Here is a 41,231-nt window from a genome sequence, read left to right on the forward strand (position 1 = left end):
CGCACCACTATTGTTCGTTTCCTCGGTGTCTAGGCTGCGAACCATCTGTAGCATTCGCTGGCGGGTAACACGGTCACCTTTAATGATCAGTCGATTGGTCCGCTCATCTGCCACGACGATAACACCACCTTCAGCGGATTTACCCCCGCGCCCACCGGTCTGTGGTGTCAGGCTTTCCAGCATTTTCACCATGTCACCGGCAAATGCATGTTTCAATTTCAGCACCTGAACATCTTCCGATTCCGCGCTATCAAGGCTGGAGATAATCGCCTCCATACGACGAATGTTATCCAGATGGTCGCTGATAATCAGTGCATTGGCGGACCCGACAGCAGCCAAATGGCCATATTGAGGGACCAATGGGCGCAGCACAGGAACCAATTCTTCCACCGGCGTGCTCTCAACCGCAATGACGCGGGTGACGAGCTCCTCACCGGAAGAGCTCCCCTTGTCGACTAACGGAAGATTACTTTGTTTAGCCGTGGTATTAGGCACAATCTTGGTAATGTCACCGACCGACACGGCCGCATAACCATGGACCTGCAATACGGACAAGAATAATTCATACACCTCATTAGAGGTCAGGGATTTAGTAGATACCACAGTGACATCCCGCGCACGAACCCGCGGATCCACCACAAAGTTCTTGCCGGTCATCTGGGCCACCTGGCTGATAAACGCCTGAATGTCCGCATTGCGAATATTTACCGTCCAGCTCTCACCGTCATCGCTGGCCTGTACTTGGTTCGTTGTCTGCGCGTGAAGCGAGGTCACCATGACAGCGGACAGCGCTAGCAGCAGCATTATTTTTGATAAAGACGTTCTGAAAAAAGGCGTCATAAAACCACTCATTAAGGCGGATAGTTCACGGTAAATTGTTGGTCACCCCGTTGCACCACAATGGATGCTTTCTGGGTGTCCTGATACGAACGCAGAGCCGCCACGTCGTTGCTTTCTGTTCCTAGCGGATGCCCGTTAACCGAGAGAATTACGTCATCGCTTCGTAGACCAACCTGCGCAAGCAATTGTTTTGGTGCACCTTTACCCAACCGATAACCAGCACTGCCACTCTTATCAATAGGGTCCAGCCCCAGCTGGCCAATAATCGTTTTGCGCTGGCGCGCCAAATCCGCGGGGCTGCCTTGTGCTACAGTGCGGTTACGACTCGGCGGCGGTGTAGGCTTTTGCTTGACTTGAGCGACTCCTCCCAACACAGAATCACTCCAGCGCAGTGTTTCCAGCCGACCTGCTCGACGCAAGATAACCCGATCTGGATACACTTCTTCTAACTTGGCATTACCGGGAATGCTATCCCCGATATGGTATAGCTCACCTTCTTTGCCCTTCTCAGCAATAATCGCCGTAGCCCGTTTGGTATCGGCATTCTGAAAAACACCTAACAGTTCCAGGCGCAACCGGGTATCAGGGGCATCTGTCGGCCGGTCTTTATCGATACTGGCTGCCGCCTCATACTGGCCAAACAACTGCCAGCCATCCACCTGGGACTGAGATAGAATCGGCGCGTCGCCAGACGACGATACATCCAAGCGCGTCTTGCTATTGCTCTGCACTCGCTCACTGGGACCATACCACAGTAGCCATACGGTCTGCGCCAGCACATAGGCCATCGCGACCACCAGCAATACAGCAATCACCCACCGAAGCGGCGCCCCCCATTGCTGTTGTTTTACCCAACTCGCCAGTTGCGACATAACCGTCCCGCGACTTCCTTATCGTTATTACCGATGCAAGGCTACAAACCTGCCGAATTCTACTGTTTATTATTGCAGTATAGTGTTACTGACCACCGAACAAGACAAGAGGTTGCGACATCTGGAATACCACATCGTCCGGGTCGCCGCCCTGACTCACGCCCAATAGCATAGGCCAAGCTCGCCGAACCTCTAGCTCAAAACGCCCATTAGCTAACCTAGCATCCAATAGCGAATTATTATCCGGGTCCTCCACCTGCAGTGTGGGTTGTTCATTATTCATGCTTAAACGACCCTGCAATACCGGCACCAACGCCGAGCCATTACGCCCCCAACTCACGGTACCGCCACTGTACTGGAGCGTGCCTTGCAACTGCTTGATCCTACTATCGCCAAAGGAAAGCTGCATCAACGTCGCGTCCACGCGCCCACTCGCACTACCCTGGGGAATGTGCTCTGTCACCAGTGCCATAGGCAAGGAAAGCCGCGCATGCTGCAGTTGCCAATCCCCCCAGTCCGCGCCCAACCAAGTCGACAGGCGCGCTGCATCATCGGTGGTACGCATTTTCAATGTCAACCCTGGCACTAATCCGTGCCAGTCTAGCGACCATTGCACAGAGCCCTGGCGGCGTTGCCATTGCCAATTGGCTTTCCCGTCCCACCAAACCCCCTGGGGGTTGGTCAGAACCAACGGTGCACCACCCGGCCGCAGCGCCGGAACACGCTCTACCAACACAGCCGCAGGCATTAGTAGCAGTAAAAACAGCAGCAGACTAACGCCAAAAAGCAGCGCTAGTGTTATTTTTCGAGGCATAACGGGGCCGGTTTCCTGTCCGTCATTCAGAACGGAATATCGTCGTCGAAGTCATCCGCTGGGCCGCTGAAACCACCGCCCTGATTGGTGTTTTGGTTCTGTGCTGGCTGGCCACTACCGGCTCCAGGCTGACCATCATTACCGTAGCCACCCTGATTGCCTTGAGGGGCAGCGGACTGGGAATAACCACCCTGACCACCACCATCACCACGGCCATCTAACATCTGCATCTCGTTGGCCACAATCTCGGTAGTATAACGGTCTTGACCATCCTGCCCTTGCCATTTGCGGGTACGGATAGAGCCTTCAATGTAAACTTTGGAGCCCTTTTTCAGATACTCACCGGCAATCTCGCCTAGTTTGTTGAAGAGCACCACCCGATGCCACTCAGTGCGTTCCTGCATTTGGCCGCTCTGGCGGTCTTTCCAGCTCTCGCTGGTGGCCAAGCGCACATTCGTGACCGCGCCACCGCTGGGCATAAAGCGGGTTTCCGGATCCGCACCCAGATTACCGATCAAAATTACCTTATTAACGCCGCGCGCCATGTTTCTCTCCGTGACTTCTTATGGTCTAGCTACTGTCTGAAATCCTACCATCATTGATGGACGACAAATTCGTGAAGCCGTCCATTGTGTCAGCTTTGCCCGGTCCCCGCGACACCCAGTAACTGCTGCTCGTCCAACAGACTGGAGTCCACTTTCAGCAAGGCCAGTGCTTGCTCTTCCACGACCACTGTTTCCACCACCCCGGGGACAGATCTCAGCCGCTCAGCCAAAGCAGCCCAATCATTCCCAGGGGCCAATGACAGCACCCGATTATCCAGCCGGGGCAACTCTTTCATTCCTACCAGCACCAGCAACCAGAACAGAGCCAACACACCACAGCTGTAAAAGACCGCTTCTGCCCCAACCCATTGATAAAGGGCTCCGCCCATCTGTCCGCCGACAAAGACGCCCAGGAACTGACTGGTTGAGTACACCCCCATAGCCGTTCCCCGCGTACCCGCCGGCGCCGCGCGCCCGACTAAAGAGGGCAGCAAGGCCTCTAGTAGATTAAAAGCGGTAAAGAAAACCAATAATGCCAAAACGAAATGCCACAATTGCGCCCCAGCTAACGCCAACACCAGCTGAGAGAGCGCCAGCAACACCACCGCCAATCGCTTCATGGGAACCGCCCCTCGGCGCTCCGCGCGGATAATTAATGGCACCATGGCCACAAACCCAGCCACCAGAACCGCCAGATACAGCAGGCTGTGACTTTGCAATGTCAGCCCCAATCGATCGCTGAGCAACGCCGGCACCACCACAAAAGATGCGGTCATAATCAAGTGCAGGCTAAAAATACCCACATCAAAACGCAGCAATGTCTTGCTCCCCAACACCCGACGGAACCGTTCTGATACAGGCAGCGCCTCACCCTGCAAGGCTTTTGGCGCCGGCACCACAAACGCCACCAGCAAAGCGAAACCACCCAACACTGACGTCATCCAGAATAGGCCAGACAAACCTAGCCACCCAGCCAGCAAGGGCCCCAAAATCAGTGCAAGAACAAAAGAGCCGCCCACCGACATACCAATCAAAGCCATAGCTCGGGTGCGATGCTTTTCAGTCACAACATCCCCGATCAGTGCCATAATGACACTGGCAATCGCCCCTGCGCCTTGCAAAGCACGCCCGGCAATGACCCCGTAAATGTGGTCACTCATCGCGGCTACCGCGCCGCCAGCAATAAACAGCAATAGGCCGATAAGCAATAGCGGCCGGCGCCCAAAGCGATCCGACAACATACCAAAAGGGATCTGTAGCAATGCCTGCATCAAGCCGTAGGCACCAATAGCAGTACCAATTAATAGCGGTGAAGCCCCTTCAAGAGCTTGCCCGTAAACGGCAAAAATAGGCAGAATCATGAACAGACCGAACATCCGCAACGCAAAAATCGTTGCCAGATAGCCAGTGGCCTTCAGTTCTGTCCGTTGCAGAGCATGAGAAGATGATGCCGTCATGAACCGTTATCGCTCCTAACCCGGAGAGGTCCGGACGCCGCAACGAATGGCTACCGCAGACCTGACCGATACAAAAGGGCACGCAGTGTAGCAGATTCCGGCTCCATCAGAACCCGAGCGACGCCCTCACTGCAGGCAACTTTTAATCGTGAAAACCGCAAAACTCCAATGCTTCAAATTGAACCCCCGTCAAAGCGGTGATAAATTGACAGGCTGATCAGTTTTTTTTCTTAGGTTTTAAGCCTAAGCAATCACGGACGAGAGCAATGAATAGCCAAGAACATATCCAACAAGTTTACGTAGTAGGCAGCCAACAACTGCAAAACGCCCTGCTTACCGAATTCCTCGTCAAGAAAGACATGGCAGCCAAAAGTATTCCCACTGCCCTGGATATTACCATTGATGCCCTGCGCGAAAACGGTCAGAACCTATTCCTGGTGGACTACCACTCCGTAGACGTTAACGAAGTCATCGCCCACCTACTAGAAGCAGACCAAGAAGTGGAGAGCGATGTCTTGATCGCGGTTTTCAACGTTGACAGCGATGAGTCACTCTCCAAGCTCGCCGGGCTTCCCATGGTCAACGGCGGCTTCCAGCACGACTGTCCCCAGGCCCTTCTAAGCAAAGGCCTCAAGGCAATTCTCGATGGTGAACTATGGTTCCCTCGCGCCGTGCTGCAAACCTACCTAATGAAAAGCCGCACTTTCAACAAGACGTTTTCACGCAGCGAGGTCAGCCTAACCGACCGGGAAGTTGAGGTGCTGAAGGTGATGGCCACAGGCGCAAAGAACTCCGACATCGCCTGCAGCCTGAACCTGAGCCCACACACCATCAAGACCCACATCTACAATATTTTCAAGAAAATCAACGCCTCCAACAGACTACAAGCGGTGAACTGGGCCCAGGAAAACCTATAGTCACCCAAGTCTCACCATGCATGATGCCAGACACCAGCTTTTCACGTTCTGCGGCTGGCATCATGCGCCCGGCGTCCCTTATACTGCCCTGTTCATTTTGACAGTAGTCTGAAACGGGCGTTTTACTCTATGGATACCATCGTAGTACGCGGTGCACGCACCCATAATCTGAAGAACGTGGACCTGGATATTCCCCGGGACAAACTGGTGGTTATTACCGGTCTGTCAGGCTCCGGCAAATCTTCCCTCGCCTTCGACACCCTTTACGCAGAAGGGCAGCGCCGATATGTGGAGTCACTATCCACCTACGCCCGCCAGTTTCTATCAATGATGGAAAAGCCCGATGTGGATCACATCGAGGGGCTGAGTCCAGCGATTTCCATTGAACAAAAGTCTACTAGTCATAACCCTCGCTCCACTGTGGGCACCATTACCGAAATCTACGACTACCTGCGTCTACTCTTCGCCCGAGTTGGAGAGCCCCGCTGCCCCGAACATGGCGCCCCGCTAGCCGCGCAGACCATCAGCCAGATGGTAGACCAAGTACTGGCCATGGAAGAAGGCAGCAAACTCATGCTGCTGGCTCCAGTAATCCGCGAAAAGAAGGGTGAACACGCCCATCTATTCGAAGAGCTACGCGCCCAAGGCTTTATCAGGGCTCGCATTGATGGCCGCATCTACGACATGGATGATACGCCGGACCTAGACAAAAACAAAAAGCACACTATCGAAGTGGTGGTGGATCGCTTCAAAGTCCGCAGCGACCTACAGAACCGGCTGGCAGAGTCATTCGAGACGGCGCTAAATCTGGCCGACAATATCGCCGTAATAGCCCCCATGGAAGGGGAAGGGGAAGAAACCACATTCTCTGCCAAATTCGCCTGCCCTACCTGTGGTTACTCGATCCCCGAACTAGAACCGCGCCTGTTTTCCTTCAATAACCCAGCTGGTGCCTGCCCCAGTTGCGATGGCCTGGGCATAAAACAGTTCTTCGATGAAGGCAAAGTGATCAACTCCGATGAACTTTCTCTTTCCGAAGGCGCCATCCGCGGCTGGGACCGCCGCAACGTTTATTACTTCCAGATGCTCAACTCGCTGTCCCAGAGCATTGGTTTCGACATGGATACGGCGTTTAAAGATCTCCCCAAAGAGGTCCGCAGCAAGGTGCTGCATGGTACTGGTAAGGAAAGTATCGAATTCCGCTACCTAAACGACCGTGGTGACATCATCAAACGCAACCATCCATTCGAAGGGATCATCCCGAACATGGAGCGCCGCTACCGGGAAACCGAATCTGATGCAGTTAGAGAAGATTTGCTCGGCTACATGTCCACCTCTAGTTGCCCAAGCTGCAACGGCTCACGCCTTCGTGAAGCTGCCCGTCATGTTTTCATTGAGCAAACCACTCTCCCCGAAGTGGTTCGACTTCCCGTTGGTAAAGCCCATGCCTATTTTAGCAATCTGAAATTGCCCGGCAGCCGTGGCGAAATCGCCGGCAAAATCCTCAAGGAAATTAGTGACCGGCTGCAATTTCTGGTCAATGTAGGACTGGAATACCTAACCCTTGAACGCAGCGCAGAGACCCTGTCCGGCGGCGAAGCTCAACGTATTCGCCTCGCAAGCCAAATAGGCGCGGGTCTAGTGGGTGTCATGTATGTACTGGACGAACCCTCAATCGGTTTGCACCAGCGCGACAACGAGCGCCTGCTCAATACTCTGACTCGACTTCGCGACTTGGGTAATAGCGTACTGGTTGTAGAGCACGATGAAGACGCCATCCGACTGGCCGACCACGTTATTGATATTGGCCCAGGAGCGGGCGTTCACGGTGGCAAGGTCATCGCCCAAGGCAGCGCCCAAGATGTAGCCGACAACCCAGATTCATTAACTGGCGATTACCTATCCGGCCGCAAAAAAATAGCGGTCCCCACTCAACACCGTCCACACAATGATGACCGATGGTTAACCTTGCTCGGAGCCACAGGGAACAACCTCAAAGGCCAGCCATTGAACATTCCCGTAGGCTTACTGACCTGTATCACCGGCGTATCGGGCTCCGGAAAGTCCACGTTGATCAACGGCACGCTCTACCCCCTGGCCGCGACCAAACTCAATAAGGCTACAACTCTGACGCCATCCCCTCACGAATCCATTGAAGGGCTTGAGCATTTCGACAAGGTGGTGGATATCGATCAAAGTCCCATCGGTCGCACCCCGCGCTCCAACCCGGCCACCTACACCGGTATTTTCACCCCGGTGCGGGAATTGTTCGCGGGCACCCAGGAAGCACGCGCCCGCGGCTACAAGCCAGGGCGCTTCAGCTTCAATGTTAAAGGGGGACGCTGTGAAGCCTGTCAGGGGGACGGGGTTATCAAAGTCGAGATGCACTTCCTCCCAGATATCTATGTTCCATGCGAAGTCTGCAATGGCCAGCGCTATAATCGGGAAACGTTGGAGATCACCTACAAGGGTAAGAACATTTTCGAGGTGCTGGATCTGACCATTGAAGATGCTCGCGAATTTTTCGATGCCGTACCTTCGCTGGCACGCAAACTCCAGACCCTCATAGATGTGGGCCTCAGCTATGTAAAACTCGGCCAGGCAGCAACCACACTATCCGGTGGCGAAGCCCAGCGGGTCAAACTGGCCAAGGAATTGTCACGCAGGGATACCGGCAACACCCTGTACATCCTCGATGAGCCTACCACCGGCCTGCACTTCCATGACATCCAGCTCCTGCTGGACGTGCTCAATCGCCTGGCCGACCACGGCAACTCCGTGGTGGTGATCGAACACAACCTGGATGTAATCAAGACCGCTGACTGGATCGTGGATCTGGGGCCCGAGGGCGGTGACGGTGGCGGTGAGATCATCGCCGAAGGCACTCCAGAAGAGGTCGCCAAGGTTAAAGGCAGCCATACTGGGCGCTTTCTCAAACCCATGCTGAAATAATGCAGCGGGTCTGGTACCGGCATAGCAGACGACGGGGCGGCAAGGACGCCAAGCCCCTATCCGCCTCTTTCTTAAAGGGCACCGCGAGAGTTACGCCGTGACGAATAGCACATTCCCACGCCCTGTCACGCAGCCGCAGCCTGCCCCTCACCAGCCCGTCATATTTCGCCTGCAGACTCCCCCCAATCACCATCATTGAGGCGAGTCATGAAACGGATTAACGCATTGAAAGGCTGCATCGCAGCACTGGCCATGGGCGCTGCCGCTACAGCCTGTGCCGCTCAGACACCGGATCACAACACCCCAGGTGACGCCAATCGCACAGCCCCTCAGCACGCCACGGCTCATAGCAGTAGCGTATCGCTCGGCCCTCGCCCCTATTACTTGGTCTCTGATATGGATGCCGGGCCAGTCAAAGAGGCCCTACAGGCCTGCGCCGCGGAGCACCGCCCGCAGCGACGGACCGACTTTTCCATCGGCCACCGCGGTGCGCCGCTGCAATTCCCGGAGCACACCGAAGAATCCTACCGTGCAGCAGCACGTATGGGCGCAGGCATTGTGGAATGTGACGTTACCTTTACCAAAGACCGGGAGCTGGTTTGCCGTCATTCACAGTGCGATCTCCATACCACTACCAACATCCTGGAAACCGAGCTGGCCAACCAGTGCAGCGAACCGTTCAGCCCGTTTGATGGCACACACGCCGCCAGTGCGAAATGCTGTACCAGTGACATCACTCTGGCCCAGTTCAAAACCCTGAAAGGGAAGATGGATGGCGCCAACCCTCAAGCCACCACCGTAGACGAGTACCTGAATGGCACCCCCGACTGGCGCACCGAGCTCTACCGCCAACGCGGCACCCTGCTCAGCCACCAGGAAAGCATCGCCCTGTTCCGCCAGCTGGGAGTCAAAATGACCCCGGAACTGAAGGCCCCTCAAGTACCCATGCCCTATCAGGGTGATTACAGCCAGCAGGACTATGCACGGCAAATGATCCGTGACTACCAAGAGGCAGGCGTCAGCCCCCACCGCGTCTATCCACAATCATTCAACCTAGAGGATGTACGCTATTGGTTATCGGCCACACCAGCCTTTGGCCGCCAGGCGGTTTACCTAGACGGCCGCGACAGCAACGGACTCGACCCGCAAAACCCCGGCACCTGGCAACCCGACATGGCAACGCTGAAAGGCTACGGGGTCAACATCATCGCCCCGCCGTTATGGATGCTGGTTACCACAGATGCCCAGAACCGCATCATCCCAAGCGTCTATGCCCGCTCCGCACAACAGGCCGGCGTAAATATGATTGCCTGGTCCCTGGAACGCTCCGGACTATTGGCCAACGGTGGCGGCTGGTACTACCAAAGCATCCCTTCAGCCACCAATAACGACGGCGATGTCCTGACGCTACTGGATGTACTGGCCCGCCAAGTCGGCGTCATCGGTGTCTTTTCCGACTGGCCCGCCACCACCACCTTTTATGCCAACTGCCTGCGACAACACAACACCCCATCCCGCGCACGACAATAGCGCAGCCACACCGCTCTTTACCCCGCCCGCCCTGTGGCTGTGCATTATCGCCACCAGGCGGGCTGAATTGATGGCACGTTTTCTGCTTTGTACCAAGCTATATACAGGCCGAGGAGTACGAGCATGGAATCCACCCTAGACCACCGTTGGCTGATGCAGTACAACATCGTTAATCTGGTCAACCAGTGCCGCCGCTTAATTCGCGCTGAATTTGATGAAAATCTTTCACTCACCGATCCGGAACTACGAATCAAACTGGCCCATTTTGCAGGCTACACCCGCTCACAAGGGCTTCAGCGTTTGTACGGTGAGGTTCGGCTCGCATTACTCAACCTGGAAGGTGCTGACCCACGGCCCCAGCGGTCAGCTCACCCTTCAGCCCGCCTCTATCGCGGGCAAAAAGTGATCAGCCCAAGGTCAGGTAACTCAGCCGCGAAGACACACCCGCGTCCTGAACAAAAAGCAATAATGTATCGAGGTAGAACCACCGCACAAAACTAACAGGGTGATTTACGGGGAAAGCCCAAAGGTGCTCAAATCCAGCGGCAGGCTGTCACCCAACCACATAACCAGTTCTGTATGATCCCGCAGGTCATCGCCGCTAAGGCCATGCACAAACACCGTGAGCCCATTTCGGCTGGCCATCAACCAGGGAATCACCTCTCCAACAAGACGCCGAGGGAGAGTCAACTGGCAGCTCCAGCATGGATGTGGGCCCACCGGTTTTCGGTGCATATGCCCCATGGGAATCGAAAAACGCTGGTGGGCCGCCTGGCAGAGCGCCGCAGCCTGGGAAAAGGTGTGCTCGTCGAAATAGACGTGAGCATGGAAGCCGTTGATCGCCATATGCTATGCCCGTTGATTACATCACCAGCATAGCCCATGGATTCGCACATGCAACAGGCATAAAAAAACCGGGCATCGCCCGGTTTTTTTAGAACAATTAACGCTTACTCTTCGTCAGCGTCAACCAGTTCAGGACGGTCAACAAGCTCAACATAGGCCATCGGTGCGTTATCGCCCGCACGGAAACCCATCTTAAGAATGCGGATGTAGCCACCCGGACGCTCTTGGTAACGAGGCCCCAGTTCGTTGAAAAGCTTACCAACCATTTCCTTAGAACGGGTACGGTCGAAAGCTAAACGACGGTTTGCAACTGAGTCTTCCTTGGCCAAAGTGATCAGCGGCTCAGCCACACGACGGAGCTCTTTAGCCTTCGGCAACGTGGTCTTGATCGCTTCGTGCTCCAGCAGAGACACAGCCATGTTACGGAACATCGCCTGACGATGAGAGCTGTTCCGGTTCAGTTTTCTGCCGCTTTTGCGATGACGCATGATTCTGTTCCTATGTTCAGGGGCGCTTCACAGCGTCCACAACAACTAATTAGCGCAACTTGGCGTTCAACCGGTCATCGTCGCGAAGGCTGACCGGTGGCCAGTTCTCCAGACGCATACCCAGTGAAAGCCCTTTAGAGGCCAGCACATCTTTAATCTCGGTCAGCGACTTCTTACCCAAGTTCGGGGTTTTCAGCAGCTCGACCTCGGTACGCTGTACCAGATCACCGATGTAGTAGATGTTTTCCGCTTTCAAACAGTTAGCGGAGCGAACCGTTAGCTCAAGATCATCAACCGGGCGTAGCAAGATAGGATCGATCTCCTCACGTTCTTGCTTCGGCTCAGGCTTGGCATCCTGTTCCAAATCTACAAACACCGCAATTTGCTGCTGCAGAATTGTTGCTGCACGACGAATCGCTTCTTCTGGCTCAATGGTACCGTCTGTTTCCAGATCAATGACCAGCTTGTCCAAATCAGTACGCTGCTCAACACGTGCCGCTTCGACCACATACGCGACACGACGAACTGGGCTGTAGCTGGCATCCAGCTGCAGACGGCCAATTCCGCGGGTTTCGTCATCTTCAGACTGACGGGAATCCGCTGCGACATAACCGCGTCCTTTCTGTACTTTCAGCTTCACACGCAGTTCGGTGTCGCCAGTAATCGTACAGATCAGGTGATCCGGGTTAACAATCTCAACGCTGTGATCACGCTGGATATCATTCGCGGTAACGACACCAGGACCTTTCTTGACCAGCTCAAGGGTCGTTTCTTCGCTATCTTCCATTTTTAAGGCAACGCCTTTGAGGTTAAGAAGAATATTGATCACATCTTCTTGCACCCCTTCAATGGAAGAGTATTCATGCTGCACACCGTCGATTTCCACCTCGGTGATCGCACAGCCAGGCATGCTGGAGATCAAGATGCGGCGCAGCGCAGTCCCCAGGGTGTGCCCAAAACCACGCTCCAGCGGTTCCAGAACCACTTTAGCGTGAGTCTGGTTGATCGCGTTGACCGCGATCGAGCGGGGCGTGAGAAAGTCGTTCACGGCGGTCATAGAGATCCCTCAGGCAGTCCTTACTTGGAGTACAGCTCGACGATCAGATTTTCGTTGATCTCGGCAGGCAGGTCGATACGCTCAGGCTTAGCCTTGTAGGTACCTTCCAGCTTCTTATCATCAACTTCAATCCACGGCATAAAGCCACGCTGCTGAGCGAGCTCCATGGCGTTTTTCACGCGCAGCTGGTTCTTGGACTTCTCACGAACGTTGATCTGATCGCCAGGCTTAACCTGGTAAGAAGCAACATTCACGGACTGACCGTTAACCAGAATGGCACGATGGCTAACCAGTTGACGCGCTTCGGAACGAGTAGAGCCAAAGCCCATACGGTAAACCACGTTATCCAGACGCCCTTCCAAAAGCTGCAGCAGAACTTCGCCTGTAGCACCTTTAGAGGCAGCGGCTTTTTTATAGTAGCTACGGAACTGTTTTTCTAACACACCATAGGTACGACGAACTTTTTGCTTCTCGCGCAGCTGCACGCCGTAGTCAGACAACCGTGCTGGGCGGCGGCCGCTCGCACCAGCAGCCTGACCAGGAGCCTGGTCAGCTTTACACTTAGATTCCAGAGGGCGAATACCACTCTTCAGGAACAAATCAGTGCCTTCTCGACGGGAAAGCTTGCACTTGGGACCGATGTATCTTGCCATCTTGCTCTAACTCCCGTTACACGCGACGCTTTTTAGGCGGACGGCAACCGTTATGGGGAATCGGCGTTACGTCCTCAATATGGGTGATCTTGTAACCGCAGCCATTCAGGGCACGAATAGAAGATTCACGACCCGGACCTGGGCCTTTCACCCGCACTTCAAGATTTTTCAGACCGTAGTCCTTCGCTGCGTTACCCGCGTTCTCAGCCGCCACCTGGGCAGCAAACGGGGTACTTTTACGGGAACCACGGAAACCAGCACCACCAGAAGTCGCCCAAGACAACGCATTGCCCTGACGATCAGTGATTGTGATGATGGTGTTATTGAAGGAAGCGTGCACGTGGGCGATACCGTCTGCAACGGTACGCGTTACCTTCTTACGACGTGCGCCACTATCTTTCTTTGACTTAGCCATAATGCCTATCCAAATCCAGCCGCTGTCTAATTCAGCTTATTTGCGAATCGGTTTACGCGGACCTTTACGGGTACGCGCATTGGTCTTGGTACGCTGACCGCGAAGCGGCAAGCCGCGACGATGGCGAATACCACGGTAACAACCGAGGTCCATCAGACGCTTGATGTTCATGTTGATTTCCCGGCGCAGGTCACCTTCGGTAGAGAACTTGGCAACCTCGCCACGAATGGCGTCAAGTTGCTCACCGGTCAGCTCGCGAACTTTCGCGGTCTGCTCAATACCGGTCGTTGCACAGATAGATTCTGCACGGGTACGACCGATCCCGAAGATGTAGGTGAGAGAAATCACCGTGTGCTTATTTTCCGGGATGTTAACGCCTGCAATACGGGCCATCCGAATATCTCCGATTCACAAAACGGGTGGCGCCAGGCTCATAGGCGCCGAAAGGCGGCAGAGTCTAGCGCTACGCCGACTGAATTTCAACCAAACACTTAAAAGAAGACTAAAACCTTAACCTTGGCGCTGCTTGTGCCGGGGTTCGGCACTGCAGATCACCATGACACGCCCCTTACGACGGATCACTTTGCAGTTACGGCAGATCTTCTTTACAGAAGCCTGAACTTTCATCGCACTCGCCTCGTTCGTTAACGCACCAGACCGGTGCCACCATACCCTTTCAGGTTGGATTTCTTCATCAACTTCTCGTACTGGGTGGACGTCAGGTGCGAATTAACCTGTGACCAGAAGTCCATAACCACAACCACGACGATCAGCAAAGAGGTACCACCCAAGTAGAAGGGCACATTGGCAACAGCTTGCAGACCCAGCGGCAGTAAGCACACCAGCGTCATGTATACCGCACCGATCAGAGTCAAACGGCCCATCACTGTGTCGATATAGCGAGCGGACTGCTCGCCCGGGCGAATGCCCGGAATATAAGCGCCGGATTTCTTCAGGTTGTCAGCGACATCCTTCGGATTAAACACCAGCGCTGTATAAAAGTAGCAAAAGAATACAATTGCCAAGGTAAACAGCAAAATATACAGCGGCGTACCCGGCAGCAGAGCTTCACTCACATTGCGCAATGCCTGACCCCACCAAGAATCCGGATTGGAGTCACTGAACCACTGGGTCAATGACGCCGGAAACAATAGTATTGAGCTGGCAAAAATCGCAGGAATAACGCCTGCCATGTTCACTTTCAGCGGCAGATGACTCTGCTGCGCCGCATACACTCGACGGCCTTGTTGGCGACGTGCGTAATTTACGGTAATACGACGCTGTCCACGTTCCACATAGACCACACCGAAAATCACGGCCATGGCAACCAGGAACACAAACAACATCATGATCAGGCTCAGATCTCCGGTTCGCGCGGACTCAAAGGTCTGTGCTACCGCACCAGGCAGGCCTGACACAATAGAGGCGAAAATCAGCATGGAAATACCGTTGCCGATACCGCGCTCTGTAATTTGTTCACCCAGCCACATCAGGAAAACGGTACCAGTAACCAATGTGCTGACAGCAACAAAATAGAAGCTGGCAAGCTGCATAGTGCTGGCCGTCTCCGGCAGCAGTGTAATGCCTTGGCTATTGAGACCGGCAACCATGCCAAAAGACTGGATCGCCCCCAAAACCACCGTTAGGTAACGTGTGTATTGGGTTATTTTACGCCGCCCCTGTTCACCTTCTTTGCGAAGCTGTTCTAGGGTTGGTACCACAGCAGTCATCAGCTGAATAACAATGCTAGCCGTGATATAGGGCATAATGCCCAACGCAAAAATACTCATGCGCTCCAGTGAGCCACCAGAGAACATGTTAAACAGGCCAAGAATGGTGTCCCGGTTGTTGTTGAACATCTGTTGCAACGCTTCCGGGTTCATGCCCGGGACCGGGATATGCGCCCCGACCCTGAACACCACCAAGGCGCCCAACAGAAAACCGATACGCCGCCAGAGTTCACGCATTGCGTTACCGTCTGCTTTGGGCGCACCACCATTTAGTGTTTGAGCGCGATTCTTCGCCATAAAGCGCAGCCTTACTCTTCGACTTTACCGCCAGCTTTTTCAACCGCTTCACGGGCGCCTTTAGTAAGGCCAACACCACGAACGGTCACTGCGCGATCGATTTCACCTTGCAGAACAATCTTAGCGCGCTTCATGTCACGACGAACAATGTTGGCTGCTTTTAAAGAAGCCAGATCGATCACGTCACCTTCCACTTTCGCTAGTTCAGCTAGACGGACCTCAGCGGTACCCATTGCCAACTTGGACGTGAAACCGAACTTCGGCACACGACGCTGCAGCGGCATTTGACCACCTTCGAAACCGGGCTTTACAGAACCACCGGAGCGAGACTTCTGACCTTTATGACCACGGCCACCAGTCTTACCCAAGCCGGAACCGATACCGCGACCTACGCGCTTACCTTCCGGACGGGAACCTTCAGCGGGATGCAAATCATTAAGACGCATCACTTATTCTCCCTCTACCTGCACCAGGTACGACACCTTGTTAATCATGCCGCGCACTGACGGGGTATCTTCAACTTCAACGGTGTGGCCAATGCGGCGCAGACCGAGACCACGCACACAAGCCCTATGCTTTTCAAGCCGGCCGTTGGTGCTCTTAACCAGCTTTACCTTGATCTTTTCAGCCATCGTATCGATTCCGCTTATCTGCGCTTAGTTCAGAATCTCATCAACAGACTTGCCACGCTTGGCAGCCACAGATTCCGGAGAAGCCATGGATTTCAGACCATTGAAGGTAGCCCGAACCACGTTTACCGGGTTTGTGGAGCCGTAGCACTTGGCCAGTACGTTCTGAACGCCTGCGACTTCCAGTACGGCGCGCATAGCACCGCCGGCAATCACACCGGTACCTTCATCGGCCGGCTGCATGTACACCTTAGAGGCACCATGACGGGCCTTCATTGGGTGCTGGATGGTGGTGCCATTCAGCTCCACCTGAATCATGTTGCGGCGGGCAGCTTCTAAGGCTTTCTGGATAGCAGCAGGCACTTCACGCGCCTTACCACGACCAAAGCCAACTTTACCCTTGCCGTCACCCACTACAGTCAACGCGGTAAAACCAAAAATCCGGCCGCCTTTTACTACTTTAGCAACCCGGTTTACCTGAACCAGTTTTTCCTGCAGACCTTCGTTGGGATCAACCTTCGCCATAACCAAGCACCCTTAGAATTCAAGCCCGTTTTCACGCGCGGCATCAGCCAGCGCCTTTACGCGACCGTGATATTTAAAACCAGAACGGTCAAAGGCTACGCGCTCAATGCCCGCTTCTTTAGCACGCTGAGCGATGATCTGACCAACTTTGGTCGCTGCATCAGCGTTGCCGGTAGCGTCAGCACGCAAATCTTTCTCCACTGTGCTGGCAGAAGCCAACACCTGGTCGCCTGCCGCAGAGATTACCTGCGCATAAATATGACGCGGGGTACGATGTACGCAAAGGCGAACTTCACCCAACTCGCGAATCTTCAGACGAGTGCGTTTGGCCCTGCGTAGACGTGCAACTTTTTTGTCTTTCATGGCATCAATCTCGACGATTATTTCTTCTTGGCTTCCTTACGGCGCACTTGCTCATCAGCATAGCGCACCCCTTTGCCCTTGTAAGGCTCAGGCGGACGGAAGGCCCGAACATTGGCAGCAACTTGACCTACCAGTTGCTTATCAATGCCTTTAATGACAATTTCTGTCTGGCTCGGAGTTTCAACGGTAATCCCTTCTGGCAATTGGTAAGCCACCGGATGGGAGAAACCGAGGGTCAAGTTAAGAACCTTGCCCTGAGCCTGCGCGCGGTAACCAACACCCAAGAGTTGAAGCTTACGCTCAAACCCATCGGCAACGCCGGTTACCATGTTATTCAGCAGAGCACGCGTGGTTCCAGCTAACGCCCAGCCCTTCTGAGAGTCGTCGTGGGGTTTAACCGACACCACGCCATCTTCCAAGGACACTGCTACCAGCTCGTGAACTTCATGCTCCAGGCTGCCTTTGCCACCTTTTACAGCGACTTTTTGGCCATCGATTTTAACCTCGACGCCTTTAGGCAGATTTACCGGACTTTTTGCTACTCTAGACATTGCTGCACCTAACCTGTCTACGCCGCTTCTGTTAGGACACTTCGCAGATCAGCTCGCCACCAATATTGGCTTTGCGCGCTGCGCGGTCAGAAATAATGCCCTGATTAGTGGATACGATCATAACACCAAGGCCATCTTTAACCTTGGGGATCTCACCCGCGGACTTATAAACCCGCAGACCAGGACGGCTTACCCGTGCAATCTTCTCGATCACCGGACTGCCTTCGTAATATTTAAGCTCAACCGTCATTACCGGTTTTTTATCGCCAGTTACTTCGTAACCTGCGATGTAGCCCTCGTCCTTCAGTACTTTGGCAACAGCTTCCTTTGCTTTTGAAGCAGGAATCTCTACCTGTACTTTCTTGGCCATCTGGGCGTTACGGATACGTGTAAACATATCCGCCAGGGTATCTTGCATGCTCATGCCGCAATCGCTCCGCTACCTAAAATCTTGGCTTATTACCAGCTGGCTTTAACCAGACCTGGAACGTCACCGCGCATCGCTGCTTCACGCAGCTTGATCCGGCTAAGGCCGAATTTGCGGTAGTAACCGTGCGGACGACCGGTTAGACGACAGCGATTACGCTGACGAACCGGAGAAGAATCGCGCGGCAATTTTTGCAGCTGAAGCTGAGCATCCCACTTCGCTTCAGGTTCTGCATTGGGATCCTGGATGATCGCCTTAAGCGCTGAGCGCTTGGCGGCAAAACGCTGAACCAGCTTTGTGCGTTTTGCTTCCCGGTTTTTCATGGATTCTTTAGCCATGATAAATCCTCTTAGCCCTTCAGCGGGAAGTTGAAGGCGCGCAGCAGCGCCCGTGCTTCGTCATCAGTCTTGGCTGTAGTGGTAATGGTAATATCCATACCACGCAGCTTATCGACCTTGTCGAAATCGATTTCCGGGAACACGATCTGCTCACGCAGACCCATGGAGAAGTTGCCCCGGCCATCGAAGGATTTCGGATTCAAACCACGGAAGTCACGAATACGTGGAATGGCAACAGAAACCAGACGCTCAAGGAATTCATACATTCTCTGATTGCGCATGGTCACCTTGCAGCCAATCGGCCAACCTTCACGGATCTTGAAGCCTGCAACAGACTTCCGCGCGTTGGTTACCAGCGGCTTCTGACCAGAAATGGCCGTCATATCCGACAAAGCACCTTCCATCGCTTTACGATCCGCAGAAGCTTCACCAACACCCATATTAAGGGTGATCTTGGTGATCTTCGGCACTTCCATGATGTTACCGAGACCAAGCTCTTCTTTCAGCTTGGGCGCGATTTCGTCTTGATAAATCTTTTTCAGATCACTCATGGGTCACCTAACCTACAGCGCTTCGCCGTTGGACTTGAAGAAGCGAACTTTTTTGCCGTCTTCAAACCGGAAGCCCACACGATCCGCTTTCTGCGTCTTGGGATTCCAGATGGCAACGTTGGAAGCGTTTAGCGATGCTTCCTGTTCTACGATGCCGCCTTGAGTACCACGGTTAGGATTGGCTTTAACATGCTTCTTGACCATGTTAACGCCAGCAACGATGAGGCGACCATTGTCCAGAACTTGCTGAACAGAGCCACGCTTACCTTTGTCCTTTCCCGCAATTACGATGATTTCGTCATCACGCTTAATCTTGAGCATTACCTTCACCCGCCTTTACAGAACTTCAGGTGCCAGGGAAATGATCTTCATAAATTGCTCAGTACGCAGCTCGCGCGTTACTGGGCCGAAGATCCGAGTACCAACCGGTGCTTTGTTGTTGTTCAACAACACGGCGGCATTTTCATCAAAACGAATCAAAGATCCGTCAGGACGACGTACACCTTTACGGGTACGAACAACCACAGCGGTCATCACGTCGCCTTTCTTGACACGGCCGCGAGGAATCGCTTCCTTTACTGTGACCTTGATGATGTCACCAATGCCTGCATAGCGGCGGTGAGAACCACCCAGCACTTTGATGCACTGTACTCGACGGGCGCCACTGTTATCAGCAACCTCGAGCATGCTTTCGGTCTGAATCATCGCTTAATCTCTCCAACTCTGCCCTTACAGGCAGCCACAGCAACGGTCCGTTTAGGCCTTAGACTGTTCAACTACGTTAACCAGCATCCAAGCTTTACGCTTAGACAGCGGCCGGCACTCCTCGATGGTGACCAGGTCACCTTCACGACATTGATTTTCTTCATCATGCGCCATCAGTTTAGTGGAACGCTTGATGATCTTGCCGTAAATCGGGTGCTGAACCCGGCGCTCTACCAACACAGTGATAGTTTTGTCACCTTTATTAGAGATGACTTTGCCGGTAGCGGTCCGGCGCATTGTGTTCGCCTCTGCCATGACTAGTTACCCTGTTTCTCTCTCAGAATGGTCTTTACGCGCGCAATATTGCGGCGAACCGTCCCAAGCTCATGGGTTTTAGAAATCTGACCGGACGCGCTCTTCATACGCAGCTTGAATTGTTCCTCAAGCAGCTCGATTTGCGTCTGCTGCAGCTCCTCGACACTCTTTTCTTTCAGCTCGCTCGCTTTCATGGCTTACATCACCGTCCGAGTAACGACACGGGTGCTTACCGGCAGCTTGGCCGCGGCCAGACGGAACGCTTCACGCGCAACGTCTTCTGACACACCTTCCATTTCGTAAAGCATTTTCCCGGGTTGAATTTGAGCAACCCAGTACTCTACAGAACCTTTACCTTTACCCATCCGCACTTCAAGAGGCTTATTGGTAATCGGCTTGTCCGGAAATACCCGGATCCAAATTTTACCGCCCCGCTTGATATGGCGGGTCATTGCACGTCGGGCTGCTTCGATCTGGCGCGCAGTAATACGGCCACGACCAGTCGCCTGCAGGCCAATGGTGCCGAAAGACACCTTGCTGCCCCGCTGTGCCAGGCCACGGTTACGGCCCTTCATCACTTTCCGGAATTTGGTACGCTTCGGCTGCAACATCGTTCGTTACCCTTTAACCGCGGCCGCGCTTCTTCGCGCCCTTGGACTGCTTCTGCTCTTCCTGTACCTGCTCCATGCCACCAAGCACTTCGCCGCGGAAGATCCAGACCTTCACACCGATGGTGCCGTAAGTGGTTTCAGCACGTACGCTTGCGTAGTCGATGTCAGCACGCAAAGTATGCAGCGGCACTCGGCCTTCGCGGTACCATTCGGTACGCGCAATCTCTGCACCACCCAAACGACCGGACAACTGAATACGAATACCTTCAGCACCAGACTTCATGGCGTTCTGTACCGCACGCTTCATAGCGCGGCGGAACATAACTCGACGCTCCAGCTGGCCGGCGACATTGTCACCTACCAAGCGGGCATCTAAGTCAGGCTTGCGTACTTCCTCGATATTGATGTGCACAGGCACACCCATCTTGGCCGCAACATCCCGACGCAGACGCTCAACGTCTTCACCTTTCTTGCCAATAACAATACCCGGACGCGCAGTAGCAATAGTGATGCGAACGTTTTCAGAAGGACGCTCGATCTTGATACGGCTTACCGATGCACTTTTAAGGCGCTTAAAAAGATATTCACGCACTTGTAGATCGGTAACCAGGCAGTCTGAATAAGACTTCGGTCCGGCATACCAAAGCGAATTATGCTCTTTGACAATGCCAAGGCGAATACCGACCGGATGAACTTTCTGACCCATCTGGTTACTCCTGACCTTCTGAGACTTTCACAGTAATGTGGCAAGTACGCTTTAGGATACGGTCTGCACGGCCTTTGGCCCGCGGACGAATCCGTTTCATCGTCATACCTTCATCCACGAATACCGTGGACACCTTCAGCTCATCTACGTCAGCGCCGTCGTTGTTTTCCGCATTTGCAATCGCGGACTCCAGCACTTTCTTAACGATTTTTGCCGCCTTCTTCGGGCTGAATTCCAGAAGATTCAGCGCCTTCTCAACCTCCAGGCCACGGACCTGGTCAGCTACGAGGCGGGCTTTCTGAGCCGAAATTCTTGCACCGCGCAGACGGGCTGCAACTTCAGTAGCCATAACTGTCACCTTATCGCTTAGCCTTCTTGTCCACGGCATGCCCGCGGTAATTGCGGGTCAGGGCAAATTCACCCAGCTTGTGGCCAACCATATGCTCGGAAACCATTACCGGCACATGTTGCTTGCCGTTATATACCGCAATAGTCAGGCCCACCATCTCCGGAATGATCATGGAGCGGCGAGACCAGGTTTTAATCGGCTTACGGGAGCCGGCTTCCACCGCATCTTCCACCTTGCCTAGCAGGTGGTGATCCACAAAAGGACCTTTTTTCAGTGAACGTGGCACAGCCTGAACCTCTCTCTATCCCTTACTTACGACGGTCACGCACAATCATTTTGGTCGTGCGCTTGTTTGTACGGGTCTTGTAGCCTTTGGTCGGAACACCCCAAGGTGTAACCGGATGACGGCCACCAGAGCTGCGCCCTTCACCACCACCATGTGGATGGTCTACCGGGTTCATCGCCGCACCGCGAACGGTAGGTCGAACACCCCGCCAGCGCTTAGCGCCCGCCTTACCCAATGAGCGCAAGCTGTGCTCACTGTTGGATACTTCACCGATGGTAGCCTTGCAGTCAGCATGAACTTTGCGCATCTCGCCGGAGCGCAGACGCAGAGTCACATACTGACCATCTTTTGCCAACAGCTGCACGGAAGTCCCTGCAGATCGAGCAATTTGACCACCTTTCCCAGGCTTCATTTCCACATTGTGGATAGTGGAACCTAGCGGAATATTACGCAGCGGAAGTGCGTTACCCAGCTTAATCGGTGCATCTTCACCGGACTGGATACGATCTTCTGCTTTCAGCCCTTTAGGAGCCAGAATGTATCGACGCTCACCGTCCAAGTACTTCACCAGCGCAATATGCGCGGTACGGTTCGGGTCATACTCCAGGCGCTCAACAACACCGGCGATACCGTCTTTGTTACGACGGAAATCGATCACACGATACTTCTGCTTGTGACCGCCACCCTTATGACGAGTGGTAATACGACCGTTGTTGTTACGACCACCGTTTTTCGCCTTGGCTTCTAACAGTGGCGCGTAGGGAGCACCTTTGTGCAGATCTTCGTTGACCACCTTGACTACAAAGCGGCGGCCCGGAGAAGTCGGCTTGCACTTTACAATCGCCATTATTCCTTACTCCCTTCCTTACTCTGCGCCCAGGAAGTCAATGTCCTGGCCTTCCGCGAGGGAAACATAGGCCTTCTTCCAGTCAACGCGCTTACCCGCTACGCGACCAAAGAATTTGGACTTGCCTTTCATGTTGGCGGTACGAACAGCTTCAACTTTCACTTCAAAAAGCGCTTCTACTGCTTTTTTTATTTCCAGCTTGCTCGCATCTTTAGCAACCTTAAATACAAAGGTGTTGTTCTGATCAGCCTGAACAGTGGCCTTTTCAGAAACATGCGGCGCACGCAGCACCTGCAAAATACGCTCTTGATTCATGCCAGGGCCTCCTCAAGCTTCTTCAGAGCCGGCACAGTAATCAGCACCTTCTCGAAAGCAATCAGACTCACCGGATCAACGCCCTGAGAATCGCGCACATCAACCTTCGGCAAATTACGTGAAGCCATAAACAGGTTCTCGTCAACATTGTCAGTGACGATGAGCACGCTAGTCAGCTCCATACCTTTCAGCTTTGCCGCAACAGCTTTGGTCTTCGGCGAGTCCACAGTAAACTCATCAACAACAACCAAGCGCTCCTGACGAACAAGCTCAGACATAATGCACTGCAGCGCACCGCGGTACATTTTACGGTTCACTTTCTGAGAGTGGTCCCGCGGTACCGCAGCAAAAGTCTTGCCGCCGCCACGCCAGATCGGGCTACGAATCGTACCCGCTCGCGCACGGCCAGTGCCTTTTTGACGCCACGGCTTACGACCACCACCACTCACATCGGAACGGTTTTTCTGAGCCTTAGAACCCTGACGGGCACCAGCCAGAAACGCAGTCACAACCTGATGAACCAGAGGCTCGTTAAAGTCCTTGCCGAAGGCGACTTCGGAAACGGTAACGGTACCTCCAGAGGCAGTATTGAGATTCATCCTCTATTCCTCTTTCAGGCCTTCGCCTTCACTGCCAGACGCACGATCACATCACCACCGGTAGCACCGGGGACCGCACCTTTAACCAGCAACAGATTCTTGTCAGCATCGACACGCACCACTTCCAAATTCTGGACGGTGACACGCTCTGCACCCAGATGACCGGCCATCTTCTTGCCTTTAAACACTCGACCCGGGGTCTGGTTTTGACCAATAGAACCCGGAGCACGGTGAGACAAGGAGTTACCGTGAGTGGCGTCCTGGGTACTGAAATTCCAGCGCTTAACACCGCCAGCAAATCCTTTACCCTTGGAGGTACCAGTGACATCAATCATCTGGCCAGCCTCAAACCCCTCAACAGTCACCGAAGAACCCGCCTCAAACTCACCAGCTTCAGCACGGAATTCCCAGACACCACGGCCCGCCTCAACACCAGCTTTCGCGAAATGACCGGCTTGCGCCTTAGTCACGCGGCTGGCACGGCGCTCACCGACAGTTACCTGCACGGCTTGATAGCCATCCGACTCTTCGGTCTTGACCTGGGAAACCCGGTTAGGGCCAACCTCAATCACAGTCACCGGCACACTGACACCTTCTTCAGTGAAGACCCGGGTCATGCCGCATTTTCGACCGATCACACCAATCGCCATTGTTTACCTCTTCACAACCTGTCGGGATAAACCCGCCCGTTGTTAACCCAGGCTGATCTGCACGTCCACACCAGCAGCCAGATCCAGTTTCATCAGCGCGTCTACGGTCTTATCCGTAGGCTCGACAATATCAACCAGCCGCTTGTGGGTGCGGATCTCATACTGATCTCGCGCATCTTTGTTTACGTGCGGAGAGACCAGCACTGTAAAGCGTTCTTTACGCGTAGGCAGCGGGATTGGCCCCGTTACTTGCGCGCCTGTCCGTTTGGCCGTATCCACAATCTCTTGGGCAGACTGATCAATCAGACGATGATCAAAGGCCTTGAGACGAATACGGATTCTTTGGTTAGCCATAGCTAACAAACTCCAGACCGTTTCGAGCCACATATTATATGGCAAAAAGCCCACTTACCTAATCACTATTGATAGGTGAGTGGTATCAAAACAAGCCCGGGAACAATGCCCCGGTTGGTTCTGCCCGAAGACAGGGGGCGAATAATAGAGAGCCCCCTCTATCTTTGCAAGGGGTAATTTCAATCAAAGTGCAAATTAGCCGTTAGGAGGAGCACTGCATCCTAAAACTACTCCTTTCGGGGCGTTACCAAATTATCCATGCGTACGTAATTTCGTAAAACCTGCGGCACCGGCCTTCCCTGTATCACCAGCAACGGCGCATGTTTGGTGGTCAGGAGCACGCTTGTGCACCACCCCCACCATTTTGTGGGCTTGCTAGATAGGAAGGAAGAAATCGCTGATGCTGATTCCAGTCATTATTGCCGGCGGCACCGGCTCACGCCTGTGGCCGCTTTCTCGCTCTCATTACCCCAAGCAGTTGCTGCGCCTGAATGGCGAATTCAGCATGCTGCAAGCCACGATCCTGCGCCTCCCCGCAGAATTACGCGCTGTACGCCCTATTGTTGTCTGTAATCAAGAGCACCGCTTTCTGGTTGCAGAACAACTTCAAGATATTGGCATCGAGGCCGACATTTTGCTTGAGCCCTGCGGGCGCAATACCGCACCAGCTGTGGCTCTGGCCGCACTTCAGGCTCGCCAACGCAACACCAATGCGAAAATCTTTGTTTGCCCTGCAGACCATGCTATCCGTAACCCGGAGGCGCTCGAGGAAACGATCAACGTCGGCTGCGAAGCAGCTGAAACCGGTTTGCTCGTCACCTTCGGCATACAACCAACCCGACCAGAAACCGGATATGGGTATATCTGCATGGGGGAAGCCCGAGGGAAACACCATCTGATTGAACGCTTTGTGGAAAAACCAGACGCTCCCACCGCGCAACAGTTCCTGGATGACGGCAACTATCTATGGAACAGCGGCATGTTCTTGTTCCGAGCTGAACGCTATTTACAGGAATTGCGTGAACGGCATCCACATATGCTAGCCCACTGCACTCACTCCTTGCTTCAGGCTGAGGCCGACCTTGATTTTATTCGCTTAGATGAACCCAGCTTCGCCCGCTGCGAAGAACTGTCCATCGACTATGCCATTATGGAGCACACCGCTGACGGAGCTGTGGTGCCTGTAGAGCTACTCTGGAATGACCTAGGCTCCTGGCAATCCCTGTGGGATCATCTCGACAAAGATGGCGACGGCAATCATCTGCGCGGCGATATCATTACCCATGGGAGCAGCAATAATCTAGCCATTAGCGACGATCGCCTCGTTGCCCTGCTAGGCGTAGAAGACCTGGTGGTCGTAGACACCCCGGATGCCATTCTGGTGGCCCACAAGAGTCAGGCCCAGGAAGTAAAACGCATTACCGACACCCTCAAGGCTCGCAAACGACCAGAAACAGAGAATCACCGCCTTGTTCACCGCCCCTGGGGCAAGTACGATTCCTTGGACAAAGGCAATCGCTATCAGGTGAAGCACATAACCGTAAAACCCGGCGAACAGCTCTCTGTACAGATGCACCACCACCGGGCCGAGCACTGGATTGTGGTTTCTGGTACTGCCAAAGTTACCTGCGGGGAGAAGACGTACTTGGTTGCGGAGAACCAGTCCACCTTCATTCCTATCGGCGAAGTGCATTCATTGGAGAATCCAGGCCGCATTCCTCTCGAACTGATCGAAGTCCAGTCCGGCACCTATCTGGGTGAAGACGATATCATCCGTATCAGCGATCGCTACGATCGCGATGACGCTTCAAAAAAAGTGGCGCTTCTGCCATGAGCCCGGCCGGCCTGGGAGGCACCGAGGAGGCATATGTCGCCCCCCTCCACCTCCAGGCCGACGGCGGCCACGCCTTCATCTAAGGAGCACATGCGCAAGGATGATACCCTCTACGGAGGTACGATGAGTGCCACCACTGCTTCAGGAGCCGAAGGCTATCCGGTATCCGAGGGAGTCGATTTCCCCGCGCCTGACAGCCGTTTGGCTCTACGAAAAATACTCGACCAGCCTTCATTCAGAATGACACCGATGGCGTAAGCCTAGCGCTCAGCGCCACCCTCCTTGTCCGCCTGAATGAGGAAACCTAATCCAATCCGGAAATGCTAGCCAGCAAGACCGGGGAACTGAGCACCCTGCTACGGAATGCATAATGAAGACATTTCTCGCTGCACTGTTAGTCATGCTGACATTCCAGCCCGCCCTGGCTGCAGTTCAGCTGACGCCCATTTACGCAAACGAAGCCAGCAATTGGCCTCTCGAGACTTTTGCCAGCAACGGTCTATTCCGACAGATCGCCCGATATCAACAAGGCCATCCCCAAGCCATCGTCCTTAATGGCGGCGAATACACGCTTGCGCAATTGGCTCGCCAGCTGGACACTCGCGCTCTTAGCCGAACAGCATCCGGCTGGACGCTGCACTATCCGCTGATAATTGGTCCCGGCGCTCGGCTGATCCTCTCCGCCAGCACTTTGTTTATAGAAGGTCGTCACGGCGGCTGCCTGATCAACCGGGGCAAGCTGCTCATTGAGAACAGTTCCCTGTCCAGTAACGGCGATCAAAACAGTGGCTTTATCCATGGCTGGGGCGGCTCGACTACCCGAATCAAGAATAGCGTCTTGGCAGACCTTGGCCGCGCCGATTACCGAGCCAACGGGGTCAGCGTAGCACGCCATCGGTATCAGGGCGCAGGCGCCCCAGCGCAACTGTTCATTCACGATTCCCGTTTCAGCAACCTCCACCGAGGCGTAGACGCAGAAGCAGGCAGCCGCGTCAGCATTGTCAATCTCTCTATCAGTGCCAGCCGAGAGCAGGGAGTCGTGCTGTACAACAGCCCAGCCCACATTGAGCGATTACAGGTCAGCGATTCAAAAGGGCATGGCTTGCGCGCGGGCGGCAACCGCACCATTTCTATTGCCGATAGCCAACTTCAGAATAATGGTGGCAGTGGCCTGTTACTGGAGGACCACACCGGTGAGATACACATTAGCCAAGTGGCCAGCCTCAATAACCAAGAATACGGCATCCAGATCAAAAGCCAGCGCGGACAACAGATTACCCGAATGGATACACTGAACCTGAACGGCAATGGCAGCGACGGCCTACGGCTGGATGGCAGCATGCACATCACCCTGAACAGCGCTGACATCAGCCACAATCAGCGCTATGCCATTTCCATTCAAGCAGAAGACGGTCGGCAGATCACCGGCAACATGGCGGAGCTGCACCTGCATCTCAACCGGCTGGCGGCCTTGCATACCGGCGGCGAAGGCTCGCTGCAGTTAAAGAGAGTGAGTCTGCGCCATCGCAGCAATCAGGGAAAATATCTGGCAGGTAACCTGGCCGGCAAGGAAGCCGACCTATTACCCACGTTGTTACAGACTCAGGAGGTGGTCGTCCCGTTTACGGAGTCGCTTGCCACAATCCCGCTAACGAGCCCCCTGTGAATCGAGAGCCAAACCGATCAGCATCGTCTGCCGGTAACGGCAGGCGCTCAGGAAAGCGATGGGCATACACCGGCCACCAAGCCATTTTGTGATCATCAATGGCCACCTGCCGTTGAGCAAACGAGACACCCTTGCCATCCTGCGCCCAGAAATGTACCACCTGAGCAGCCAGAGCATGCAGCTGTTGACCATCACCTTCATAGAGCGGCAAGCCATTGCGAGTACCCGCCTCCGCCATCAATATCAACGGCGTAATTGCAAAAGCATGGTACTCCTCCGCGCGCTTGCCACGAGCAGCCTCCCGAGGCAACACCACCCCACCGTTTCTGGGCGTAATCTGCCCGATGGCCAGCCAGTAGCCCTGCTCAGCCCAAGATAGCCGCGCCGGCTCATCAAGCACCAATCCAGCGGCCATAACCGCCCAAGACGACCAGTAATCATGATTATTGTAGAGATCCATGCGCTGACGCCGGGGAGTGGCATAAATCTGCACCCTGTCCGCCAGCAACCTCAACCAATCGCGCTGCTCCTCACTCACTTGCCAGCCCGTCAGGGCCTGAGCCTTCATCATGTTCATGGCCAAGGCAGACAAAAACCATTTCCGAACTGCCTCCCCCTGCTTACTGGCGTCTTTTTGTGTAAGCGCGCCCGCTTGAGCCCAAGATGCCACTGCCATGGAAAAGCATTCCTTCGCCGCCGCGCGAATGGCAGGATCGGGTTTGCGCATATATTCCGTAACCTGACCCAGAAAGGCCAAGTAACTGTAGATCGCGCTCACCTGACTCTGGTAACGGCGGGCGGCCTTCTCGTCCAACACATCCTTGCTGGCCTGGCCCTGATCATACTTGCTGCCCATTTTCAGCTGGCCCGGATAAGGCGGATACCCCTGAGACTCAGCCTGACATCGATTCAGCGCCCGCACATCGGGCTTAACCTGATCCAGAGGCTGACTATCGAAAAGCGGCACCAACGAGGCTTGCGAACACCCGGTAACCAACACCAACAATATTCCCTTCAGTAGTCGCACAGTGATGTCTCCACTTTCATCGCCTCAGCTACCGGTTGTTCAAACTCCAGCAGCACGGATAACAGATTGCTTTGGCGCCCCGGTGGATCCAGACGCAACATAAAGCGGCCGGTATCCAAACGAGCAGGGCGTCGAATGCGGATTTTCTCGCGCTGACCATTATCGTAATACGCTAGCACATAAAATTCCTTGAGGTTATTGGCCGAGAAATTCATGTCCAGCAACAGATGGGACTTGCCCGCCGTAACACGCCGATGTTGCCCGGCATTCGCCAAAACCTCTGCCCTCTCGTCCGCTTCGGATATTGGCAAGGTCACCGTATCACTAGCCAACAGGGTTTTATCCGTACACCCACCAGATGCTTCTGGCAGTAATTGTCGCCAGATTGACTGGTCGTCTATGGCATAACTCACCGGCAGCTCCCAGATCAGATAACGGAACTGACCATTTTGATAGGCCTCTGAAAGCAGCACATCTTCCAGTGAGCCGGTGGCACCACCACCGGTCATAGCAAAATTCACAACATCACGACTCAGGTATTGCTGCAAAAAACCCTGAAAATTGTAGTTCTTGTAGCGATCATCACGGTTATCGGAATTACTGGTGCCCACCAGAGCGATGGCTGGCGTCGCCACATCACCGAACAGGGTATCGGCACTATCCATTCCCTCTTTCGGCACCGTGACGCTGCCGCGAACCCACTGATAGTTATACGCATTGCCGCAGACGACTTTGACCGCCACATTCATGGTGCCCATCTTGCGCAGCAAAATACCCGGCCGGGTTTCAAACGTCATCTCGGCAAGTTGATCGATACCGGGGTCCGCCAACATCGCCTTCGCCACCTGTCTGGCGCTCACTTGCGCACCATAGGGTGTCCAGTGGTGATCACGGCGGAAAAAATATTCCTGCTCGTGCTTGCCGGTTAGCACTGGCTCCATGTCAACAACCATTGCCCCTAGCGAGCGTAATGTTTGCGCCTTTTCCAGGAAAGACTGCCGCGCGGCAGCCCTCGAGTAGCGCTCTTTCCAAGGCGATACCAGAGCATCCGCGTGCATCAGACCACGGGTCGGCTGCAACATCACCACCAACCTGACACCTCGCCGCTCCAGTCGCTCCACCAGTTCAGCAAACGCCTGCCGACTGGCCGCATCCAGAGGGAACGATTGCTGCAAATCCACTTCGGTACGAAAAAACCAGTAAGGCTCACCGGCGACCAGCTGCCGCATACTGGCCATGACACCTTCAGCGTAGATATCAGGGTCGGACAGAGCGGCACAGGTGAACGGGGGTTTCAAGAAAGCGCCATGCATAACATCACGCTCTTCTATTTGCCGGCCAGAAACTTCGCCGTCTCCATTATTCCCTTCGGCTACCGAGCACACACCTGCCAGCCCGAGACATAAGCACAGGGCTAGCCATGTTGCACAATCAGGGAGTCGCAGTTGCCACATGGGTTTCCTCCAATCGCGCCTGACTGCCACCACTGCCCTGAGTCACCAGCACGGTATAGACCCGACCGCGCTGCAACACCACCTCCTCCAACGGTAGCTCGACGCCACTGTCGAGAACCACCTTCAAGGACACTTTCACCCCGTTTATTTGTCGCTCATCACTGCTGCCTGCCGGCAGTGGTCCGATCACGTTCACCGCACCGTTGCTGGTCTGCAGCGTGGCCGGCTGGGTTGACAGGTTGTACATTACCAGTAGCGCTTTCAGCCGACTGGAAAAATAAGTGTCCTGGTGCGGCACCAACGAAGTGCCATCAAACACCAGTGTCTGCACCGATCGCTTGGCGAAGTCGAACGCAAACTGCTTGCCGTTAACTTGCAGCTGAGCGGCGCCCCCAGGGCGGTAGAGATAGTCTCCCGCTTGCCCGGGAGACAAAGACTGACGCCAGTCATCCATCGCCAAGGCCACCTGTTCATCGGTCACATTAATGACCCGTATAAAGGCTGAGTTCGGCGGTGCAGCCATTTCATACAGCCCTTCGTTAGCGTCCTGAGCTGCCCACCCCGGCAAACTCAGCAGCACGGTCAGAATCATTAGCCATACACGCATGACGTTCCACCTCTACAATCGGTTCCATTGGTTGAATCAGCGCCCGTTCAGGCACCTCCCAGATCACATACTTCACACGCTCATCCCTGGCTGCAGGGCTGTTGATAAACTCATGCATCGCCGAAAATGGGCCCTGAGCCTCCAGCGCATAGACCAACACATCCGCCCCCAGCTCTTGCCGAAGAAATCCGGGGAAGTGCCATTCATCCATAGCGCTGTAGCTAGTCCCCACTAGGGCCACCGGCGGCATGTTATCGCCAAGTAGAGCGTCTGCATCTTGAGCCTGATCAACCGCTGAGGTCTCGTAACGGGTCAGCGGCTCCTGACGCTGCGGCCCAACACCGTTACTGGTAGGCAAGTAGCGAAGCAGATCACCCTCATAGGCCCCCACGGCGACTTCCCGGGTCTGGTAATGATGCGCCGGCGGCAGCGACAGCCTTGAGGCCACCCCGGCGGCCACTACCTCGGCCCCGCGCGGGCTCCAGTGAGTATCCGTGCGCATGAAGACAGCATCCTCGGCAGCGGCATGCTGCATTAACGGCAGAGTGTCGAGCCAGGTGATGCCGGATTCACCCAGATAGGAAGTGATGCGTTGGTACAAAGAATCCATTCCCGGAGACACGGCTCGATTACTCCTCTGCACATACAACCGTCTCTTCGCCGGTACCGGCACCATCAACACCTGCTTACCCAATTGCTCAAGGGCACACACCGTCAGCGCCAGCTCGTTCAGGTTCCTCGTTAACCGCTGCTCACTGAGGCTGTCGTAATAATACTCTTCACGGGTAAAAAGCCAGTCATCCTCTCCCACCAATACGCCGGGCCGTCCTGCATGAAAAAACAGAAAACTTGCATCGGCCCATAGGGAAATAGACGGCTCGCGCAACACAAAAACCTCATCCACATGCTTCTCCAGCTTGCGCACCAGTTCGCCCTTGCGAAACTGATCCCAAGCCGCAGTTTCCGTCCCAAAGAAATGCGCTACCGGGTAGAGGAGTGAGACCAAACCAGAGAAAATAGTCGCCAGGAAGAGCCAGCCATTGATCAAGGAAGCTTTTTTCATAGGAATCATGGCAACCCCCTGTCAAAACTGAAAATAAAGAAAGGGAGAGAACGACTCGGCAGACAATCGCGTCACCGCAAGCGCAAAACCACACCACAGAATAGGGACGCGCCAACCGCTCACATCCTGGTATACATTGCTCTTGTCGATCCCAAGGTAGAAACGCTTGTTGTAATACGCACTGGCCCGCTCCCAGAACATCGCCACCACACAAAAGAACAGCGTCATGGGGGAGACCCACAAGGAAAGATTGTGCAGGCTGCCCCAGCCATTCATGCCGAGCAGGCCTGACATTATCCGCCAAGCATCATCTACATTACCGGCGAGGAACAACGGCCAAATAAACCACAGGAAAGCCATGGTGCGATAGTTCTTCCAGAGCGAGTAAGGGGTCGACAGGGTGGTTACTGTGCCTATCCACCGCTCCAGAACCATCATCCCACCCAACGAAGCTCCCCATAGCACAAAAGACAAATCTGCCCCGTGCCACAGCCCTGCCAAAGTCAGGGTGGTAAACGTGGCGACCGCCACGGACCACCCCAAGGATCTCTTCAGGGGGCGGTAGAGATAATCACGCAGCCATTGAGTCAGGGTAATGTGCCAGCGTCGCCAGAACTCGGTGACACTTTGGCAGGTATAGGGCTGATTAAAGTTCTCCTGAAACTTGAAGCCCATCATCATGCCCAGCCCGATAGCCATGTCCGAATAACCGGAAAAATCGAAATACAGTTGCAGGCTGGATATCACCACACCAAACACACTATCCACAAAACCCGGATCAGGGGCGGCCATGAGATACGTTGCCACTGGCGCGATGCTGTCAGCAATCAATACTTTCTTGATAAATCCCAGCAGGAAACGACTGGCCCCCAAAGAAAATAACGCCATGGAATGGGTGCGTTTCTCGAACTGTCGCTCAAGATTTCGGTAACGCAGAATCGGCCCAGCAATAAGCTGAGGAAAAAAGGAAATGAACGCGGCGAAGTTGATAAAGCTGCGCGTGGGTTTGGCATCCCCCCGGTACACATCTACCAAGTAGGCCAACGCCTGAAAAGTATAAAAAGAAATCCCCAACGGCAGAATAATCGTCTCAAGAAAGAAGGGGTTAAGCCCCACTGACAGCATTAACGTGCTGATACTTTCCACACCAAAGTTGGCATACTTGAAATACCCTAGTGCAGCCAGGTCTCCAGTAACCCCGAGCAACAACCAGTAAAAACAACGAGGGTGATCCCGGTATTTCTGTATCAGCAGAGCAAAGGCATAATTCCACAGCGTAATTGCCACAAAAAGCAGTAGAAAATCCGGCCGCCACCAAGCATAAAAAAGATAGCTTCCTAGCAGGATAGTCCAGTTTCGCCAGCGCGTCGGTGTTATGTAATACGCCGCCAAAAACAGCGGCAGAAAGAGAAAGACAAAAAGATTAGACGAGAAAACCACCGTCACCACCTCCCTGCGACAACAAACAGGAGCTGGTGATTTTTATCCGGCCGTTGGTAAGCTTCCCCCATGTAGAACACTGAGTAGCTCAAGCGGGCAGACACTTGCATCTGCCGCCGCTCTGACAATGCCAAGGGAAAAGACTGCCAACCTAGCGCCACATTCACTACATTGCCCAAACGATCTTCCCCATCCACGAGAGGATTATTGATAGGGCTGTTGACGGTCACAGAGTTATTCAGCCGCCGTACGGTGCCCGTCAGCACTTCCATTTCTGCTCGGGGCCATAATTGCTGCCGGTACCAGGCCGCTGCATAGGCCAAGTTATTCATCTCATAATCAAGCAAATCACCGAGTACGCCAGTGGAAAGCTCTGCCACACCAGAGCGGCGATTACTTTGTACCCGGCTCTGGAAATAGCCATCGTTCACGCTAAGGCTCGGCTCATCCGTTGTCGCTGCCCGCACACCCAATACCGGGCGCCAGTCGAGGCTATCTATCCGACTGTAGAGCTCCCCCTGAACCAAATAGCCCAGTAGCCGGTTTTCTCTGTCGACACGATTCCCATCGCCATCAATGGCATAACTCTTCAAATCCCCCTGCTGAAAGAGGGCGTTTACGGTGTATCCCACTGCAGTGGCCTCGCCCCCTTCGCCGTGCAATCTCACCCCACCCCAGTACCCCGTGAAATCCCGCGCATCCATGAGGCCCTCCAGCCTATCCTCTGGATCCCCGGAGGTATCATCCTGATAGTGCAACTGCAAATCCCACCAGTGCCCCGGCCTCCACTGATGACCCACTCCAGCGAGCATTCGGACGATACCATCATCGCGAGGGTCTAGGTCGGAGCCATCAGATCGCCAAGTCGTCAGCTGCTGCCCGACAGCCAAATTTGCGCGCCAGAGAGTCGACCGATAATCCAGGTTCAGACTCTCCATCGGCAGATCCCAGATCACCCCTTCCTCATCTTTGTAAGACTGCCGCCCCAGCGCCAGTGACAAGGAAGGCGACCCAAACAGCATCCGACGGCGCACCCAAGCATCGCGCAGTTCAGCGTAATGCTCATCCTCACGGATACTATCCGTCTCGTCGGCCTGCAAACTGCTGGGGCGCCCCGTCGCCACCAATAACTTGGCGCGTAGCTGCGCATCCCAGCGATGCCATTCCGAATCGCCACTACGCCAGTAATACCGTGGTTCATAACGCAGCAGGCCATTGAGCTCTGTCTGATCATCGGTGTACGGCTTCAAATAATCTGGCGACTCTCCTGCAGTCAAATAGAGCCGTTGATCATAGGTATGAATGGGCAGCGGAGTCGCAGCGGCGACATTGCCCGCGAGAACAATCAGCAGCAAGCTGGCGGAATTAGAAAGACATCGCGACACTGAACTGCTCCTCCAGCCAGCGACGACGCTGCTCAACCAAATTTTGTGCGGCCTGCTTTCCAGCAGGCAGAAGACTTTCAGGCAACGGCAGATGTTCGCGGGTTTCATCCCGGGCCGTTCTCGGCAGCAATACCTTGCTGGCTTCCTTGTGCGCATAGGCCTTGACCGGGTCACGCATCACCCCTCGTCCATAAAGGTACAGAATGGACAGCGCCGCATCACCTTGAGCGAATCCAGCTTCTGCTGCGCGGGTGTAGTACATTATCGCCCTTTCCATATCGGCCTCCCCTAGAAAACCACTTTCATAAAGCGAACCCAAAGCCATTAACGCCTGGGTCATTCCCTGCTCAACAAGAATCTCGAGATCCCTACGGGCCCTCTCCGGCTTCAGGGAATACCACAAAGGTTCCAGGTCCCCCTGCGCCCGGTAGAAAGTGGCAACGGCTGGATCTTTTGGCATCAGGTTCGCCACTTTGTCCATGAAGACCTGATGGGAATAAAACTCCGGCCAAGACAGCATGTAACGCAGCTGCTCGGACAGGGCCGCAGGCTCCCCGTTGTCCGCCGCCCGCTGCAACCATCGCATTACTGATGGATCATGTTCGTCAGATGTCGTATTGGCCTTGAGCAACGTCGCCACCCGCAGGCAGTAGGCTCCGCCCAGTGACACATCCCCTTCTAAGTTCCGCATCATCTCGACAAACCGTTCCTGCTTACCATTTTTCCAATGCATATCCTGAAGATATTCCACTGCACGGGGGTCACGATGCAGGGCACGGGCGTAAATCCGCTCCGCCTCATCAAACTCGCCCCGGTGCTGGGCATACCGTCCCGCGTAGGTGTCGAAGTAACAGTCGACAACACAGCTACGGCGGTACAGGTGCAGCCATCGCTGCCACTGTTCGTCCGTCGCCGCGCCGGGATATAGTGCAGCGATGCTCAGCGCCAACCGCAGATGCTCCGGGTTCTCCTGAGGACGCAAAGGCACGAGCAATTCACGGGCACGGGCTTCCCCTAAGGCCAGACTGCCTTGATAACGTTTGAACAGGCGAAGACTTGCGGGGCCGGCCCGATAATCCTGTTGTTGCCAGGCGCGCTGATACCATTGCAAGGCTTCGCTGGGATCCGCATTCTGCTGCCCCGCCAGTAGCTTGCCGTATTCCACTTGGGCTGCGGCATCACCCGCTTCGGCCAGCTGACGTAGCTGCTCTTGGGCTTCGGCAGTGTTGCCCTGAGAAAGCAGATACCGGGCGGTCACGGTATCTGCAGGCATCTGGCACCCGGCCAACGCTGCGGCCAAGCAGAGAATCAAAGTACGGGAAGCCATGCGGGATGCACCGTAACGTTGACAGGCTGATTATGGGAGGAGGATGGCAATTCACGCGCACCGGTAATTTGCATACGCAGCAAACCACTTTCCTCATCACGAACTAATTGGGAAATGATAGCGCTCTCGTCCGTTACGCCATCCAGATAGCGTACAGTCACCTCATCACCTATGGCCCCACCCAGTGTATGGGCACTACCATCGAACAGCGCAGTGATGGTGGCTGGACCGCCAGGATCGACCAGTTTCATCAGCACACTGTTTTTGTGAACGAACTCACCATCTCTTACAGGCAACTCGGTGATTTCACAGTCACAGGGGCTGTTCAATGTCACCTCAAAGACCGCCGCATCGACAAGAGCACGAATCTGTTTGGCATCTAGGCTATCCAGCACCACGCCATCATTAAGTCTTGAGACCAAACGGGAGGAGACGGTCAGCAGTGGCTGCCCCTGCTCTACTCGAGTTTCGCCTTCCGGCAGCAGAAGCCGCACATAACCATTCTCTGGCATCAACACCGTCTTGGCTGGCAGCGACACCCAGGCATCATCGGCACGCGTTACAAAGGCATGCTGATAAAGCTTCCAGGCCACAAACATGAAGGCCAGCAGACCGGCCACAAAGAACAGCACACTCCCGAACAAGGCGCGGACACGATCCCGCAGGGTGCGCGTCTTGCCCTGCTGGTTGTTCTTGCGGATCGCTGTATAGTTTTCACGCTTCATGTTGTCGATCACATCATCCAGCTCGGTGAGCTCACCCGCCAGATGGTTGCTGATCAACAAACGCAGCAAGTCGGTATTTTCCTGATCAATGACGGAGTACTGTCCTCCGACAAGCTGATTCTCATCCTGCCGGTAAATCACCTTGAAGCTCACGGGCATGGACAGGTTAGCGCGACCAAGACGAAATACGATCTCTCCGTGACACAAAGTGCCCGGTGCCAGGCTTACTTGGCCAGCAATGAACGACAGCCCTCCCAACGACACATCTTGCACCGAAAAGATGCCTTTCACCGGGCTTTGTATCTTCAGCCTCAAACTTCCCTGCAGCTTTACTCGTACATGCTGCCGCTCTTCTTGAGACTCATGCACCTGACGAACCTTATTCTCTTCCATGGTCTTCCCTTCTATAACAGAGCCACCCCCGAACCAGTCGCGCTGCATTTAGCTGCTGGTCAGCAGCACCATCAAACAAACAAACACACTTCCCGCCGCAAACAACATCGTTTTCGAACTTATGCGATTGAAGACTGCATCAAAGCCTGCATTCTGTACGGACAAAGTGGTTTTCTGCCTTGTCCAGCTTTGTCGATCGAGATGAAACAGCGCGAAAATTTTTACCAGCGACCCCACTATTTGGTTGTAATACAGCAGCACTGGATACAAAGGTCCTACCGGATGGCAGGTCAGCGTGAGTAGTGCTGCCACCAAGGTGCGCGAAAGCGCAATCCAAAACACATACACCGCAAACACCTGCCAGTGCTGCAGTGACGCCATCATCAGTGCTACTGTCAGGCCAACTAGGCAAGTCCACATACTGATGCGCTGGTCATAAAGCACAAAGGTCGCGAAGACACCCAGACGCCGCCAACCTAACTGAGTCGCACGAAGATTCTGCCGCAACGAATTGCCGTACCAACGAAACATCAACTGCAATGTCGCCGGCACAAAACGATGATGAGGCGGATGCTCCACCGTCAGGGTGTGAGCATCAGGCACATAAAAGGTATCCCAGCCCAGTGTCATCAGAGCGTTCCAGCTGGACTTGTCATCCCCGGTAAGAAAGCGGAATTTCCCTAGGCGCCAATGCACCAGATAATCCGATTCCACATCGGCGATAAACTCAGGGGAGGTTAGCACCGCAGCACGAAAGAACGACATGCGACCGGTCATGGTCAACACTCGGCGCGATAGCGCCATGGAACACATATTCAGATGTCGTTGTGCAAAGCGCATGGTGTGCCAATCACGCATCAGGCGACTGCCTCGCACCACACATTGCTCATTGGTGGTCAGGCCTCCCAAGTTTGGCATCAACCCGAAGAAGCACACCGAATCGCGCACACAATCTGGCGCCAGCATGGTGTCGCCATCAACCACGCCAACCACCGCATCCTTATCCGGCATAGTGCGACTCACCGCCCGGAATGCCAAAGCCAAACCATCCCGCTTGCCAGTGCCACGAGCCCGGCAAATGATCAGCTTGACACAACCCTGCTGATCAAACTCACGGTGACACTGGCGGATCAAGTTCTCATCTGCACGCTCAACAATGGATACCACCACAGTAGCCGGAGTCCCGCAGTTCACGGCTTCCCGAAAAACGCTCGCATACACATTCCACGTTGTGTCTGCAGGTATACGAAAGCTGGTAACCACAAGATAGATATGGCTTGGGGCATAGCTTTGCGGATCCCGCTCGATGCAGCGGCGCATGGCAGGAAAGGTTACTCGCATAAACCAAAGGCCACGCAACAAATGCAAGCCACCAATGGAGTAACGCCACAGGCCAATGGCACCGATCAGCAAGATGAATTTACTGTCGCCACTGTCCAAGTAGTCGGGATCAATGAGTAATGCCAGCCCCATCACCACGGATAGCCACAATAGCCATTCGCCCATGTTCTTCATAACAATTACCAGCAGATGCCCTGGCGATCTTCGCTGGACACTCCTGGCAGGTAACCACACAGGTCTATCAACAAACGGCCACTATTTACGGTATCTGCCACCGCCTTGAATGTGGGGGTAGCATGACCAAGCACAACGACTTCACTGCCATCCACCAGTTGATCCATGTCTTCGACTAAACACTCGAACAGCTCGCCATAACTATTCCAAAGCTGCTCGGCCACCGGGCTGTTCTTGCTGGCATAGTTGACATTGCTATCGTAGATAGCCAGGCGGTACCCCTCTGACAGCAGCTTTGCCGCAAGACTGATTAGCGGACTTTCCCGCAAATCATCAGTACCCGGCTTGAAGCTGAGACCCAGCAGACCAATCTTTTTCATGCCAGATTCACGAATCATGGCCATGGCCCGCTCTACTTGGTTATCGTTACTGGTAGACAGTGATGCCAACAGTGGTGACGTCAATGACTCCTTGTCACACCAAGCATTTAACGCCCGAACATCCTTGGGAAGACAGGAGCCACCATAAGCAAACCCGGGCTTCATGTAGTAGCTGGACAGATTCAGCTTGTTGTCCATACACACCACTTCCATGACCCGACGTCCATCGACACCCGCCTGCTTGGCGATATTGCCGATCTCATTAGCAAATGACACCTTGGTGGCATGCCAGGAATTACAGGCATATTTCACCAGTTCTGCTTCCTCAATAGTCATTTTTACCATAGGGGCATCTAGTCCCTGATAGAGTACAGCAAGGGCGTCGGAGGCTTCGTCGTCGATGCCGCCAACCACTGTCATCGGCGGATTGAAAAAGTCGTAGATGGCAGTGGACTCACGGAGAAACTCCGGGTTTACTGCCAGCATAAAATCGACCCCAGCCTTTTTACCCGAAGCCTTCTCTAGAATCGGTAGCAGATCGCCGCGCACCAGTCCTGGCAACACCGTGCTGCGGATCACCACAAGGTGAGTGTCATCTTTGTCTCGAAGCGCAAGGCCGATATCCTCACACACCGTTTTCAAATAACAGGTATTAAGAAAGCCGTTCTCATCGCTGGGCGTCCCTACGCAGATAAAGGACACCTGGCTGTCGAACACGGCCTGCCGGGCATCTGTAGTCGCGCTAATCCGACCTTCCGCTACCCCCTCAGACAACAACTCCGCGAGCTGCTCTTCGACAATCGGCGACTCTCCGCGCTGGACCTGACCCACCTTCCCCTCGCTGACATCCATGCCAATAACCGTGTGACCTTTCTTGGCAAAACATGCCGTGCAGACCGCGCCAACATAGCCCAGCCCAAAAATTGAGATAGTGGACATTCCCTTTCCCTAATAGTTAACGGCATCTCACAATGACCGTAAAGCAACTTGATCGGATGGAAGCCATCTAACGCTGGGCAAAGTAAAATGTGTAGAGGGGTAACACTAAAAGGGAACGGTCTTACTAAAAAGTTTTACGACCACTAATCCCAAGGGATAAAAAAATTGATTTGGCAATTAACCGAATGGCTAACCGCTTCCTTGCGGTAAAAAAACAGCTCTATTACGCTACGGCTTGTAGGGTAAAGCCTCTTGTCGCCAAAATTGGCACCAAAAGGGTTCGCCCTGATTAGAGTGAAATGAGAGAGCGCGAGCAACGCACCAATAACTAGCCTCGGTGTGTCTGATTCAGCTCCAGTCCGCGCCCCCGCGTAACGGCTACCAACCAGCCCGCCTCTTGATTAAAGGTGCCAGCACCCGCCGTATTCGAAACCGGAATTCATTTGGGTACCACCATTAACTTTTGAGGTGTTCGATGAGCAGCTCTGAGATGTTGTCCCTCAACCTATCCCGCCTCACGGAGTGACTGCGCAGCAACTAGACTAGATCCCTCGCCGGTCGACAAGGCGCGTGGATCAAGCGCTGGTGCCCCTCGTACCGCAAGAGGTATAACCAGTAGAGGCCCAGACCCACTGATCCCGGATCCGTATGGTCTATGTCACCAGCTCTAAGTGGTGATGAGAAAATTCGGCTGGGTGGCAATAGATCGTGCGAGGGAGGACAAAACCAATAAGCTACATGATGACAAGCCCGCGCGAAAACGAGTGAAGCAATGCCGGGACGTCCTCACAATCCGGAAAAATTGAAAAGGGATCGAAGATCAACGCTATTTTCTCGAAATTCCGTATAAACAAAAAAAGGCCGCCGAAGCGACCTTTTTCTGATTACCGGGTAACGAATTACTCGGTGATTTTGGCTACTACGCCGGCACCAACGGTACGG

General features: G+C 54.3%; 50 protein-coding genes (1 of these 50 only partly in view). 6 read left to right on the forward strand and 44 right to left on the reverse strand.

Features of this window, described 5'->3' with window-relative positions:
- The 5 genes from gspD to Y017_RS04695 all read right to left on the reverse strand — a co-directional run.
- Positions 1–840: the 5' end (the start) of a type II secretion system secretin GspD gene (gene gspD / locus Y017_RS04675; protein ID WP_231483397.1), read on the reverse strand. 1,281 nt of this gene lie to the left of the window's left edge; the window shows 840 of its 2,121 coding nt (coding positions 1–840); the start codon lies at positions 838–840; the stop codon falls past the left edge of the window.
- A gap of 11 nt (positions 841–851) precedes the next feature.
- The gene (locus tag Y017_RS04680) at positions 852–1,712 is read right to left on the reverse strand and encodes a type II secretion system protein N (RefSeq protein ID WP_011587718.1); all 861 of its coding nucleotides are present in this window, start codon (positions 1,710–1,712) and stop codon (positions 852–854) included.
- A gap of 85 nt (positions 1,713–1,797) precedes the next feature.
- Positions 1,798–2,526, reverse strand: coding sequence for a type II secretion system protein N (gene gspN / locus Y017_RS04685; protein WP_035459303.1), 729 nt, complete (start codon positions 2,524–2,526; stop codon positions 1,798–1,800).
- Positions 2,527–2,552: 26 nt separating this feature from the next.
- Positions 2,553–3,071: a single-stranded DNA-binding protein gene (gene ssb, locus Y017_RS04690; protein WP_011587716.1), complete on the reverse strand. Its 519-nt coding sequence runs from the start codon at positions 3,069–3,071 to the stop codon at positions 2,553–2,555.
- Positions 3,072–3,160: 89 nt separating this feature from the next.
- Positions 3,161–4,528, reverse strand: a complete 1,368-nt coding sequence (locus Y017_RS04695; protein ID WP_035459306.1) for an MFS transporter — start codon at positions 4,526–4,528, stop codon at positions 3,161–3,163.
- A 266-nt stretch (positions 4,529–4,794) separates the two neighbouring features.
- On the opposite strand from Y017_RS04695, the gene Y017_RS04700 reads away from it, so the two are divergent.
- The 4 genes from Y017_RS04700 to Y017_RS04715 all read left to right on the forward strand — a co-directional run bounded on the left by Y017_RS04700 (position 4,795) and on the right by Y017_RS04715 (position 10,428).
- The gene (locus tag Y017_RS04700) at positions 4,795–5,445 is read left to right on the forward strand and encodes a response regulator transcription factor (RefSeq protein ID WP_011587714.1); all 651 of its coding nucleotides are present in this window, start codon (positions 4,795–4,797) and stop codon (positions 5,443–5,445) included.
- Positions 5,446–5,574: 129 nt separating this feature from the next.
- On the forward strand, positions 5,575–8,397 hold the full coding sequence (gene uvrA / locus Y017_RS04705) for an excinuclease ABC subunit UvrA (RefSeq protein ID WP_035459309.1): 2,823 nt from the start codon (positions 5,575–5,577) through the stop codon (positions 8,395–8,397).
- 207 nt (positions 8,398–8,604) lie between these two features.
- On the forward strand, positions 8,605–9,927 hold the full coding sequence (locus Y017_RS04710; RefSeq protein ID WP_035459311.1) for a glycerophosphodiester phosphodiesterase family protein: 1,323 nt from the start codon (positions 8,605–8,607) through the stop codon (positions 9,925–9,927).
- Between the two features lie 123 nt (positions 9,928–10,050).
- Positions 10,051–10,428 (forward strand): hypothetical protein, encoded by a 378-nt coding sequence (locus Y017_RS04715; RefSeq protein WP_035459313.1) that lies wholly within the window; start codon positions 10,051–10,053, stop codon positions 10,426–10,428.
- 9 nt (positions 10,429–10,437) lie between these two features.
- On the opposite strand, the gene Y017_RS04720 is transcribed toward Y017_RS04715, so the two are convergent.
- From Y017_RS04720 to rpsJ, 29 genes are all read right to left on the reverse strand, one after another.
- Positions 10,438–10,773, reverse strand: a complete 336-nt coding sequence (locus tag Y017_RS04720; protein WP_011587710.1) for a DOPA 4,5-dioxygenase family protein — start codon at positions 10,771–10,773, stop codon at positions 10,438–10,440.
- A 104-nt stretch (positions 10,774–10,877) separates the two neighbouring features.
- The gene (gene rplQ / locus Y017_RS04725) at positions 10,878–11,261 is read right to left on the reverse strand and encodes a 50S ribosomal protein L17 (protein ID WP_011587709.1); all 384 of its coding nucleotides are present in this window, start codon (positions 11,259–11,261) and stop codon (positions 10,878–10,880) included.
- Between the two features lie 49 nt (positions 11,262–11,310).
- Positions 11,311–12,318: a DNA-directed RNA polymerase subunit alpha gene (rpoA, locus tag Y017_RS04730; RefSeq protein ID WP_011587708.1), complete on the reverse strand. Its 1,008-nt coding sequence runs from the start codon at positions 12,316–12,318 to the stop codon at positions 11,311–11,313.
- Between the two features lie 20 nt (positions 12,319–12,338).
- Positions 12,339–12,971, reverse strand: a complete 633-nt coding sequence (gene rpsD / locus Y017_RS04735; protein WP_011587707.1) for a 30S ribosomal protein S4 — start codon at positions 12,969–12,971, stop codon at positions 12,339–12,341.
- Positions 12,972–12,987: 16 nt separating this feature from the next.
- The gene (rpsK, locus tag Y017_RS04740; protein ID WP_011587706.1) at positions 12,988–13,386 is read right to left on the reverse strand and encodes a 30S ribosomal protein S11; all 399 of its coding nucleotides are present in this window, start codon (positions 13,384–13,386) and stop codon (positions 12,988–12,990) included.
- Positions 13,387–13,422: 36 nt separating this feature from the next.
- A complete protein-coding gene (gene rpsM, locus Y017_RS04745; protein ID WP_011587705.1) occupies positions 13,423–13,779 on the reverse strand; it encodes a 30S ribosomal protein S13 in 357 nt (118 codons plus the stop codon).
- 117 nt (positions 13,780–13,896) lie between these two features.
- On the reverse strand, positions 13,897–14,013 hold the full coding sequence (gene rpmJ / locus Y017_RS04750) for a 50S ribosomal protein L36 (protein ID WP_008928865.1): 117 nt from the start codon (positions 14,011–14,013) through the stop codon (positions 13,897–13,899).
- 17 nt (positions 14,014–14,030) lie between these two features.
- Positions 14,031–15,413, reverse strand: a complete 1,383-nt coding sequence (gene secY, locus Y017_RS04755) for a preprotein translocase subunit SecY (protein ID WP_011587704.1) — start codon at positions 15,411–15,413, stop codon at positions 14,031–14,033.
- Between the two features lie 11 nt (positions 15,414–15,424).
- On the reverse strand, positions 15,425–15,859 hold the full coding sequence (gene rplO / locus Y017_RS04760) for a 50S ribosomal protein L15 (RefSeq protein WP_035459315.1): 435 nt from the start codon (positions 15,857–15,859) through the stop codon (positions 15,425–15,427).
- Between the two features lie 3 nt (positions 15,860–15,862).
- Positions 15,863–16,045 (reverse strand): 50S ribosomal protein L30, encoded by a 183-nt coding sequence (gene rpmD, locus Y017_RS04765; RefSeq protein WP_007149547.1) that lies wholly within the window; start codon positions 16,043–16,045, stop codon positions 15,863–15,865.
- 24 nt (positions 16,046–16,069) lie between these two features.
- Positions 16,070–16,567, reverse strand: a complete 498-nt coding sequence (gene rpsE, locus Y017_RS04770; protein WP_035459318.1) for a 30S ribosomal protein S5 — start codon at positions 16,565–16,567, stop codon at positions 16,070–16,072.
- Between the two features lie 12 nt (positions 16,568–16,579).
- Positions 16,580–16,930, reverse strand: coding sequence for a 50S ribosomal protein L18 (gene rplR, locus Y017_RS04775; protein WP_011587701.1), 351 nt, complete (start codon positions 16,928–16,930; stop codon positions 16,580–16,582).
- Between the two features lie 17 nt (positions 16,931–16,947).
- Positions 16,948–17,481 (reverse strand): 50S ribosomal protein L6, encoded by a 534-nt coding sequence (gene rplF / locus Y017_RS04780; RefSeq protein WP_011587700.1) that lies wholly within the window; start codon positions 17,479–17,481, stop codon positions 16,948–16,950.
- A gap of 31 nt (positions 17,482–17,512) precedes the next feature.
- On the reverse strand, positions 17,513–17,905 hold the full coding sequence (rpsH, locus tag Y017_RS04785; RefSeq protein WP_011587699.1) for a 30S ribosomal protein S8: 393 nt from the start codon (positions 17,903–17,905) through the stop codon (positions 17,513–17,515).
- 35 nt (positions 17,906–17,940) lie between these two features.
- A complete protein-coding gene (gene rpsN, locus Y017_RS04790; RefSeq protein WP_011587698.1) occupies positions 17,941–18,246 on the reverse strand; it encodes a 30S ribosomal protein S14 in 306 nt (101 codons plus the stop codon).
- 11 nt (positions 18,247–18,257) lie between these two features.
- Positions 18,258–18,797: a 50S ribosomal protein L5 gene (gene rplE / locus Y017_RS04795; RefSeq protein ID WP_011587697.1), complete on the reverse strand. Its 540-nt coding sequence runs from the start codon at positions 18,795–18,797 to the stop codon at positions 18,258–18,260.
- 12 nt (positions 18,798–18,809) lie between these two features.
- Positions 18,810–19,118 carry a 50S ribosomal protein L24 gene (gene rplX, locus Y017_RS04800; protein WP_011587696.1) on the reverse strand — a complete coding sequence of 103 codons (309 nt, stop codon included), beginning with the start codon at positions 19,116–19,118 and terminating at the stop codon, positions 18,810–18,812.
- Between the two features lie 15 nt (positions 19,119–19,133).
- Entirely contained in the window at positions 19,134–19,502 is a 369-nt protein-coding gene (gene rplN, locus Y017_RS04805) for a 50S ribosomal protein L14 (RefSeq protein WP_007151625.1), read from the reverse strand.
- Positions 19,503–19,553: 51 nt separating this feature from the next.
- Positions 19,554–19,817: a 30S ribosomal protein S17 gene (rpsQ, locus tag Y017_RS04810; RefSeq protein ID WP_011587695.1), complete on the reverse strand. Its 264-nt coding sequence runs from the start codon at positions 19,815–19,817 to the stop codon at positions 19,554–19,556.
- 2 nt (positions 19,818–19,819) lie between these two features.
- Positions 19,820–20,011 (reverse strand): 50S ribosomal protein L29, encoded by a 192-nt coding sequence (gene rpmC / locus Y017_RS04815; RefSeq protein ID WP_011587694.1) that lies wholly within the window; start codon positions 20,009–20,011, stop codon positions 19,820–19,822.
- Between the two features lie 3 nt (positions 20,012–20,014).
- Complete coding sequence (gene rplP, locus Y017_RS04820; protein WP_007150407.1) at positions 20,015–20,428, reverse strand: 50S ribosomal protein L16; 414 nt, start codon at positions 20,426–20,428, stop codon at positions 20,015–20,017.
- Between the two features lie 13 nt (positions 20,429–20,441).
- Complete coding sequence (gene rpsC, locus Y017_RS04825) at positions 20,442–21,134, reverse strand: 30S ribosomal protein S3 (protein ID WP_007149325.1); 693 nt, start codon at positions 21,132–21,134, stop codon at positions 20,442–20,444.
- A gap of 4 nt (positions 21,135–21,138) precedes the next feature.
- Entirely contained in the window at positions 21,139–21,483 is a 345-nt protein-coding gene (gene rplV, locus Y017_RS04830) for a 50S ribosomal protein L22 (protein WP_007149326.1), read from the reverse strand.
- A gap of 10 nt (positions 21,484–21,493) precedes the next feature.
- The gene (gene rpsS, locus Y017_RS04835) at positions 21,494–21,769 is read right to left on the reverse strand and encodes a 30S ribosomal protein S19 (protein ID WP_007151633.1); all 276 of its coding nucleotides are present in this window, start codon (positions 21,767–21,769) and stop codon (positions 21,494–21,496) included.
- Positions 21,770–21,791: 22 nt separating this feature from the next.
- On the reverse strand, positions 21,792–22,616 hold the full coding sequence (rplB, locus tag Y017_RS04840) for a 50S ribosomal protein L2 (RefSeq protein WP_011587693.1): 825 nt from the start codon (positions 22,614–22,616) through the stop codon (positions 21,792–21,794).
- Positions 22,617–22,634: 18 nt separating this feature from the next.
- Positions 22,635–22,931: a 50S ribosomal protein L23 gene (gene rplW, locus Y017_RS04845; RefSeq protein WP_011587692.1), complete on the reverse strand. Its 297-nt coding sequence runs from the start codon at positions 22,929–22,931 to the stop codon at positions 22,635–22,637.
- Positions 22,928–23,530: a 50S ribosomal protein L4 gene (rplD, locus tag Y017_RS04850; protein WP_011587691.1), complete on the reverse strand. Its 603-nt coding sequence runs from the start codon at positions 23,528–23,530 to the stop codon at positions 22,928–22,930. Before rplD ends, rplW begins: the two co-directional genes overlap by 4 nt.
- 14 nt (positions 23,531–23,544) lie before the next feature.
- The gene (rplC, locus tag Y017_RS04855; RefSeq protein ID WP_011587690.1) at positions 23,545–24,180 is read right to left on the reverse strand and encodes a 50S ribosomal protein L3; all 636 of its coding nucleotides are present in this window, start codon (positions 24,178–24,180) and stop codon (positions 23,545–23,547) included.
- A 42-nt stretch (positions 24,181–24,222) separates the two neighbouring features.
- On the reverse strand, positions 24,223–24,534 hold the full coding sequence (gene rpsJ, locus Y017_RS04860) for a 30S ribosomal protein S10 (RefSeq protein WP_007148458.1): 312 nt from the start codon (positions 24,532–24,534) through the stop codon (positions 24,223–24,225).
- Positions 24,535–24,934: 400 nt separating this feature from the next.
- On the opposite strand from rpsJ, the gene Y017_RS04865 reads away from it, so the two are divergent.
- Both Y017_RS04865 and Y017_RS04870 read left to right on the forward strand, forming a co-directional pair.
- Positions 24,935–26,368, forward strand: coding sequence for a mannose-1-phosphate guanylyltransferase/mannose-6-phosphate isomerase (locus Y017_RS04865; protein ID WP_011587689.1), 1,434 nt, complete (start codon positions 24,935–24,937; stop codon positions 26,366–26,368).
- A gap of 370 nt (positions 26,369–26,738) precedes the next feature.
- Positions 26,739–28,034 (forward strand): right-handed parallel beta-helix repeat-containing protein, encoded by a 1,296-nt coding sequence (locus tag Y017_RS04870; RefSeq protein WP_035459321.1) that lies wholly within the window; start codon positions 26,739–26,741, stop codon positions 28,032–28,034.
- Here the strand turns inward: Y017_RS04870 and Y017_RS04875 are convergent.
- The 10 genes from Y017_RS04875 to Y017_RS04920 all read right to left on the reverse strand — a co-directional run bounded on the left by Y017_RS04875 (position 27,991) and on the right by Y017_RS04920 (position 40,289).
- A complete protein-coding gene (locus Y017_RS04875) occupies positions 27,991–29,061 on the reverse strand; it encodes a polysaccharide lyase (protein WP_231483398.1) in 1,071 nt (356 codons plus the stop codon). The genes Y017_RS04870 and Y017_RS04875 overlap by 44 nt on opposite strands.
- Complete coding sequence (locus tag Y017_RS04880) at positions 29,049–30,359, reverse strand: alginate biosynthesis protein AlgX (RefSeq protein ID WP_231483399.1); 1,311 nt, start codon at positions 30,357–30,359, stop codon at positions 29,049–29,051. Before Y017_RS04880 ends, Y017_RS04875 begins: the two co-directional genes overlap by 13 nt.
- 133 nt (positions 30,360–30,492) lie before the next feature.
- Positions 30,493–31,122, reverse strand: coding sequence for an alginate O-acetyltransferase AlgF (locus Y017_RS04885; protein ID WP_011587685.1), 630 nt, complete (start codon positions 31,120–31,122; stop codon positions 30,493–30,495).
- Positions 31,055–32,194 (reverse strand): alginate O-acetyltransferase, encoded by a 1,140-nt coding sequence (locus tag Y017_RS04890; protein WP_035459324.1) that lies wholly within the window; start codon positions 32,192–32,194, stop codon positions 31,055–31,057. Before Y017_RS04890 ends, Y017_RS04885 begins: the two co-directional genes overlap by 68 nt.
- A 12-nt stretch (positions 32,195–32,206) precedes the next feature.
- Complete coding sequence (locus Y017_RS04895; RefSeq protein ID WP_231483400.1) at positions 32,207–33,631, reverse strand: MBOAT family protein; 1,425 nt, start codon at positions 33,629–33,631, stop codon at positions 32,207–32,209.
- Positions 33,628–35,010: an alginate export family protein gene (locus Y017_RS04900; RefSeq protein WP_011587682.1), complete on the reverse strand. Its 1,383-nt coding sequence runs from the start codon at positions 35,008–35,010 to the stop codon at positions 33,628–33,630. The genes Y017_RS04895 and Y017_RS04900 overlap by 4 nt, the downstream gene beginning before the upstream one ends.
- Positions 34,991–36,337, reverse strand: coding sequence for a tetratricopeptide repeat protein (locus Y017_RS04905; RefSeq protein ID WP_231483401.1), 1,347 nt, complete (start codon positions 36,335–36,337; stop codon positions 34,991–34,993). The genes Y017_RS04900 and Y017_RS04905 overlap by 20 nt, the downstream gene beginning before the upstream one ends.
- Positions 36,319–37,455 carry a PilZ domain-containing protein gene (locus tag Y017_RS04910; RefSeq protein WP_035459345.1) on the reverse strand — a complete coding sequence of 379 codons (1,137 nt, stop codon included), beginning with the start codon at positions 37,453–37,455 and terminating at the stop codon, positions 36,319–36,321. Before Y017_RS04910 ends, Y017_RS04905 begins: the two co-directional genes overlap by 19 nt.
- A gap of 48 nt (positions 37,456–37,503) precedes the next feature.
- Positions 37,504–38,970: a glycosyltransferase gene (locus Y017_RS04915; RefSeq protein ID WP_035459328.1), complete on the reverse strand. Its 1,467-nt coding sequence runs from the start codon at positions 38,968–38,970 to the stop codon at positions 37,504–37,506.
- 5 nt (positions 38,971–38,975) lie between these two features.
- Positions 38,976–40,289, reverse strand: coding sequence for a nucleotide sugar dehydrogenase (locus tag Y017_RS04920; RefSeq protein WP_035459330.1), 1,314 nt, complete (start codon positions 40,287–40,289; stop codon positions 38,976–38,978).
- Between the last annotated feature and the right edge of the window lie 942 nt (positions 40,290–41,231).

This window comes from Alcanivorax sp. 97CO-5, assembly GCF_000524665.1.
GTDB classification, from domain to species: Bacteria; Pseudomonadota; Gammaproteobacteria; order Pseudomonadales; family Alcanivoracaceae; genus Alcanivorax; species Alcanivorax borkumensis.

Bases quoted from the DNA above. Each gene is read 5' to 3' on its own strand.
- Y017_RS04890 (WP_035459324.1), bottom strand. From the start codon at position 32,194: ATGATTCCTATGAAAAAAGCTTCCTTGATCAATGGCTGGCTCTTCCTG.
- rplB (WP_011587693.1), bottom strand. From the start codon at position 22,616: ATGGCGATTGTAAAGTGCAAGCCGACTTCTCCGGGCCGCCGCTTTGTA.
- rplQ (WP_011587709.1), bottom strand. From the start codon at position 11,261: ATGCGTCATCGCAAAAGCGGCAGAAAACTGAACCGGAACAGCTCTCAT.
- rplC (WP_011587690.1), bottom strand. From the start codon at position 24,180: ATGGCGATTGGTGTGATCGGTCGAAAATGCGGCATGACCCGGGTCTTC.
- rplW (WP_011587692.1), bottom strand. From the start codon at position 22,931: ATGAATCAAGAGCGTATTTTGCAGGTGCTGCGTGCGCCGCATGTTTCT.
- rpsN (WP_011587698.1), bottom strand. From the start codon at position 18,246: ATGGCTAAAGAATCCATGAAAAACCGGGAAGCAAAACGCACAAAGCTG.
- rpmD (WP_007149547.1), bottom strand. From the start codon at position 16,045: ATGGCTGAAAAGATCAAGGTAAAGCTGGTTAAGAGCACCAACGGCCGG.
- rpsM (WP_011587705.1), bottom strand. From the start codon at position 13,779: ATGGCCCGTATTGCAGGCGTTAACATCCCGGAAAATAAGCACACGGTG.
- Y017_RS04695 (WP_035459306.1), bottom strand. From the start codon at position 4,528: ATGACGGCATCATCTTCTCATGCTCTGCAACGGACAGAACTGAAGGCC.
- Y017_RS04910 (WP_035459345.1), bottom strand. From the start codon at position 37,455: ATGGAAGAGAATAAGGTTCGTCAGGTGCATGAGTCTCAAGAAGAGCGG.
- rplF (WP_011587700.1), bottom strand. From the start codon at position 17,481: ATGTCTAGAGTAGCAAAAAGTCCGGTAAATCTGCCTAAAGGCGTCGAG.
- Y017_RS04915 (WP_035459328.1), bottom strand. From the start codon at position 38,970: ATGAAGAACATGGGCGAATGGCTATTGTGGCTATCCGTGGTGATGGGG.
- rplD (WP_011587691.1), bottom strand. From the start codon at position 23,530: ATGAATCTCAATACTGCCTCTGGAGGTACCGTTACCGTTTCCGAAGTC.
- Y017_RS04720 (WP_011587710.1), bottom strand. From the start codon at position 10,773: ATGGCGATCAACGGCTTCCATGCTCACGTCTATTTCGACGAGCACACC.
- rplV (WP_007149326.1), bottom strand. From the start codon at position 21,483: ATGGCTACTGAAGTTGCAGCCCGTCTGCGCGGTGCAAGAATTTCGGCT.
- rpoA (WP_011587708.1), bottom strand. From the start codon at position 12,318: ATGACCGCCGTGAACGACTTTCTCACGCCCCGCTCGATCGCGGTCAAC.
- gspN (WP_035459303.1), bottom strand. From the start codon at position 2,526: ATGCCTCGAAAAATAACACTAGCGCTGCTTTTTGGCGTTAGTCTGCTG.
- Y017_RS04700 (WP_011587714.1), top strand. From the start codon at position 4,795: ATGAATAGCCAAGAACATATCCAACAAGTTTACGTAGTAGGCAGCCAA.
- uvrA (WP_035459309.1), top strand. From the start codon at position 5,575: ATGGATACCATCGTAGTACGCGGTGCACGCACCCATAATCTGAAGAAC.
- rpsE (WP_035459318.1), bottom strand. From the start codon at position 16,567: ATGGCGAAGGTTGATCCCAACGAAGGTCTGCAGGAAAAACTGGTTCAG.
- Y017_RS04680 (WP_011587718.1), bottom strand. From the start codon at position 1,712: ATGTCGCAACTGGCGAGTTGGGTAAAACAACAGCAATGGGGGGCGCCG.
- rplR (WP_011587701.1), bottom strand. From the start codon at position 16,930: ATGAAAGACAAAAAAGTTGCACGTCTACGCAGGGCCAAACGCACTCGT.
- rplX (WP_011587696.1), bottom strand. From the start codon at position 19,118: ATGCTCAAGATTAAGCGTGATGACGAAATCATCGTAATTGCGGGAAAG.
- rpsJ (WP_007148458.1), bottom strand. From the start codon at position 24,534: ATGGCTAACCAAAGAATCCGTATTCGTCTCAAGGCCTTTGATCATCGT.
- Y017_RS04885 (WP_011587685.1), bottom strand. From the start codon at position 31,122: ATGCGTGTATGGCTAATGATTCTGACCGTGCTGCTGAGTTTGCCGGGG.
- Y017_RS04870 (WP_035459321.1), top strand. From the start codon at position 26,739: ATGAAGACATTTCTCGCTGCACTGTTAGTCATGCTGACATTCCAGCCC.
- rplE (WP_011587697.1), bottom strand. From the start codon at position 18,797: ATGAGTGATCTGAAAAAGATTTATCAAGACGAAATCGCGCCCAAGCTG.
- rpsQ (WP_011587695.1), bottom strand. From the start codon at position 19,817: ATGGCAGAGGCGAACACAATGCGCCGGACCGCTACCGGCAAAGTCATC.
- rpsD (WP_011587707.1), bottom strand. From the start codon at position 12,971: ATGGCAAGATACATCGGTCCCAAGTGCAAGCTTTCCCGTCGAGAAGGC.
- rpmC (WP_011587694.1), bottom strand. From the start codon at position 20,011: ATGAAAGCGAGCGAGCTGAAAGAAAAGAGTGTCGAGGAGCTGCAGCAG.
- rplO (WP_035459315.1), bottom strand. From the start codon at position 15,859: ATGCGTCTTAATGATTTGCATCCCGCTGAAGGTTCCCGTCCGGAAGGT.
- rplN (WP_007151625.1), bottom strand. From the start codon at position 19,502: ATGATTCAGACCGAAAGCATGCTCGAGGTTGCTGATAACAGTGGCGCC.
- rplP (WP_007150407.1), bottom strand. From the start codon at position 20,428: ATGTTGCAGCCGAAGCGTACCAAATTCCGGAAAGTGATGAAGGGCCGT.
- ssb (WP_011587716.1), bottom strand. From the start codon at position 3,071: ATGGCGCGCGGCGTTAATAAGGTAATTTTGATCGGTAATCTGGGTGCG.
- rpsH (WP_011587699.1), bottom strand. From the start codon at position 17,905: ATGAGCATGCAAGATACCCTGGCGGATATGTTTACACGTATCCGTAAC.
- rpsK (WP_011587706.1), bottom strand. From the start codon at position 13,386: ATGGCTAAGTCAAAGAAAGATAGTGGCGCACGTCGTAAGAAGGTAACG.
- Y017_RS04920 (WP_035459330.1), bottom strand. From the start codon at position 40,289: ATGTCCACTATCTCAATTTTTGGGCTGGGCTATGTTGGCGCGGTCTGC.
- secY (WP_011587704.1), bottom strand. From the start codon at position 15,413: ATGGCGAAGAATCGCGCTCAAACACTAAATGGTGGTGCGCCCAAAGCA.
- rpsC (WP_007149325.1), bottom strand. From the start codon at position 21,134: ATGGGTCAGAAAGTTCATCCGGTCGGTATTCGCCTTGGCATTGTCAAA.
- Y017_RS04905 (WP_231483401.1), bottom strand. From the start codon at position 36,337: ATGGCTTCCCGTACTTTGATTCTCTGCTTGGCCGCAGCGTTGGCCGGG.
- rpmJ (WP_008928865.1), bottom strand. From the start codon at position 14,013: ATGAAAGTTCAGGCTTCTGTAAAGAAGATCTGCCGTAACTGCAAAGTG.
- Y017_RS04710 (WP_035459311.1), top strand. From the start codon at position 8,605: ATGAAACGGATTAACGCATTGAAAGGCTGCATCGCAGCACTGGCCATG.
- Y017_RS04715 (WP_035459313.1), top strand. From the start codon at position 10,051: ATGGAATCCACCCTAGACCACCGTTGGCTGATGCAGTACAACATCGTT.
- Y017_RS04865 (WP_011587689.1), top strand. From the start codon at position 24,935: ATGCTGATTCCAGTCATTATTGCCGGCGGCACCGGCTCACGCCTGTGG.